Source organism: Pseudomonas sp. Wu6, assembly GCF_019891515.1.
Lineage (GTDB): Bacteria > Pseudomonadota > Gammaproteobacteria > Pseudomonadales > Pseudomonadaceae > Aquipseudomonas > Aquipseudomonas orientalis_A.
In genome coordinates, this window is record NZ_JAFLXH010000040.1 from 1 (window position 1) to 56,333 (window position 56,333).

Sequence of the window (56,333 nt, forward strand, 5' to 3'; positions counted from 1 at the left end):
ATCCATGGCCCAGTGCGGCTAACCCGGCGTCCTGCCGGGTTGCCCACGGATTCAAGCCTGCGTTCGGCCAGCGTGGTTTAACGGGGCGCCTGAGATCAAGATCAAAAGCAGGTCAAGATCAAGAGCGACTCGCTTCGCATCGTGGTTACGGTTGAGCGCTACAGAGTTGTGTAGACACCTATGGCTATCGGGGGCCCCCTCCCACATGTTCTCAGGCTTCGATGCCCAGCATGTCCCGCGCCAGGGCCTCGGCAATCCGAATGCCATCGACGCCCGCCGACAGGATGCCCCCGGCATAACCCGCGCCTTCACCGGCCGGGAACAAGCCTTTCACGTTCAGGCTCTGCATCGATTCATTGCGGGTAATGCGCAGCGGCGATGAGGTGCGGGTCTCGATACCGGTCAAGACCGCGTCGTGCAGCGAGTAGCCTTTGATCTGCTTCTCGAATGCCGGCAAGGCTTCGCGGATGGCTTCGATGGCGAAGTCCGGCAGGGCCAGGGCCAAGTCACCCAGGGATACCCCCGGCTTGTAGGACGGTTCCACGCTGCCGATAGCCGTGGATGGCTTGCCTGCGATGAAATCGCCGACCAGCTGCGCCGGGGCCTCGTAATTGCTGCCGCCGAGCACGTAGGCATGGGACTCCAGGCGCTCCTGCAGTTCGATACCGGCGAGCGGTCCGCCCGGGTAGTCCACTTCGGGTGTGATGCCGACCACGATGCCTGAGTTGGCGTTGCGCTCATTACGCGAATATTGGCTCATGCCGTTGGTCACGACACGATTGGGCTCCGACGTCGCTGCCACCACGGTGCCGCCGGGGCACATGCAGAAGCTGTAGACCGAGCGACCGTTTTTGGCGTGGTGCACCAATTTGTAGTCGGCGGCACCGAGTTTCGGGTGCCCGGCGTATTTGCCCAGGCGTGCGGCGTCGATCAACGATTGCGGGTGCTCGATCCGGAAGCCCACCGAGAACGGCTTGGCCTCCATGTACACGCCACGGCTGTGAAGCATGCGGAAGGTGTCGCGGGCACTGTGGCCCAGGGCAAGGATCACGTGCCTGGAGAGGATGTGCTCGCCGCCATCGATGACCACGCCATTCAACTGGCCATCTTCGATCAGTACGTCGGTGACCCGCTGTTCGAAGCGTACTTCACCGCCCAGGGCGATGATCTGCTGGCGCATGTTTTCCACCACGCCGGTCAGGCGGAACGTGCCGATATGCGGTTTGCTGACATACAGAATCTCTTCCGGCGCACCGGCCTTGACGAACTCGTGCAGCACCTTGCGCCCGTGGAATTTCGGGTCCTTGATCTGGCTGTACAACTTGCCGTCGGAGAAGGTCCCGGCGCCGCCTTCGCCGAACTGCACGTTGGACTCGGGGTTGAGCACGCTTTTGCGCCACAGGCCCCAGGTGTCCTTGGTGCGTTGGCGCACTTCCTTGCCACGCTCGAGGATGATCGGCTTGAAACCCATCTGTGCCAGCAGCAGCCCGGCGAAGATTCCGCAGGGGCCGAAACCGACCACCACCGGCCGTTCGACCAGGCCTTGCGGTGCCTTGCCCACCACGTGGTAGCTGACATCCGGCGCCGGATTGACGTTGCGATCATCGGCAAACTTGAGCAGCAGGGCGGCTTCGTTCTTCACATTGAGGTCGACGGTGTAGATGAAGCACAGCTCCGAGGACTTCTTGCGGGCATCATAGCTGCGCTTGAACAGGGTGAAATCGAGCAGGTCATCACTGGCGATGCCCAGGCGCTGCACGATGGCAGGCCGCAGGTCCTCTTCGGGATGGTCGATGGGCAGCTTGAGTTCGGTGATTCGTAACATGACAGGATCCGGTAGGCGGCGGGCAACAAGGCCGGCTGTTTTGCAAACCGGCGATTATAAGCCCCAATAGGGTTTTTCCGTCAGGTTAAAACAGTGCGGGTGACGATCAGTCGTCCCGCGAGCCGCCAAATGCCGCGCAACCACGCTGTACCTGGCCGTTGACACGCAGCTCGGCGCTCATGTGTTGCAGGCTGCCGCTCACGCTGTCGACGCAGCGCTGCGGGGCGACCCACAATTCGATGTGCTGGTGATTGGCGTCGGTCATCAGGTTGAAGCGCCCATCGCCCAGTTGCTCTTCGACATAAGGCACCGCCAGAGGCGGCTGGCCTTCGCGCTCCAGCACCATGCCCTTGGCCGTGACGCTCATCGCCCAGGCCGGCTTATGGCCGTTTGCCCGCAGGATCATGCGTTTGAAGTCCGGGTCGTTGCAGGCCGATGTCGAGCGCTCGACACGGTACAGCTGTTGCAGGTCCACCGAGCCCTGGGTGCCGCTGGCGACGCCGGAAAACTTGCCACGCAAGTCGGCGAACAACGTGCCTTGCTGACCGGCCAGGGAGGCGGCTTCCTGCAGGATGCTGGTGCCGGCGGTATCGCTGACCACGTAGTTGCGCTGGTCCTGGCAGGGCTGGAACAACAGCTTGCCGTCAACCGCCGTCAGTTCGCCCTGCATGCGGGTCAGTCCGACAGTGGACAGCTTGGCCGGCTCGCTGTCGAACATCTGGCAAGCGGCGAACAAAGGGAACAGGGCGAGCAGGGTAAGGGTCGAGGCGGCACGCATTTTCGGTCTCCAGACAAGTGCCGTCACGTTACGCAGGCTCGCGCCGCATCACAAGCCCGCAGCCCAGCTTCAGGCGATTCTTACAAACCTGAAACTTAGCCCACGATAAACGTCTGACCGGTCTGCAAGCCCTCGACACTTTTTGCGTAGGCTAAAGCCACTTCGGCGCCGGCCACCGGTTTGAACCCACGGAAATAGGGTGCGTAGCTGTCCATGGCCTCCACCAGTACCGTCGGGCTCACGCTATTGATACGCAGCCCCCGGGGCAGTTCGATGGCCGCTGCCTTGACGAAGGCGTCCAGTGCGCCGTTGACCAGTGCCGCCGACGCGCCGGTGCGAATCGGATCACGGTTCAGAATGCCGCTGGTGAAGGTAAACGACGCGCCGTCATTGGCGAACTCCCGACCGATCAACAACAGGTTGACCTGGCCCATCAGCTTGTCACGCAAGCCCAGTTCGAAGTCGGTTGCGCTCATCTCGCCCAACGCCACGAAGTTCACGCTGCCTGCCGCGCAGATCAGCGCGTCGAACGTGCCGGTCTGCTCGAACAGCTTGCGTATCGAGGCGCTGTCGCTGATATCGACCTGGAAGTCGCCGCTGTTGCGGCCGATGGCAATCACGTCGTGACGCTGCGCCAGCTCGGCCTTGACCGCCGAACCGATCGTGCCGCCGGCACCAATCAAAAGGATTTTCATCGTGCTGTTCCTCCAGGAGTGAGATGAAGGTTAAGTCTAGAGTGGCTTTTTCCGTGGATAAACGCGCTAATGGGCAACCGTTGGTTTTCAATTGGAAACAATCAATGAGCGAAATGGACGATCTGGCGGCTTTCGCCGTATTGATCGAAGCCGGCAGTTTCACCCTGGCGGCCGAGCAACTGGGCTGCAGCAAGGGGCAATTGTCCAAGCGGATCAGCCAGTTGGAGGCGCAGTTCGGCGTGGTGTTGTTGCATCGCACCACGCGCAAGCTGAGCCTTACCGCCGCGGGTGCGGCGCTGCTGCCCCAGGCACAGGCGCTGGTGGTGCAGGTGGAACGTGCGCGTCAGGCCTTGGCGCGGCTCAAGGATGACTTGGCCGGTCCAGTGCGTATGACGGTTCCGGTTTCCCTGGGAGAGACGTTCTTCGATGGCTTGTTGCTGGAGTTTTCCAGGCAGTATCCGCAGGTGCAGATCGAACTGGAACTGAACAACAGCTATCGAGACCTGGCACGGGACGGGTTCGATCTGGGCGTGCGCTCGGGGGCCATCGAGAACGAGCGCCTGGTGGTCAAGCCGCTTTTGGCCTGGCACGAGATGACCTGCGCCAGCCCGGCCTACCTGCAACAGCACGGCGAACCGCTGCGCCCGGCGGACCTGGCGGGCCACACCTGTCTGCTCAACAGCCACTACAGCGGCCGCGAAGAATGGCTGTATCACCAGCAGCATGAGCTGTTGCGTGTGCGCGTGAGCGGCACCTTCGCGTCCAACCACTACAACCTGTTGAAGAAGGCCGCATTGGTGGGCGCTGGTATCGCGCGGCTGCCGTCGTACCTGCTGCCGACGGAACTGGCCGAGGGCCGATTATGCGCGCTGTTGCGTGACTATCAGACGCGCAGCCAGCCGATGTACCTGGTGCATCCCTACCAAGGTGGCCTGCCGCGACGCACCCAGGTGTTGGCCGACTACCTGGTGGACTGGTTCAAGCGCAGCGGTGCAACCCTGGATCGCCTTCAGCGGTAGCGCCGAGCGATCCAGTGGTCGATGGACAACCGGCCCGGGCCCTTGGCCACCAACAGTAATAACAGCGCAATCCAGGTGCCATGGGTGGGGTAGGCGTCTGGATAGACGAACAACTGAATGGTCAGGGTCATGCCAATCAAGGCCAGGGCCGAGAATCGCGTGGCCAACCCCAGCAGGATCAGTACCGGGAAGAAGTGCTCGGCAAAGGCTGCCAGGTGCGCGGCGACTTCGGGGGACAACAGTGGGACGTGGTATTCGCTGCGAAACAAGGGCAAGGTCGAGGCGGCAAGCCGGGGTTCACCCAGTTCGAAGGTGCCGCTGATCAGGTCGATGGCAAAGCCTTCAACCTTGGTTTGCCCGGACTTCCAGAACACCGCCGCAATGGAGAAGCGTGCGATAAAGGCGATCAGGCTGTAGGGGATTTTTTCGAAAAGGGCGATGGCCTGGGTCAGCAGGCCGGCAGCGGAACGGTTCATGGCGATACCTTTTATTCGAGGTGCAGATGAGTGATGGCGTCATGGCTGATCAACAGCGTCAGGCATTGATGCAGGTCGAATTCGGATGAGGCCTGCAAGGCGTGCTCCACTGCCATTTCCAGCCCCGTGCCTTGGTTCAGGCAGTTGATAAAGCTCACCGAACCGCTGTCGATGGCGAACGTCTTGACCGCTAACCCCTGGCGCAACACCACTGCATTTTGCGCAGGCCAGGGGCTGAAACCGGTGACATCGCTGTCATTCTGGTGAGCGGCCCATATCGCCACCACCGCATAGGGAGAGCGCAAGGTGGCGAGCGATGGATGCAATTGCAGGCTCAACTGCCCCAGGTTTTCTTGACCCTGCAGGTGTTGAAGAATGTGCTGCTGGCACAGCGTCGGCGTGTCGGCTGCGTGATAGGCACGTATCCGCAGGCGCTCCAGCCGTGCGATATCCGCCAGGTAGGGCACGCTGTCGGCCGGTTCGAATGCCTGGATAAAATCGGCGAGTCTGCTGCCGTACTCGTTGATCAACGGGCTGGTAGGCGGGTTAGCCTGTACGAAAAGGCTGGCCATGGCGCGGAAGAATTCATCGCCCACCAGTTGCAATGTCACCGGGTAACTGGCTGCCAGCGCATTGATCAACGAGCCCTGGACATTGTTGCGGTACACCGCAAAGCGGCTGGCGGGGTCGGCGCCGTTGCTGCTGAACAGGCCATCCGGGCAGCTACCGTGTGCCGCGAGCAGCGCATCGGCGAACGCGCTCTGAACACTCATGACATCACCTGCGCCAGGCAACGTTCGGCTTGCCGTGCCTCGGCGTGCAGCACACTGAAGGCCGGCACCTGGTTATCACGCTCGATCAGTGTGGCCACCGGCCCCGTGCGTGTGAGCACCTGTTCGTAGAGCCGCCACACCGCATCGTCGATCGGCGCACCGTGATCATCGATGAGCAGTCGTTCGCCCAGGCTGTCGGAATCTTCGGCAAAGCCGGCCAGATGTATCTCGCCGACGGCATGCAACGGTAGTGCATCGATGTAGGTCAGCGGGTCACGCTGGTGATTGATGCACGACACGTAGACGTTATTGACGTCCAGCAGCAACCCGCAGCCGGTGCGCCGGACGATTTCGCTGATGAAGTCGGTTTCGTCCAGGGTGGAGCGCTGGAACTGCACGTAAGTTGACGGGTTCTCCAGCAGCATTGGCCGCTTGAGCGTGCTTTGCAGCTGGTCGATGTGCGCGCATACCCGAGCCAGGGTTTGCGCATCGTAGGCCAGGGGCAGCAGGTCATTGATAAATACCGGGCCGTGGCTGGACCAGGCCAGGTGTTCGGAAAACGAGTGGGGTTGATAGCGATCAATCAGCCTGACCAGTCGCGCCAGGTGCTCAGGGTCGAGTGGACCTTCGCCGCCGATGGAGAGCCCCACGCCGTGCAACGACAGCGGGTAGCGTTCGCGAATCAACCCCAGGTAGTGGTGAAAAGGGCCGCCGGCAACCATGTAGTTTTCGGCATGCACTTCAAAGAAACCAATGTCGGGTGAAGTTCCGAGCACCTCAGTGAAGTGCTCGTTCTTCAGTCCCAGTCCGGCCCGACGCGGCAGGCCGGGTACCTGAGCCTGGGAGATGGCTTGCAGGGATGAAAGGGTCATCATCAGTACTCAGGTTACGCGGGGTTTCAGGACTTTGCGCTGAAAGCTGCTTCCTGGCCGAAACCGGTCGGCGAGGTGGTGCTTGGGGTCTTGAGGCAGGTACCGGCTGGGACCAGTTTCCAGGCGTTGGCCTGGTCCTTGGTTTTGGACGTGCCGGCGCAGGAAGTGCCGGCGCCGGCGGCGCAGTCGTTCTTGCCGGCTTCGGCGACACCGAAGCATTTCTGCATGTCGTCGGCGGCATGGGCGGTGGTGGTCAGGCCGGACAGGCTCAGGGCTGAACCAAGGGCAAGGACGAGGGTAGCGGCGGACAGTTTGGTGGTCATGGTGTGTCTCCAGCAGCGGGTTGAGGTGGCAGGCTTGATTGCTTGCTCACACCACTAGAGACGGTACGGAGAAATTCGTTACAACGGCGTAGGAGAAATCTTTTTAAATCGTCAATAAAAAAAGGAGTCGGTTTCCCGGCTCCTTTCATGGTCGTTACACTGCGAAGTCATCAACCGCCCAGATAGGCTTCACGCACCTTCGGATCGGTCAGCAACTGCTCGCCAGTGCCCTGCATCACCACCCGGCCGTTCTCCAGTACATAGGCGCGGTCGGCGATTTTCAGTGCCTGGTTGGCGTTCTGCTCCACCAAAAACACCGTCACGCCGTCCTTGCGCAGTTGTTCGATGATGTCGAAGATCTGCTGGATGATGATCGGTGCCAGGCCCAAAGATGGCTCGTCCAGCAGCAACAGCTTGGGCTTGCTCATCAACGCGCGGCCGATGGCGAGCATTTGCTGCTCGCCGCCGGACATGGTGCCGCCGCGCTGGCTGAAGCGTTCCTTGAGACGGGGGAACAGGTGCAGCACCTTGTCCATCTGCTCCTGGTAGTCGCCCTTGTCGGTAAAGAACCCGCCCATGGCCAGGTTTTCCTCCACGGTCAGGCGCGAGAACACGCGACGGCCTTCCGGTACCACCGCAATGCTCTTGCGCATGATCTGCGACGACTGCTGGCCCACCAGCTCTTCACCCATGTAGCGGATGCTGCCGCTGTGAGCCTGGGGCGAGCCGCACAGGGTCATCAGCAGGGTGGACTTGCCGGCACCGTTGGCGCCGATCAGGGTCACGATCTCTCCCTGGCGCACTTCCACGTTGACGCTGTGCAGGGCCTGGATCTTGCCGTAGAAAGTGGAAACGTTTTCGAATTGCAGCATTTTACGCTTCCCCCAGATAGGCTTTGATCACTTCGGGATTGTCGCGGATCTGCTCCGGCGTCCCGTCGGCCAGCGGCGTGCCCTGGTTGATCACCACGATATGGTCGGAAATGCTCATGACCAGTTTCATGTCGTGTTCGATCAACAGCACGGTGGCGTTGTTTTCCTCACGCAACACGCCGATCAGCGCCTTGAGGTCTTCGGTTTCCTTGGGGTTCAGGCCGGCCGCCGGTTCGTCGAGCATCAGGATCCGCGGGCGGGTCATCATGCAGCGGGCGATTTCCAGGCGGCGTTGCTGGCCGTAGGCGAGGGTGCCGGCCGGACGGTTGGCGAACTCGGTGAGATTGACCTTGTCCAGCCAGTATTCCGCGTACTCCATGGCCTCGCGCTCGCTCTTGCGGAACGCCGGGGTCTTGAACAGGCCTGCGAAGAAGTTGGTGTTCAGGTGACGGTGCTGGGCGATCAGCAGGTTCTCGACCGCCGTCATGTCCTTGAACAAACGCACGTTCTGGAAGGTTCGCACCACACCCTTGCGGGCGATTTCGTGACCGGCCAGGCCCTGGATCGGCTGACCGTCCAGCAGGATATTGCCGCCGCTCGGCTTGTAGAAACCGGTGAGGCAGTTGAACACCGTGGTCTTGCCGGCGCCGTTCGGGCCGATCAGCGCCACAACCTGTTTCTCCTTGACGGTCAGGGCAACGCCATTGACCGCCAGCAAGCCGCCGAAGCGCATGCTCAGATTTTCGACTTTCAGGATCTCGCGGCTCATTTGCGCAGCTCCATGTGTGGACGTTGCATGGGCAGCAGGCCTTGAGGGCGCCAGATCATCATCAGCACCATGAGTGCACCGAACATCAACATGCGGTATTCACTGAAGTCGCGCATCAGTTCCGGGAGCAGCGTCATTACCACGGCAGCCAGAATAACGCCCAGTTGTGAACCCATTCCGCCCAATACGACAATCGCCAGAATGATCGCCGACTCGAGGAAGGTAAACGACTCAGGTGTAACCAGCCCCTGACGGGCAGCAAAGAAGCTGCCGGCAAAACCGGCGAATGTCGCCCCGAGGGTAAATGCCGAGAGTTTGATCACTGTCGGGTTCATGCCCAAAGCACGGCAGGCGATCTCGTCTTCACGTAATGCCTCCCAGGCTCGGCCGATCGGCATGCGCAGTAAGCGATTGATCACGAACAAGGTCGCAAGCACCAGCAACAGCGCAATCAGATAGAGGAACACTATCTTGTCAGATCCGCTGTAAACCAAACCGAAGTACTCATGAAACGTTTGTCCGCCATCAGGCGCAGTTTTATCGAGCGGAAGACCGAAAAACGTTGGCTTGGGAATGTTGCTTATGCCGTTCGGCCCACCGGTGAGGTCAGTCAGGTTGCGAAGAAACAGACGAATTATTTCCCCGAAGCCGAGCGTCACGATTGCCAGGTAGTCGCCGCGCAGTCGCAACACTGGGAAACCCAGAAGGAAACCGAAGGTGGCAGCCATCATTCCGGCAATTGGCAGGCAGATCCAGAAGCCCCAGCCGAGGTAGTGCGACAGCAGTGCGTAGGTGTAAGCGCCAACAGCGTAAAAGCCTACGTAACCCAGGTCGAGCAAACCCGCCAGACCCACCACAATGTTCAACCCCAGCCCAAGCATCACGTAAATCAGGATCAAGATACCGATATCCACCGCACCTCGAGAGCCAAAAAATGGCCATACGAGGGCGGCGGCGATCAGGGCGATGATGATGTAACGCTGTGTACGCGGGAGGGTCAGGAATTGGCTGACCTTGGGTGAAACCAACGGACCACGATTGCGTTTGAATAACCCACCCAGCTGGTGGGTAAACAGTACCCGCAAAAACATCAGAACCGAACACACCGCGATGATGCTCAACGTCAGCGGCCCGGTGCCATGCACTTCCAGGTTGATCCCGACAATGCTCAGCTTGAGGCCGAGTACCGGAAAGGCCACGGCCCATACCAGCAAGGCGCTGAAAAACGCCGATTTAAGATATCTGCTCATACTTTCTCAACCTCCGGACGGCCCAGGATGCCGGTCGGACGGAACAACAACACCAGAACCAACAAGCCGAATGCCACGACGTCCTTGTACTGGTCACCGAAGATATCGGCGCCGAAGGCTTCGGCCACGCCCAGCACCAGCCCGCCGAGCATGGCGCCCGGGATGCTGCCGATGCCGCCCAGTACCGCCGCGGTAAAGGCCTTGAGGCCCACCAGGAAGCCGGCGTTGGGGTTGATCACGCCGTACTGCATGCTCAGCAACACGGCAGCAACGGCTGCGAGTGCGGCGCCGATCACGAAGGTCAGGGCGATGATGTTGTTGGTGTTGATGCCCAGCAGGTTGGCCATCTTGATGTCTTCGGCGCAGGCCCGGCAGGCGCGCCCCAGACGGGAGCGGGAAATGAACAGCGTGAGGCCGAGCATGGCCACCAGAGTGACGATGAAGACCAGGATCTGCATGTAGGAAATCAGCACTTCTTCCGCACCACCGGGACCGAAGGAAATGCTCCCCGGAATCAGGTTGGGAATCGACTTGTCCTTGGAGTCCTGGGACAGCAATACGGTGTTCTGCAGGAAAATCGACATGCCGATGGCGGAAATCAGCGGGATCAACCGGTTGCTGCCACGCAGGGGGCGGTAGGCAACACGCTCGATACTGTAGCCATAGGCACTGGTCACGACGATCGATGCCAGGAACGCAGCGGTCATCAACAGCGGCAGGGAGTGGATACCCATCATGGCCAGCCCGGCAAGGGCGATGAAGGCCACGTAGGAACCAATCATGTACACCTCGCCATGGGCGAAGTTAATCATTCCAATGATGCCGTAAACCATTGTGTAGCCAATGGCTATCAAGGCATAGGTGCTGCCAATGGTCAGGCCATTAACCAGCTGTTGGAAAAAATGATAGATCTCAGGCATTACAGCGCTCCTAAAAACCCGATACGCATTTCACTGGTGGAGTCATGTTCCGGCCCTGCGCTGTGTTCTGTGAGCACATTTGCACAAAGCGTTTGCCAGCGAACCGCTGGTGACGGTTTTAAGATTTTCAGGTGAGCCAGCGCCCGGATCGCGGGTGACAGGCCCATAAACCTCGTAAAACAAAGCCCACTGCTCTCACAGTGGGCTTGTTGGACCAGTAACGCCTGGCTTACTGAGGGGAAACTTCGGTTTTTGGTTTGCCGAAGTGCCATTCATAGACCACGAACTTGAAGTCCTTCAGGTCGCCCTTGGCGTCGAAGCTCAGTTCGCCGGTAGGGGTCTTGAAGGTACCGGCGTGGATGGCTTCGGCCACCTTGGCGGTGTCTTCGCTCTTGGCGGCCTTGATACCGCCGGCGATCACTTCGATGGCCGAGTAGGCCGGGAACACGAACGGACCGGTCGGGTCCTGCTTGTTCTTGGCAAACTCTTCAACGATGGCTTTGTTGGCAGGGTCGGTGTCGAAGGATTTCGGCAGGGTCACCAGCAGGCCTTCGGAAGCGCCCTGGGCGATTTGCGAGATGGAGTCGTTGCCGACGCCTTCAGGGCCCATGAACTTGGCGTTCAGGCCTTTTTCCTTGGCTTGGCGCAGGATCAGGCCCAGCTCAGGGTGGTAGCCGCCGTAGTAGACGAAGTCGACGTTGGCTTGCTTGAGTTTCTGGATGATCGAGGAGAAGTCCTTGTCACCGGCGTTCAGGCCTTCGAAGACGGCAACCTTGACGCCTTTTTCTTCAAGGGTTTTCTTCACGGCGCTGGCGATGCCTTCACCGTATTGCTGCTTGTCGTGCAGTACGGCAACGATCTTCGGCTTCACGTGGTCGGCGATGTAGTTGCCGGCCGCCGGGCCTTGTGCGCTGTCCAGGCCGATGGTGCGGAAGATCAGCTTGTAGCCACGGGCGGTGATTTCCGGGCTGGTGGCTGCCGGGGTAATCATGATGACGCCTTCGTCTTCATAGATATCCGACGCGGGCTGAGTGGAGCTGGAGCAGAGGTGACCGACCACGAACTTGACGCCGTCATTGACCACTTTGTTGGCGACGGCAACGGCCTGTTTCGGATCGCAGGCGTCATCGTATTCCTTGGCTTCAAGCATTTTGCCGTCTACGCCGCCCTTGGCGTTGATGTCGGCGATGGCCTGCTTGGCACCCATGAATTGCATGTCGCCGTATTGCGTTACGGGACCGGTCTTGGGACCCGCGATACCGATCTTGATGGTATCGGCTGCGAACGAATGGCCGGCAACCCCAGCCAGGACCATAGCGGCAAACAGTTTGGAAATCTGCTTAGTAGCCTTATTCATAGTGCTCCACTCTTACTGTTGTATTTTTTATAGTTCTAGCGGCCTTGTGAGCTGCAGAACCGGATCGGATATCGCGGATATCCCCCCGGCATTGCCCTGGCAACTGTACCGGTACAGTGTAGAGCGCCGGTTGATCGCTTGAAAAGCTGGCTGTCGGGGGCAAAACCGGGTTGTGTCGCTTAAATGAAAGAAAAAGACAGAATTGCGCCGGGGTTATACCAGCCTTTCAAGCATTCCCTGGCTTTTCCGACGCTTTCAATCGCTACCTCATTTGCTACTGGGTTTTTCTGACTGAGCCACGACGCTATGATTGCGCCGATTTTTTACTCAGGTGAACTCCCATGACGCAAGAACCTAGCACCCTCTATGCCAAGCTGCTCGGTGAAACCGCCGAAATTTCCTGGAAGGAGCTCGAACCGTTCTTTGCCAAGGGTGCCCTATTGTGGGTCGATGCCGGGCTGGATTTGATCGAAGCGGCCGAGGCGATGGCCGAAGACAATCGCGATAAAGTCGCTGCCTGGCTGGCCGCGGGGAGCGTTGGCGAAGTGTCTGCGACGCGGGCGTTGGACCTGGTCGAGCGTGACCCGGGCCTGTGGGCGGTGGTGGTTTCGCCGTGGATTTTGATCCAGGAAAGGGCGGCATAAGAAAGTCGTGATCAAAAAGGGTGCACCGCTCGCGCTTGGGCAAGTGTGTAGCGGAGTAACCGCTTGGCCAGTGATGGCAACTTGCCGTAGAGAAAGGTCACAGCCTGACGGTGACGTTAACGTCACGGGAACAGTTGGGAAGCCGGGGTAAGTGCCGGGAAATTGTTTCAAGGTATTGGGCGTGGCCGCTTCAGCGAATGGGCCTCACCGTGGAAGGCGGGCTCACGCGCGCCGGTGCAGGTGCCTTGGGCGAAGCCGCGTCTTTATTGGCGGCTGCGCTGAACGTGTGCAGCGGGTTGCGTATCTGCATGCCCTGCATCACCCCGATGATTTCGCTGAAGGCCACCGCCGGGCTCAGCAGATAACCCTGAATGAAATCGCAGCCATGCTGCAGCAACAGTTCGAATTGCGCCTGGGTTTCCACCCCTTCGGTCACCACTTCCAGATGCAGCGTATGGGCCATGCCGATAATCGCCTGGACGATTTCGCTGTCGGCGGTGGACTTGGGAACATCCTGGATAAACGAGCGGTCGATCTTCAAGGTGGTGAGGGGCAGTCGCTTGAGGTAGGCCAGCGATGAATAGCCCGTGCCGAAGTCATCGATGGCCAGGGACACGCCCAGGGCGCGGATCTGCCGCAACAAGGCCAGGGTGCTGCTGATATTGCCCATCAACGCGTTTTCGGTGACTTCCAGCTCCAGGCGATTGGCGGCAATGCTGGCAAAGCGCAGGGCGGCTTCGATTTCGTCCGCCAGTTCATCCCGGGCCAGGTTCAGGGCCGAGCAGTTCACGGACATGGTCAGCTCGGTGTAGCCGCGATCAGACAGCAGGCTCAGGTCATGACAGGCCTGGCGCAAGACCCAGTGGTCCAGTTCGGCAATCAGCCCGTTGCTCTCGGCAATCCCGATAAACCGGTCCGGCGCCAGCAGGCCGTGTTGCGGATGCTGCCAGCGCACCAGGGCCTCCAGGCGCGTGACCTTGCCGAGCTTCATGTCGAAGATCGGCTGATAGAACAGCACCAGCTCGTTACGCGTGCGCAGGGCGGCGCGCAGTTCTTCTTCCAGTTGCAGCTCCAGGAAGGCGCGGGTTTTGAGGTTGGAACTGAAGAAGTGCAGGCTGTTGCGCCCGGCGTCCTTGGATTGGTAAAGCGCAAGGTCAGCGGTTTTCAGCAGTTCTTCACAGGTCTGGCCATCGTCGGGAAACAGGCTGATGCCGATGCTGGTGGTCATGACCATGCGCCGGCCGGCCAGCTCGATGGGTTCTTTCATCTTTTGCATGATGCGCTGGGCCATGTGCCGCGCTTCGTCGCGATGATGGATGTTGATCAGGATGCAGAACTCATCCCCGCCAAAGCGCGCCACCACGTCGGCATGGCTGCGCACCGAGCTTTTGATATGGCTGGCCAGCACGGTGAGCAGTTGATCGCCGGCATCGTGCCCGAGGCTGTCGTTGATACGCTTGAAATGGTCAATGTCGAGGAAGATCACCGCCATCATGCCGTTGGAGGCGGTTTTTTCAGCGACCTTTTCCGCAAAGATCTGGTTGAAGCCGCGCCGGTTGAGCAAGCTGGTCAGCGCGTCGTAATGGGCGACCTGCTGCAATGAGGCCCGAGCCTGGTCCAGTTCGCTGAGCAGCGCGTTGACCCGGCGCAGATCGCGTTCCTTGTGCTGCAGTTTTTTGTCCGCCAGGGCGGCGCTGATGCTGCTGCCGATCACCAGCAAGGTAATCACCGCCACCGACAGGCCCAGTTGCATGGGGTTGTTGTCCACCGGCAGTGACAGATTCACGCCGTTGGGTACCAGCATTTGCATGGCCGCCATGCCGGTGAAATGCATGCTCAGGATACCGGCGCCCAGCACCAGGCTGGCGGCGTATTTGAGCAGTTGGTGAAACACGCCGGCACCGTTGCGCAGGTAGCTCGACAGCAACAACGCCGCCAGGCTCGCGCCGATGGCAATCGCCACCGACGCCATGAACAGCCCGGATTCGAAGTACACCTGGGCCTGTGAGCGCATGGACGACATGCCGACGTAGTGCATCAGCGCGATGCCCAGTCCCATCCACACTGAGGCCAGCACGTACTGGTGCAAGCGCAGGCGCGCGTGACTGAGGGTCTGCATGGCGAACAGCGAAGCGATCAGAGCGATGACCAGCGAGACGAAGGTCATGAGCAATTCGTAATGAATGGCGATGGGCGCCTGGAATGCCAGCATGCTGATGAAATGCGTCGACCAGATACCGCCCGCCAGGCAACCCGCGCCCAACCAACGCCAGCGGCGGCGGGCGGTGGGGTCTTCCACATGGCCGACGCGTTCGGCCATATCCAGCGTGCCGAAGCCCGCCGCGCAGGCGACCAGATAAGCCAGCAGCACCAGAAAGGGGTTATGACTGCAATTGAGTAATAAGTGCCCGTTGTCTGGAAGCTCGGTGAAAAAGTGCAGCCCCAGCCATTCCATAGCGTGTCCCGTCATAGCGTCCCGTCACTGCCTCAGGCGGTGACCTATGAGATCGAGTATAGAAGCCTCGCGGGATTTGCCATGAATAATGGCACTTTGATTCAATTCTTTTTGCATGGCGCCCATAGCGTTTGATGCTAAGCGCTGATGGGCAGATCCAGTTCGAAAGGTCGTTCCTCGAGGGGCGCCAGACCGAAAGCGGCGCGGGCGGTATCGCAGTCGACGTTGTGCACGCCCTGGCTCCACGAGGCGTCGAATTCGCGGCAGGGGCTTGAGCGCTGTTCATAGATGGAACAGCGCGTGCCTTTGCCCACTTCACCCTCGAGGCTGCAGCAGCGTGCGGGCTTCTGGTCGGTGCCGATCATTGCCACGCGCGTGGGGTTGATCTGCACCACCAGGTCATCGGGCACCGTACCGCCCGATGAGGCGCATTCGCCCCAGAAGAAAGACACGCGAAAGTGTGAACAGCAGGCACCGCAATTCAGACACGGACTGGCTTCGGACATGGGCGTCATCGATTAAGAGTAGGGAAGGGGAACTGCGGGAAGGCTCGCCATTCTATCTGGGCCGTGGCCGTTGGGAAGGGGGGCGCACAGATATATTTTCGTAGGGAAAGTCCCGTAATTTCGGGGATATCACGCCCTATCAGCTTTACGAATCATTACAGACAAGCGCCGCCGGCCTGACTATGTTGCAGCTACTGAGCAGGATGCAGTGGGCATCGCAGCTCTCATAACAATAAAGAGACGGACCCATGCAGAACTCGACCCAAGCGGCGAATGCCTGGCGCATTCTGTTCCTGCTGTTCCTCGCCAACCTGTTCAACTTCTTTGACCGCACCATTCCCGCGATCATCATCGAGCCGATCCGCATGGAGTGGCATCTGAGCGACTTCCAGCTCGGCATCATCGGCACCTCTTTCACCATCGTTTATGCCATCGCCGGACTGCCGCTGGGGCGCTTGGCCGACACGGGGTCGCGCAGCAAACTGATGGGCTGGGGCCTGTTTGCCTGGAGCGGGCTGACGGCGGTCAATGGCCTGGTCGGCAGTTTCTGGAGCTTCCTGCTGGTGCGCATGGGCATCGGCATCGGGGAAGCCAGCTATGCCCCCGCCGCCAATTCGTTGATCGGCGATCTGTTTCCCGCCCACCGCCGCGCGCGTGCCATGGGGATCTTCATGCTCGGCCTGCCGTTGGGCTTGTTGCTGGCATTCTTCACCATCGGCGCGATGGTCAAGGCGTTCGACAGCTGGCGTGCGCCGTTCTTTATTGCCGCGGTGCCGGGGCTGATCCTCGCGGTGTTCATGTTCTACATCAAGGAGCCCAAACGCGGCGCGGCGGAATCGGTGCAAGTGTCCCAGGAACGGGTCGACCGTCCGATCCGCCGTGTGCTGGCGGTGCCGACTTTCCTGTGGCTGGTGCTGGCCGGGTTGTGCTTCAACTTCGCCACCTACGCGTGCAACTCATTCCTTGTGCCGATGCTGCAACGCTATTTCCTGATGCCTTTGCAGGAGGCGGCGGTGGCCACCGGTGTGATCGTCGGCCTGACTGGTCTGGTGGGCCTGACCCTGGGGGGCTGGATTGCCGACAAGATCCACCAGCGGGTCGCCAATGGCCGGCTGCTGTTCGCCGCGTGCAGCCTGATCATCTCCACGGTCACCACCGCCTGGGCTTTGCATGCCGGGCGTATCGAGATCGGGGTGTTCGTCTTGCTGTTCAGCGTGGGCTGGCTGTTTGCGTACAACTTCTATACCTGCGTGTACACGGCGATTCAGGACGTGGTTGAACCGCGTCTGCGGGCCACGGCGATGGCGTTGTTCTTTGCCGGTTTGTATCTGCTGGGTGGGGGGATGGGGCCGATTGTGGTGGGCGGGTTGTCTGATCATTTTGCGCATGCGGCGATGTACGCGGCGGGGGCTGAGCAGATGACCGAGGCTTATAAGGCGGTGGGGTTGCATGACGCCATGTATCTGATCCCGGTGGCGTTGTTTCTGACTATGCTGTTTTTGTTTCAGGCTTCGCGCAGTTTTGTGCGTGATGCCAGGCGGATGAAGGAAGGGTTGAGTGCGGTGCAGGTGCCGGCTGCTGCGGCGACTGCTTGAGACCGAGGTGAGTGTATCGGGGCCCCCTCCCACATTTTGATTTGTGAACGCAGTCAAGTGTGGGAGGGGCGGTGCGACGATTCGACTTGCCCCCGATGGCGGCCTCTGGGCCGACCAGGATGTTGGATCAGACCGAGTACATATCCGTTTCTGCGGTCACGGCTGCTAATGGTTCCGCTTTTACAGCGGCCCACTTTTGAAAAGCGCAAAAGTAAGCAAAACGCTCTTGCCCCACCACTCGGCACCTCGCCTAGGCTCGGTGTGCCCTCTCTCCGGCTTGAATCCGTGGGCCGCCGCAATGGGCCATCCCTGGCCCAGTGCGGCTAACCCGGCGTCCTGCCGGGTTACCCACGGATTCAAGCCTGCGTTCGGCCAGCGTGGTTTAACGGGGCGCCTAAGATCAAGATCAAAAGCAGATCAAGAGCAAGAGCGGCTCGCTTCGCATCGTGGTTACTGCAGGCTTCTATAGCCTACAAAGTTGTGTAGATGCCCCGATGAGGCGCTGAAGGCTTATAAAAAAAACCCGTGTTCAGTTAAGCGTACATCGCCCTCTGTAGGAGCGAGCTTGCTCGCGAAAAACGTCAACGATAACGCGTGTTTCCTGATTGAACGCGGCGCCTGTGGTTTTTCGCGAGCAAGAGCTAGGCGCCCCCTCGCTCCTACAAAAAGCCTTAACTGAACGGCATTACGCATTGTGTGCGGGCCTTTCTTTTTCAGCAGTCAGTGATCAACCCGCCACCAGCACTCGAATCGCTTCCAGTCGCAACGCGGCCTTGTCGAGCATGGCCAGGCCTTGCTCGCGCTGGTTGCGCAGTGCCACCAACTCGCTGTCGCGTACGGTCGGGTTGACCGCTTGCAGGGCGGTCAAGCGCGCCAGTTCTTCGTCGGTGTCGGCTGCCAGGCGACGCTTGGCCTCGGCCACGCGCTCGGCGTGACGCGGGGCGATTTTCTCTTCGCCGGCGTTGATGCGCGGCGTCAACTGGTCGCGCTGGGCCTGCACGAATTTGTTGGCGCTGGCACGCGGCACGCTTTCCAACTGGTCGTTCAAGGTCACGAACGACACGCGGCCGGACAGGTCATTGCCGTTGGCATCCAGCAGGCAGCGCAGGGCCGCCGGCGGCAGGTAGCGACCCAGTTGCAGCGAGCGCGGGGCAACCACCTCGCTGACATACAGCAGTTCCAGCAAGACGGTGCCCGGCTTGAGCGCCTTGTTCTTGATCAGCGCCACGGCGGTGTTGCCCATGGAGCCGGACAGCACCAGGTCCATGCCGCCTTGCACCATCGGGTGTTCCCAGGTGATGAACTGCATGTCTTCACGCGACAGCGCCTGGTTGCGGTCGTAGGTGATGGTCACGCCTTCGTCGTCGCCCAGGGGGAAGCTGGCGTCGAGCATCTTTTCGCTGGGTTTCAAGATCAGCGCGTTTTCCGAATGGTCTTCGCTGTCGATGCCGAAGGCGTCGAACAGGGTTTCCATGTAGATCGGCAGGGCGAACTGGTCGTCCTGCTCGAGGATGTCCTCGACCAGCGCATCGCCTTCACCGGCGCCGCCGGAGTTGAGTTCCAGCAAGCGGTCGCGGCCGGTGTGCAGTTCCTGTTCCAGACGCTCACGCTCGGCACGGGCCTCGTCGATCAGCGCTTGCCACTCGCCGTCGTCGGCGTTCTCCAGCAGCGGCAGCAGGCGTGGGCCGAACTGATGCTGCAAGGCGTTGCCGGTCGGGCAGGTATTGAGGAACGCGTTCAGCGCTTCGTGGTACCACTGGAACAGGCGCTCTTGCGGGCTGGTTTCCAGGTACGGCACGTGCAGTTCGATCACGTGTTTCTGGCCGATCCGGTCCAGACGGCCGATGCGCTGTTCCAGCAGGTCGGGGTGGGACGGCAGGTCGAACAGCACCAGGTGGTGGGAGAACTGGAAGTTGCGGCCTTCACTGCCGATTTCCGAGCAGATCAGCACCTGGGCGCCAAATTCTTCATCGGCGAAGTACGCTGCGGCGCGGTCGCGTTCGAGGATGTTCATGCCTTCGTGGAACACCGTGGCCGGGATGCCGGAACGTACGCGCAGGGCGTCTTCCAGGTCCATGGCGGTTTCGGCGTGGGCGCAGATCACCAGGACCTTGGTGCGCTTGAGCATTTTCAGCTGGTCGATCAGCCACTCGACACGCGGGTCGAAGCGCCACCAGCGGTGCTCTTCCTCGATGTCCGGTTGCGCCTGGAAGCTGACTTCGGGGTACAGCTCGGCATGTTCGCCCAGCGGCAACTCCATGTATTCGTCCGGGTTCGGCAGCGGGTAGGCGTGCAGTTTGCGCTCCGGGAAGCCTTGTACGGCGGCGCGGGTGTTGCGAAACAGCACGCGGCCGGTGCCGTGGCGGTCGAGCAGCTCACGCACCAGGCGCGCGCTGGCTTCGGTGTCGCCATCGTTGACGGCGGTCAGCAAGGCTTCGCCTTCGTTACCAAGGAAACCCTGGATGGTCTTGTGCGCGGCAGGCGACAAGCGGCCCTTGTCGAGCAGCTCCTGCACGGCTTCGGCCACCGGGCGGTAGTTCTCGCTCTCGGCGCGGAAGGCGTGCAGGTCGTGGAAACGGTTCGGGTCGAGCAGGCGCAGGCGCGCGAAGTGGCTGTCCTGGCCGAGTTGTTCCGGGGTAGCGGTGAGCAGCAGCACGCCGGGAATCACTTCGGCGAGTTGTTCGACCAGCGAATATTCGGCGCTGGCCTTGTCTTCATGCCACACCAGATGGTGGGCTTCGTCGACCACCAGCAGGTCCCAACCGGCCGCGAACAGTGCGTCCTGGGCCTTCTCGTCGTCCACCAGCCATTCCAGGGCGACCAGCGCCAGCTGAGTGTCTTCGAACGGGTTGGTGGCATCGCTTTCGATAAAGCGTTCTTCGTCAAACAGTGCAACCTGCAGGTTGAAGCGGCGGCGCATTTCCACCAGCCACTGGTGCTGCAGGTTTTCCGGGACCAGGATCAACACGCGGCTGGCGCGGCCCGAGAGCAACTGGCGATGGATCACCAGGCCCGCTTCGATGGTCTTGCCCAGGCCCACTTCGTCGGCCAGCAATACCCGTGGCGCGATACGGTCGGCGACTTCACGGGCGATGTGCAGTTGGTGCGCGATCGGTTGCGCACGCACGCCGCCCAGGCCCCACAGCGAGGACTGCAGTTGGCGGCTGGTATGTTCCAGGGTGTGGTAGCGCAGCGAGAACCAGGCCAGCGGGTCGATCTGCCCGGCGAACAGGCGGTCGCTGGCAAGGCGGAACTGGATGAAGTTGGACAGTTGGGTTTCCGGCAGCGTGACCTGCTCGTTCTGCCCGTTGAGGCCGTGGTAGACCAGCAGGCCGTCGACGTCGTCGACTTCCTGTACGGTCATTTTCCAGCCTTCGAAATGGGTGATGCTGTCGCCCGGCGAAAACCTCACGCGGGTGAGGGGCGCATTCCGTAGCGCATACTGGCGAGTGTCGCCAGTGGCCGGATAGAGCACGGTCAACAAGCGGCCGTCCTGTGCCAGAACGGTGCCTAACCCCAGCTCTGCTTCGCTGTCACTAATCCAGCGTTGCCCCGGTTGATACTGCTGCGCCATGCTGCCTGACTCCCGCCGTGAAAAAGCCGACTATCTTAACGGAACAAGGCCCCACGCCCAAGGACTCTGACGAAAACTACTGGGTTGGTGCGTACGCCCGCCGGCTAAATCGACGGGTGGCGGGCACTCACAACTGTCGACTGGGTCACAGCTTGGCGAGCGCGCGCTCAAGTCGCCCAGGGGCGCGCCGACAGCCTGTTGATCAGGAGAATCAAGATTATGTTGCCACCCATGCTGCCCGTCAGTGTCGTGCCGGTCACGTCGCAACTCGATCCGGTGCGCCAGAAGCCGGATATCCCGCCCGTCGTGCCGGTTCAACCGGGCTCCAACGAGAGCACCATCGACTTGAAAAAGGGCGATGCGGAGCAGTCGACCTTTCTGCTGCGCGAAGAACAACGCCGCCAGCAAGAGCAGCAAAAACGTCAGCGTGAAGCTGGCGACGACCCTGAGCAGCACCTGCCGATTCCCGGCGATCTGCTCAACGCCGACAACACCGTGCCCGTGGCGCCGCTGATTGAAGACGCGCCACGCCAGGGCTTGTGGGTCGACATCGAGGTTTAGTCGCGCAGTGCTCGCAAGGCCTCCAGCAGTAACGCGCAGTCCCGGTCGTCGTTGAGTGGGCTGACGGAGACTCGCGCAATGCTGTTCAGCCCGCGCGCCTGCATGTCCAGTGGTGTGTAGGCAACACCATTGGCGCCGATGTTGATGCGCTGCAAGCCCAGGCGCTGCTTGAGTTCGAAGGCGTCCCAACCGGTCAGGTTGAAGGCGATCAGTCCGGACTGCAGCGTGCCCATGTCATGCAAGGAAATCCCCGGTATCTGGCGCAGCCCTTCGCGGATTCGCGCGCTGGTGCGCGAGACGCCTTCCCATACCTGCTCGATCCCCAGTTGATTGATCTCCTGCAAGGCATTGCCGAGTCCGGCCAGCAAGGCAAAGGACGCTTCGCTGGTTTCGAAGCGCCGCGCGTCGTTGCGCACATCGAAACCTGCGGCGGTCCAGGGGGCTGAAAACACATCGCGCTGGGCAGGATTCAGGCGCTGCAAAAACGCCGGCCTTACATACAACAGTGCCGTGCCCCGAGGCCCGCGCAGGTGCTTGCGGCCGGCGCACTTGAGCACATCGCAGTGCAGCGCCTGTACATCCACAGGCACCTGGCCAAGCGCTTGGCCAGCGTCGATAAAGTAGGGGATGGCGTGACGCCGCGCCACTTCGCCGATGGCCTGGGCAGGGTTGATCAGGCCACCGTTGGCCGGCAGCCAAGTGAGGTTGATCAACTTCACGTCGGCGTCGATCATCGCCTCCAGCGCCACCGGGCACACTGCGCCGGCCGCGTCGCAGGGGATGACGTCGATTCGGGCACCTGCTTGCACGGCCATTGCCATGCTCGCCAGGTTACCGCCCCATTCATGCCGGCCGACCAGGATGCGGTCACCTGGCTGCCATGGGCCCAGGGCCTGGAACGCCAGGTTCCAGGCCGTCGAGCCACTGCTGGCGAAGGCAATCGAGGACGCGGGCGCATTGAGCAATTGCGCGGCGGCGTGACGGGCCTGCTCCACCAGCACGGCGCCATGTTCGCCAGCCTCCATCGGACCGTCCTGGGCTTCGCGTTGCAGTTGCGCGACGATGGCGTCGAGGGTGGCCTGGCTGGGCAGAGAAGCACCGGCATGATTGAAGTGCACGGTGCCGGCCTGGCAGCCGGGCGTGGCCGCTCGCAGTTGTCGGATGGCCAGCGGGGTCACGGTTGCAACTCGACAATGGCGTCGACTTCCACGGCCACGCCCGCCGGCAAACTGCTCACGCCGACGGCGGTGCGCACATGCTGGCCTTTGTCACCGAGGGCGTTGACCAACAGGTTCGACGCGCCATTGGCGACCGCGCTCTGGCGCTGGAAATCGGCGGTGCAGGCGATGAATACCCCCAGCTTCACGATGCGCACCACGCGCGACAAGTCATCGCCCAGGGCCTCGCTCAGTTGCCCGAGCAGGCCCAGCGCCGCGAGTTCTGCCGCCTGCGCGCCTTGTTGATCATCCAGCGTGTCGCCGACGCGGCCGACGTAGGCGGGCCTGCCATCGAGCAGGGGAATTTGCCCGGAAATGAAGAGTTGGTGCCCGCTGACGACATGGTTGATGTAGTTGGCCGCCGGTTGGCTGGCAGTCGGCAGTGTCAGGCCAAGGGCGTGAACGCGTTGACGGATGGAGTCGCTCATGATGCAACCTCTTGAGGGGTGAGGTTCCAGCATGTTGGCTGCACGGGTGGTCTACAAACGGATAGATCTCAACCGACGCATCGAAAAAAATCATGCGTCGGCGCAGGTTTCCTGCAGCCACTGAATAAAACATGCCGCTGCTTCGCTCGGCGGACTGTGGGGCGTGATCAGCCAGTAGCCGATCTCACTGTGATAATGCGGCCAGTCGAACGCCTCCACCAGGCTGCCGTCGCGAAGCTTGCGCTGGATCAGGCGATGGCGGCCCATGGCGATTCCCTGGCCGGCCACGGTGGCTTCGACCACGATGTTGTAGTCATGCAGCATCACGCGAGGGTGGCGCTCGAGGTCGACCTGATAATGCTGCGACCAATCCGTCCACTCGAACGGGCGGTGTGAGGTGGCCATCAACAGCGGGCTATCGTGGCATTGGCCGGCCTTGAAGGCCGGGCTGCATACCGGTGACAGGGTTTCGGTCATCAGTCGCGTGGCGTGCACGTCGGGCCAGTCACCCTTGCCGTAACGGATGGCCAGGTCAACCTCGGCACCGGCGACGTTGGCCAATTGAATGGCGGGCAGCAATTCAACCTGGATATGCGGGTAGCGATTGAGAAACTCCGCCAGGCGCGGCGCCAGCCACAGCGTGGCGAAGGACGCCAGCAAGCCGACGCGCAGCAGGCTGGGGCCGGGTACTGCTTTTTGGTGGCGGGTGGCGGTTGCAATGGCATCCAGGGCCGGGCGGATTTCGTTGTAGTAATGCTGGCCGTCCACCGTCAGATCTATCGCACGTGTGCGCCGGATAAACAGCGGTTTGCCCAAGTGTTGCTCAAGTTTCTGCACGTGGTGGCTCAGGGCGCTCTGGGTTACCGACAACTCATTTGCCGCCTTGATAAAGCTCAAGTGCCGCGCCACAGCCTCAAAGGCGCGCAGGGCCAGCAACGGAGGAAGGTCCTTGTGCAGTGCCACCGGGTTGCGTCTCCTGGGGAGGAAGGAAGGTGCCGATTCTGGTCGATGCCCTGCATTTTGTCGCCCGCTGATTTGCCGTCGGGCGCGGGAGACCGCATTATTGGGCATTCCCGCCATAACGTAAGCCAAGCCATGAGTGACGACGACAAGCTGATCGACCTGAATGCCGAACGCGCCAAGCGCGTGCATGACCTTAATGACAAACGCCTGAACGAAGTGCGCCAGGCATTTGAACAGGCGATGCCCTTGGGTAAAGCCAAGAAGAAGTCGAAGAACAAGCCGAAAAAACGTTGAATCAACTGGCCTTGATTGATCCAGGTCAGTTATTGCCCTTCTTTACGCCCCGTCGCGGGCGACATTGATCCCCGTCAATTTTCCATTCCGCCTTCTCCATTAACTTAGCCCTATCGCAACAGGGCAAGTGCAGGAGGCCGGTCATGTTTATCGATAATGTGGTATTTGCCGGAGTGCTGACCGTAAGCCTCATGGTGCTGTTTTTTGTTGGATTCGGATTTTTTATCTGGAAAGACGCAAACAAGCGTAAAAAACCTTAGGTTTTTCCGGATGACAGGGCACGCAAGGCATTTTGGGCGACTTCGGTCGCCCTTTTTTTTGCCTATCGTTCCCACGCTCTGCGTGGGAATGCCGCCTCGGCCGCTCCGCGTCCCGCTGTTGAGGCCCGCGCATGGGTGACGCGGAGCGTCACGGAATGCATTCCCACGCAGAGCGTGGGAACGATCATCAACTGCCCAGCGCCCAGGACGCCAGCCAGAACAACCCGGCGGAGAGGCCTACGGTTGCCGGCAAGGTCAACACCCAGGCCATCAGGATGGTCTTGACCGTGCCGCCTTGCAGGCCGCTTTTGTTCGCGACCATGGTACCGGCCACGCCGGAAGACAACACGTGGGTGGTGGACACCGGCAGGGCGAAGATATTGGCGAAGCCGATCATGGTGGCGGTGGTGATCTGCGCCGACATGCCTTGGGCATAGGTCATGCCTTGCTTGCCGATCTTCTCGCCGATGGTCAGCACCACGCGTTTCCAGCCGACCATGGTGCCCAGGCCCAGGGCCAGTGCGACCGCGAGAATCACCCAGAACGGCGCGTACTCGGTCGTGGCGGTCAGGTCCTTGCGCAGCTTGTCGAGGTCGGACTTTTCACGCGCATCCAGGCCAGGCAGCTTGCCGACTTTCTTGGCGGTATCGTCCAGGCAGAGCAGGTAACGACGTACTTCGATGCGCTGGTCGGCACTCAACGCGTGGTAGTCGGAAACACCTTTGAGCGTATCAACCAGCGCGTTGATGGTCGGCTCGGTCTGCTGCGGGTTGCATTGGAACTTGCCCGGCAGATCGTCCTTCACACTTTTGCCCAGGGCCAGGAACTCGCCGAGCGTGGCATTGTTGCGCTGGTAGAACTGGCTCAAATGCACGGTGGCATCGCGGGTACGTTCGATCTGGTAGGTAGTGCTGCCCAGGTCGAGCACGAACTGCGCCGGCACGATACCGATCAGCACGAGCATGATCAGGCCGATACCTTTTTGCCCATCGTTGGAGCCGTGCACGAAGCTCACCGCCATGGCCGAAATCACCAGCACCAGGCGGTTCCAGAACGGCGGGTGCTTCTTGTCGTCAAGCTTGCGGCGCTGATCCGGGGTCTTGTGCATCTTCGACAGCGGGCGCCACCACTTCAGGCCAATCAGCACCAGGGCTGCGACGAGAAAGCCGGCCATCGGCGAGAACACCAGGGACGCACCGATATCGATCGCTTTCTGCCAGTTCACACCGTCAGCCAGGGGAATATCGTTGATCAGGGCGTTGGCCAGGCCCACACCGAGGATCGAGCCGATCAGCGTGTGGGAGCTGGAGGCCGGGATACCGAAGTACCAGGTGCCCAGGTTCCAGGTGATTGCCGCCGCCAACAATGAGAAGACCATCGCCAAACCATGGCCGGTGTTCACATTGATCAGCAACTCCACCGGCAGCAGATGCACGATGGCGTAGGCGACACCCACACCGCCGAGCAACACGCCGAGGAAGTTGAACACCCCGGAGAAGAACACCGCCAGGTGCGGCGGCATGGCCTTGGTATAGATGACTGTGGCCACCGCGTTAGCGGTGTCATGAAAGCCATTGATGAACTCGAAGGCGAGGACAAAGGCCAGGGCGAGCAACAGGCTCACTAGAACCCAAGCATCCAGTCCGCTGAATAAATCGATCATGAAGGTTTTCTGACCCGGTCGTAAGGGGGCGCGATTATGCCAGAAAACCTCGGTAATCGATGCATTAGCTGCTCATCGGTAACAATCTAGCGTGAAAAAAACCGGCCTGCACAGGCGCATCCCAGGGTTTTCGGGGCTTTGGCAAGTGCTTGATTTGTAAAGCCAGGGCGCGAAAAAACACGGTTTCGACACAAAAATGTCATGTGTGAAACATTTGTATGAAATTTCGTTAGCGGCAGTAGGGCGCCGACCAGTGGTTTTGAAGGTCGCTGCCCTTCGCAGGTGAAGATCGGCACCGACCGTAAAGCCTGGAGGCTCAACTCGCCCTAGGGCTCTTCGGCCTTGAGTTCTTGCTCGATCTTCTGGATTTCCTGGGCGAAAGCCTGGTCCAGCAGGCTGGCGCGCTTGCGCCAGGGCTTACGTTCCGGCTCAGGCTGGGCGGCGTAGGTGGTGACTTCCCCGCCGTAAACGTCCTTGTAACGTTGCTCCTGGCGCTCAAGTTCCGCGCGCAGTTCATCTTTCGTCACAGTGTTACCTAATTGAGTTGGGTTTAATAAGGGTACAACTTCATGCCAAAAGGCGCCTCGGGTGTACATACTTGAACCGACGCCCTGTTCAAGTTTAAGTAGGGACCTGAGATCGCTTTTTCAATCCACTGCTTTAATCGACCCTGCGCACGGGATGCGGCGCCGGGCGAGCTCCGATCCCAATAACTGAATTGGGCTGACCTCTGTACAGGCTGCATTATAGCGACGCATTTGAAGAACGCTATCGGCATAAATTTAAAAAGCCTCAACTTCATGTGCGAGTTTTGTTACATCACAACGTAAGTGTTGGCTGAACATATACCCCCAGGACAGCCGTTTTTTACCGGGCAACGCGCTATAGCGGGCTCGGCAACCGAGAATTGCGATAATCGCATCATCGTCCGATAATCGCCCAATGTTGCCGCCCTTGCCTTGTGCATCGCTCACCGTGCGGCTTGTAATAGCAGCCAGCCCTTCTGTGGTTGAAAACAAGAAAAAGGATCCCTGAAATGAACGATCAATTGCGCAACTCCTTCGCGTCGGTGGCGCCGCCGATCGTGGCATCACCGGCCAAGCGCATCCAGGCGTTCACCGGTGATCCGGACTTCATGACCTCCCTGGCCCGTGGCCTGGCCGTGGTGCAGGCGTTTCAGGAGCGCAAGCGTCACCTGACCATCGCCCAGATCAGCCATCGCACCGAAATTCCGCGTGCCGCCGTGCGCCGCTGCCTGCATACCTTGATCAAGCTGGGGTATGCCACCACCGATGGCCGTACCTACTCGTTGCTGCCCAAGGTGCTGACCCTGGGCCACGCCTATTTATCGTCGACCCCCCTGGCCGTGTCGGCCCAGCCCTACCTGGATCGCATGAGCGAACAGCTTCACGAGGCCTGCAACATGGCGACCCTTGAAGGCGACGACATTCTTTACATCGCCCGCTCGGCCACCACTCAGCGCCTGATTTCCGTTGACCTTTCCGTGGGCGGGCGCTTGCCGGCCTACTGCACCTCCATGGGCCGCATCCTGCTGGCCGCCCTGGATGACGCCTCGTTGCAGGATTACCTTGACCACGCCGACCTGCAAACCAAGACCAGTCGCACCTTGACCACGCCCGAAGCGTTGTTCGAATGCCTGCAACAAGTGCGTCAGCAGGGCTGGTGCATCGTCGATCAGGAACTGGAGCAGGGCCTGCGTTCGATCGCCGTACCGGTTTACGACGCATCCGGCCAGGTGTTGGCCGCGCTCAATGTCAGCACCCATGCCGGACGAGTCAGCCGCAGCGAGTTGGAGCAGCGGTTCCTGCCGAGCATGCTCAGCGCCAGTCGCGAGCTGAGCATGCAACTGTTTGCCTGAGTGTTCGGTGACCGCACAGAACCCGGCGTGATCAATTGACGCTGTTTCCCCTGGCTTATTAATGTGCGGCAGCGCTTAAGGGCGCGCTCCAATAATAATGGCGACCCCAGGTCGCTGGCCCGCCATCGGTGTGGAATAAAAATAATGAATCAGCCATCTGTCGGTTCTACCCTGGACGTGCAGTCCTTCATCAATGCCCAGCCCTTGTCACGTTACCAGTGGCGCGTGGTGATCCTGTGCTTCCTGATTGTCTTCCTCGACGGCCTCGACACCGCCGCCATGGGCTTTATCGCACCCGCGCTGTCCCAGGACTGGGGCATCGACCGCGCGAGCCTCGGCCCGGTGATGAGCGCCGCGTTGATCGGCATGGTCTTCGGCGCGCTGGGTTCCGGCCCGCTGGCCGACCGCTTCGGGCGCAAAGGGGTGCTGGTGGGCGCGGTGCTGGTGTTCGGTGCCTTCAGCCTGGCTTCGGCGTACAGCAGCAATGTCGATCAACTGCTGGTGTTGCGTTTCCTGACGGGCCTGGGGCTGGGCGCGGGCATGCCCAACGCCACCACGCTGCTCTCCGAATACACCCCCGAGCGGCACAAGTCGCTGTTGGTGACCAGCATGTTTTGCGGCTTCAACCTGGGCATGGCCGGTGGCGGGTTTATTTCGGCCAAGTTGATCCCGGCTTTCGGCTGGCACAGCCTGTTGCTGATCGGTGGCATCCTGCCGTTGATCCTGGGCGCGGTGCTGTTGGTGTGGTTGCCGGAGTCGGCGCGTTACCTGGTGGTGCGCAACCGTGGCACCGACAAGGTACGCAAGGCCCTGTCCCCGATTGAACCGGCCATTGTCGCCCAGGCCACTCACTTCAGCGTGCCGGAGCAAAAGACCGTCAAGGCGCGCAACGTGTTCGCGGTGATTTTTTCCGGTACCTACAGCGCCGGCACGCTGCTGCTGTGGCTCACCTATTTCATGGGCCTGGTGATTGTGTACCTGCTCACCAGTTGGCTGCCAACCCTGATGCGCGACAGTGGCGCCAGCATGGAGCAGGCCGCCTTTATCGGAGCCTTGTTCCAGTTTGGCGGCGTATTGAGCGCCGTCGGCGTGGGCTGGGCGATGGACCGGTTCAACCCGCACAAAGTGATTGGCACCTTCTACCTGTTGGCGGGGGTATTTGCCTACGCGGTCGGGCAGAGCCTGGGCAATATCACCCTGTTGGCGACCCTGGTGCTGATTGCCGGGATGTGCGTCAACGGTGCGCAATCGGCGATGCCCTCCCTGGCTGCGCGCTTCTACCCGACCCAGGGCCGCGCCACCGGCGTGTCGTGGATGCTCGGCATTGGCCGTTTCGGCGCGATTCTCGGTGCGTGGATGGGCGCTACCTTGCTGGGCCTGGGCTGGAACTTCGAGCAGGTGCTGACGGCGCTGGTGATTCCGGCGGGGTTGGCCACGGCAGCGGTGGTGATCAAGGGCATGGTCAGCCACGCCGATGCGACCTGACCTCTGGCGAGGTTAAAAGTGTGGGAGGGGGCTTGCCCCCGATTGCGGTGGGTCAGCCTGATAATTGCTGGCTGATACACCGCTATCGGGGGCAAGCCCCCTCCCACATTGGATCATCTGCGGTCAAGAAGTTAGCCAGGCAACAATGCGTTCGATAATCGAACGCTGAGTCGATTATCGGATTGTTCGGCCCATTCCCCCGGCTTAATCTTCAAGCACTTCGGCGCCCCCCTCAGCGCCTTTTTCGATCAACACCGGGAGCCCAACCCCATGGCTGAAATTCTCACCCTGCGCGATGCGGTCAAGCGCTTCGTGAACGACGGCGATACCGTCGCCCTCGAAGGCTTCACTCACCTGATCCCCACCGCCGCAGGTCATGAAATCATTCGTCAGGGCAAGAAAGACCTGACTTTGGTGCGTATGACGCCTGACCTGATCTACGACCAGTTGATCGGCGCCGGCTGTGCGCGCAAGTTGATTTTCTCCTGGGGCGGCAACCCGGGCGTGGGTTCCCTGCATCGTCTGCGCGACGCGGTGGAAAAACAGTGGCCGCAGCCGCTGGAGATCGAAGAACACAGCCATGCCGACCTGGCCAACGCCTACGTCGCCGGCGCCTCCGGCCTGCCGTTTGCGGTGCTGCGGGCCTACGCCGGTTCCGACTTGCCCAAGGTCAACCCGCTGATCAAGACCGTCACGTGCCCGTTTACTGGCGAAGTGCTGGCGGCCGTTCCGTCGGTACGCCCGGATGTGACGGTAATCCATGCGCAGAAGGCCGACCGCAAGGGCAACGTGCTGCTATGGGGCATTCTTGGCGTGCAGAAGGAAGCGGCCCTGGCGGCCAAGCGCTGCATCGTCACCGTCGAGGAAATCGTCGACGACCTGAACGCGCCGATGAACAGCTGCGTATTGCCGACCTGGGCCCTGACCGCCGTGTGCCATGTGCCCGGTGGCGCGCATCCGTCCTACGCCCATGGCTACAACGAGCGGGATAACCGTTTCTACCAGGCGTGGGACCCGATTGCCCGCGACCGTGGGACCTTTACCGCCTGGATCGACGAATACGTCCACGGCACTGCTGATTTCAGCGAGTTCCAGGCCAAGCTGGCCAGCGCGCAGGAGGCCAAGTAATGACCTACTCCACCAATGAAATGATGACCGTCGCCGCCGCGCGCCGCCTCAAGAATGGCTCGGTGTGCTTCGTCGGTATCGGCCTGCCGTCCAAGGCGGCCAACCTGGCGCGCCTGACCTCCTCGCCTGACGTGGTGCTGATCTACGAGTCCGGCCCGATTGGCGCCAAGCCCTCGGTGTTGCCGCTGTCCATCGGTGACGGTGAGTTGGCGGAAACCGCCGATACCGTGGTGCCCACCGGCGAAATCTTCCGTTACTGGCTGCAAGGCGGGCGCATCGACGTCGGCTTTCTCGGCGCGGCTCAGGTCGACCGTTTCGGCAACATCAACACCACCGTGGTCGGCGATTATCACCAGCCCAAGGTACGTTTGCCGGGTGCCGGCGGCGCGCCGGAAATTGCCGGTTCCGCCAAAAGCGTGTTGATCATCCTTAAACAGTCGTCCCGTTCGTTTGTCGACAAGCTGGACTTCATCACCTCGGTCGGCCACGGCGAAGGCGGCGATTCACGCAAACGCCTGGGCCTGCCGGGCGCCGGTCCGGTCGGCATCATTACCGACCTGTGCATCATGGAGCCGGAAGCGGGCAGCCATGAGTTCGTGGTCACTGCCTTGCACCCTGGGGTGACCCGCGAGCAAGTGGCCGCGGCGACCGGCTGGGCCATTCGTTTTGCCGACCAGGTCGAGGTGACCGCCGAACCGACTGAGGTTGAGCTGAGCGCCCTGCGTGACCTCGAAGCGCGCACCGCAGCCGCCCATGGCCAAGCACCGGGAGAAGCCTGATGCGCGATGTCTTTATCTGTGACGCCATTCGCACCCCCATCGGCCGCTTCGGCGGTGGCTTGTCCACGGTGCGCGCCGATGACCTGGCAGCCCTGCCGATCAAGGCGTTGATCGAACGCAACCCAACGGTGGAGTGGAGCGCCGTGGATGAAGTGTTCCTCGGCTGCGCCAACCAGGCCGGCGAAGACAACCGCAACGTGGCACGCATGGCGCTGCTGCTGGCGGGCCTGCCGGAGAGTATTCCCGGCGTGACCCTCAATCGCCTGTGCGCTTCGGGGATGGACGCCATCGGCACGGCCTTTCGCGCGATTGCCAGCGGCGAAATGGAGCTGGCGATTGCCGGCGGCGTCGAGTCGATGTCCCGCGCGCCGTTCGTGATGGGCAAGGCTGATGCTGCGTTCTCACGCACCATGAAGCTTGAAGACACCACCATCGGCTGGCGCTTTATCAACCCCTTGATGAAAGCCCAATACGGCGTCGACGCGATGCCGCAGACCGCCGATAACGTCGCCGACGACTACAATGTTTCGCGCGCCGACCAGGACGCCTTTGCTCTGCGCAGCCAGCAACGTACCGCTGCCGCGCAGGCCGCCGGCTTCTTTGCCGAAGAGATTGTGCCGGTGCGGGTGGCCCATAAAAAAGGCGAAACCGTGGTGGAGCATGATGAGCATCCACGGGACACCACCCTTGAGGCCCTGGCCAAACTCAAGCCGGTCAACGGCCCGGACAAGAGCGTCACCGCCGGCAACGCGTCGGGCGTCAACGATGGCGCCGCCGCGTTGATTCTGGCCTCGGCCGACGCGGTGAAAAAACACGGACTCACCGCCCGCGCCAGGGTGTTGGGCATGGCCAGTGCCGGCGTCGCCCCGCGCGTGATGGGGATCGGCCCGGTGCCGGCGGTGCGCAAGCTGGTGGAGCGCCTCGGTCTGGCGGTCACCGATTTTGACGTGATCGAACTCAACGAAGCCTTCGCCAGCCAAGGCCTGGCCGTGCTGCGCGAGTTGGGGATCGCCGACGACGCGCCGCAGGTCAACCCCAACGGCGGCGCCATCGCCCTGGGTCACCCCCTGGGTATGAGCGGTGCGCGGCTGGTACTGACAGCCCTGCACCAGTTGGAAAAAACCGGCGGGCGCAAAGGCCTGGCGACCATGTGCGTGGGCGTGGGCCAAGGCCTGGCCCTGGCGATTGAACGCGTCTGATAAGAGAGGATTGCTGCATGAATGACAAGCCCGGTTACCGGCGCCCGCACGCGGGCACTCAACCTGACTACCTGCACCCGGCCTACCAGTCGACGAACTTGCGTTCGCCCTCGCAGCCGTTGGTGTTCCTGCCCCATTCGTTGTCGGAAATCACCGGCCCGACCATCGGCGCCGAGCGCGTCAGCGAGAAAGACAACGACCTGACCGCCCAGCACGAGGGCGAGCCCCAGGGCGAACGCATCATCATTCACGGGCGGGTGCTGGACGAGAACGGCCTGCCGGTGCCGGGCATCCTCGTGGAGATCTGGCAGGCCAATGCCGCCGGTCGCTACAACCACGAGCGCGACCTGCACGATGCGCCGCTGGACCCGAACTTCACCGGCACCGGGCGCACCGTCACCGACGCCGAGGGCTGGTACCAGTTCCAGACCATCAAGCCCGGCGCCTACCCGTGGGGCAATCACCACAACGCCTGGCGCCCGGCGCATATCCACTTTTCGCTGTTCGGACCCAGCGTGCTGACGCGGCTGGTCACGCAAATGTATTTCCCCGGCGACCCGCTGCTCGAATACGACCCGATCTACAACTGCGTGCCGGACACCAGTGCCAAGCAACGCCTGATCGCAAGCTTCGATCTGGAAAAAACCATTCCTTCCTATGCCCTCGGCTACCGCTGGGACATCGTCCTGCGCGGCCGCGACGCCACGCCGATGGAGAAATGAGATGAGCCTTTACGCAACCACGTCCCACACCGTCGGGCCGTATTACCACATCGGCCTGACCTGGCTGAACCGCGAAGACCTGACGGTCGCCGCCACCCTGGGCGAACGCGTGGCGATCAGCGGGCAGGTGGTGGACGGCAACGGCGATGTGGTCAACGACGCCATGCTTGAGGTCTGGCAGGCCAACGCCGCCGGCAAGTACGACCACCCGGAAGACGAACAGGACAAAGCGCTGGATCCCAACTTCGAAGGCTTTGGCCGCGTGCCGGTGGATGCCCAAGGGCGCTTCCGCTTTACTACGATCAAGCCGGGCAGTGTGCCGGGGCTTCAAGGCACGACCCAGGCACCGCATCTGGTGGTGCTGGTGTTTGCGCGCGGGTTGGTGAAGCACTTGCTGACGCGGATTTATTTTGACGGTGAGGCGTTGAATGGGGATGACCCCTTGCTGGCGTGTGTGCCGGCGCAGCGTCGCGGTACGTTGATTGCCAGGCAGGATGCGGCTGGGGTTTATCAGTGGGATGTGGTTTTGCAGGGGACAGACAGGGAAACGGTGTTTTTCGATTATTGAGTTGGCTGTAGGGCCCTATCGGGGGCAAGCCCCCTCCCACATTTGAATGTATTCACAAGTCCAAGTGTGGGAGGGGGCTTGCCCCCGATGGGGCCCCTACAAGCACTCCATAGCCAAAAGTCTGCTTGCATGACACGGTTGTTGCAAAGTATGTCTAGGCTATAACCGTTCCCACTGAGTAAAAACCATGACAACAAAAACCAGTCACTACACCGGAGAAGAACGCAGCAAAAGGATTTTTGCGATTGTCGGTGCTTCCTCCGGCAACCTGGTCGAATGGTTCGACTTCTACGTCTATGCCTTCTGCGCCATTTACTTTGCGCCGGCCTTTTTCCCCTCGGACGACCCCACCGTCCAACTGCTCAACACCGCCGGCGTGTTCGCCGCCGGGTTCCTGATGCGTCCGATCGGCGGCTGGCTGTTTGGCCGGGTGGCCGACAAACATGGCCGCAAGAATTCCATGATGATCTCGGTGCTGATGATGTGCGCCGGTTCCCTGGTCATCGCTTTCCTGCCGACCTACAAGGATATCGGCGCCTGGGCCCCGGCGTTGCTGCTGGTGGCGCGGCTGTTCCAGGGGTTGTCGGTGGGGGGCGAATACGGCACCACCGCGACCTACATGAGCGAAGTGGCGCTCAAGGGCCAGCGCGGTTTCTTCGCCTCGTTCCAGTACGTGACCCTGATTGGCGGGCAACTGCTGGCGGTGCTGGTGGTGGTGATCCTGCAACAGATCCTCACCGAAGAGGAATTGCGTGCCTGGGGCTGGCGCATTCCGTTCGTGATCGGCGCCATCGCGGCGGTGATCTCCCTGTTGCTGCGCCGCACCCTCAAGGAAACCACCAGCAAGGAAATGCGCGAGGACAAGGACGCCGGCAGTATCGTCGCGCTGTTCCGTGACCACGGCAAAGCCTTCATCACCGTGCTGGGCTACACCGCCGGCGGCTCGCTGATTTTCTATACCTTCACCACCTACATGCAGAAATACCTGGTGAACACCGTCGGCATGCACGCCAAGACCTCCAGCTACATCATGACCGGCGCGCTGTTTCTGTACATGTGCATGCAGCCGCTGTTCGGCATGCTCGCCGACAAGATCGGCCGGCGCAATTCCATGCTCTGGTTCGCCGGCCTCGGCACGCTGTTCACGGTGCCGATCCTGCTTACCCTGAAAACCGTCACCAGTCCGTTCCTGGCTTTTGTGCTGATCACGCTGGCACTGGCGATCGTCAGCTTCTATACCTCCATCAGTGGCCTGGTCAAAGCCGAGATGTTCCCGCCCCAGGTGCGTGCCTTGGGCGTGGGCCTGGCGTATGCCGTGGCCAACGCGGTGTTCGGCGGTTCGGCGGAAGTGGTTGCGTTGAGCCTGAAGTCCATCGGTATGGAAAACACTTTCTACTGGTACGTCACCGCAATGATGGCCGTGGCGTTCCTGTTCAGCTTGCGCCTGCCGAAACAGGCGGCGTACCTGCATCACGATTTGTAAGGGATGAGTTATGACACTGCGCACGAGCAACCAACTGTTCGACGCCTACTTCACCGCTGACAGTATGGCCGAGGTGTTCTGTGACCAGGGCCGCCTGCAGGGCATGCTGGATTTCGAGGCCGCGCTGGCCCGGGCCGAGGCCCAGGTCGGGTTGATCCCGCAGGCCGCCGTGGCGCCGATTGCCCAGGCCTGCCTGGCGTCGCTGTATGACGTGGATGCGCTCAGTGTGGCGATTGCCACGGCGGGCAATTCGGCGATTCCAGTGGTCAAGGCGCTGGGCAAGTTGATTGCCGCTGAAGACGCCGGGGCCGAGCGCTATGTGCACCTGGGGGCAACCAGCCAGGATGTGATGGACACCGGCCTGGTGGTGCAATTGCGCCGCGCGCTGGAGCTGATCGAAGCGGACCTGGCGCGCCTGGGCGATGTATTGGCGGCCCAGGCGCAGCGGCATGCATCGACCCCTCTGGTCGGGCGCACCTGGCTGCAACACGCTACGCCCGTCACCCTGGGCATGAAGATCGCCGGCTGGCTGGGCGCGGTGACGCGCAGTCGCCAGCGCCTGGTGGAATTGAAACCGCGTTTGCTGGTGCTGCAGTTTGGCGGTGCCTCGGGCACCCTGGCTGCGCTGGGCGAGCAGGCCATGCCGGTGGCGCAGGCCTTGGCCGCCGAGCTGCAACTTAGCCTGCCCGAGCAGCCGTGGCACACCCAACGTGATCGTCTGGTGGAGTTTGCCAGCGTGCTTGGCCTGATCGCCGGCAGCCTTGGCAAGCTCGGCCGCGACATCAGCCTGTTGATGCAAACCGAAGCGGCGGAAGTGTTTGAGCCCTCCGCGCCGGGCAAGGGCGGCTCTTCGACCATGCCGCACAAGCGCAACCCGGTCGGCGCCGCCGTGCTGATCAGCGCCGCGACCCGCGTGCCCGGCCTGGTGGCGACGATGTTCAGTGCCATGCCCCAGGAGCACGAGCGTAGCCTGGGACTGTGGCACGCCGAATGGGAAACCTTGCCGCAGATCTGCCGATTGGTCTCGGGGGCACTGGAACAGGCGCTGCTGGTCAGCGAAGGGCTGGAGGTGGATGCCGAGCGCATGGCCCGCAATCTCGAGCTGACCCAGGGCCTGGTGCTGGCCGAAGCCGTCAGCAGCGTGCTGGCTCAGCGCCTGGGCCGTGAAACCGCGCACCACTTGCTGGAGCAGTGCTGCAAACGCGCGGTCGCCGAGCAGCGGCATTTGCGTGCCGTGCTGGCGGACCAGCCGCAGGTCACCGCCCAGTTGTCGTCGGCCGAACTGGACCGTCTGCTCGACCCGGCCAACTACCTGGGCCAGGCCTCTACCTGGGTCAGCCGCGCCGTGACCGAACACTTTGCATTGACTGCGTAAGGAGAACGCTGTGGCTTTCGTACAACTCGCCGAGGGCGACCTGCATTACCAACTCGATGGGCCCGCCGATGCACCGGTACTGGTGCTGTCCAACTCCCTGGGTACTGACCTGCATATGTGGGACATCCAGGTGCCGGCATTCACCCAGCATTTTCGCGTGCTGCGTTTCGATACTCGCGGCCATGGCAAATCCCTGGTCACCGAGGGGCCCTACAGCATCGAACAGTTGGGCCAGGATGTGCTGGCGCTGTTGGATACGCTGGGCATCCAGCGTGCCCATTTCTGTGGGTTGTCCATGGGCGGGTTGATCGGCCAATGGTTGGGCATCAACGCCGGCACGCGGCTCGATCGCCTGGTGGTCTGCAACACCGCTGCCAAGATCGGCACGCCTGAGGTGTGGAACCCGCGTATCGAAACGGTGTTGCGCGATGGCGCGGCGGCGATGGTTGCACTGCGTGATGCCTCGATTGCACGCTGGTTCACCGCCGATTTTGCCGCCGCCAACCCCCACCAGGCCGAGCAGATCACCGACATGCTCGCGGCCACCTCGCCCCAAGGCTATGCCGCCAACTGCGCGGCGGTGCGCGATGCGGATTTCCGTCATCAGTTGGCGTCGATCAAAGTGCCCACCCTGGTGATTGCCGGCACGGAAGACGCGGTGACACCACCCGCCGGCGGTCACTTTATCCAGAACCATGTGAAGGGCGCCGAATACGCCGAGTTCTATGCGGCGCATCTGTCCAATGTACAAGCCGGCGCTGCGTTCAGCGACCGCGTGATTGAATTTCTGCTGGGTCGCTGAGGAGCTTTTCGTGGACGAGAAACAACGTTATGCCGAGGGGCTGCAAGTGCGCCGTGAAGTGCTGGGCGACGCCCATGTGGAGCGCAGCCTCAATGCCCTGACCGAGTTCAACAGCGAGTTTCAGGAGATGATCACTCGCCATGCGTGGGGCGATATCTGGACCCGCCCGGGTTTGCCACGGCATACCCGCAGCCTGATCACCATCGCGATGCTGATCGGCATGAACCGCACCGAAGAGTTGAAGCTGCATTTACGTGCCGCCGCCAGCAACGGCGTGACCCGCGCCGAGATCAAGGAAGTGCTGATGCAAAGCGCGATTTATTGCGGGATACCGGCGGCGAATGCGACGTTCCATTTGGCCGAGTCGGTGTGGGATGAGTTGGGTATCGAGTCGCGCCAACCCTGAGTTGAAATGCGTTCAAAATATGGGAGGGGGCTTGCCCCAATGCCGTCTGTAGGAGCGAGCTTGCTCGCGAAAAGCTCACAGGCACCGCGTTCATTCAGAAAGTACGCGTTATCGTTGACGTTTTTCGCGAGCAAGCTCGCTCCTACAGGACTTCATTGACTGTGGAGGTCAGTTGGCATCGGCATCCCACAGCCAATTCCACACCCCCGGCAGATGCACCGGCTCGTTCACCTCCTTGACCGTGCGGGCCAGCGCCGCGCGTTGCAGGGTGGCGGTGTCGGTGTAGAAGGGCTCGGCGGCGGTCTTCAGGCCGTTGATGCGGGCGCTGTCCATCAGGATCTGCAGGTACTCCTGCAGATGCCGTGCGGTGTAGCGGTTGATGTCATGGAAGGTCACCACCACCGGTATCACGCCGTCCACCGTCGGCAACTCACCCAATGCGATGCGCTCACGCACCACTGACAGCTGCCGGTACAGGTTGGCGCGACGGCGTGGGCTGCCGTTGAAGCCCCAGATCTTGCCGTCGTTGGCACTCAGGTCGGTCAACAGCACCTGCATGCCGTGGCGTCGGTAGGCGGCGAACGTGCGGTGGTCGTAGTTCCAGAACGGTGGCCGCACCAGCAGGGGCGGCGTGCCGGTGATGGCGGCGATGTCCGCCGCGCCCTGGGTCAGGGTGCGTTCCAGCTCGGCGTCACTGAGCCAGCGATGATTGGTATGAAACGTCGTCGCCGTGTGGAAGGCCAGCACATGGCCGGCGGCATACTCACGCACCATGGTCTTGCGGCCCCGCGCGCTGCCACCTGAACGGGCGGCTTGGGTCTGTAGAAAGAACACCGCCTTGATCCCTGGCGATACCGGGTTATCGGCCAGATCGGCCACCACTGAACGGCTCGGGTTGTTGTAGCCCGAGGCGCTGGGGCCGTCATCGAAGGTCAGCAGGAAACGGATTGGCGCCCGGGCCTGCAGGCGTTGCTCGGTCTGCGGCGTCAGGGCGATGGGCGAGCCGATACAGCCGCCCAGGCTCAGGGCCAGGGCGAACACTGCGATAGCGGAGGCGAAGGTTTTCATGCTGTGCGCGGGCTCGAATGAGAGGCCGCTGCTGGGGCGATCAGCAGCGGCAGGCGCGCACCATACAGTAACTGCGGCGCCGGTTTACAGCAGACTTATCGGGTAGCTGACGATCAACCGGTTTTCATCGAACTCATTGTTGCTGTAGTCACGCCGCATGCTGGAGTTGCGCCAGCGCAGGGTCAGGTTTTTCAGGCTGCCGCTTTGTACGGTGTAGCCCAATTCGCTTTCGCGCCCCCATTCCTTGCCGTCGGTCACCGTGCCGGTGTGCACGTTGCTGCCGCTGATATAGCGGTTCATCAGGGTAAGGCCCGGTACGCCAAGGGCGGCGAAGTTGTAGTCGTGGCGAACCTGCCAGGATTTTTCCTCGGCGTTGTCGTAGCTCGAGTTATAACTGTCGTTGGCCAGAGTGCCGCCGCTGGTGCCGTTGACACGCATCCAGGCGCTGTTGCCGGTGAGTTTTTGCAGGCCGACATAGAAGGTGTTGCCGCCGTGGCGGGCGGACAGCAAGCCGGACCAGGTCTTGTTGTCCAGCTCACCTGCCCGGGCGCTGCCGTCGTCCTTGCCGTAGAAGAACCCCAGGTTGGCGCCCAGGGTCCAGTCGCCCACGGGCTGGCTGTGAATCAGATTGACGAACTGCTGGCGGTAGATGTCCTTGAGCTGGGCATTCCACACTCCGACTTGCGTGCGTTTGTCGTTGAAGGCGTATTCGGCACCCTGGAAGTTGAAGCGATCGGACGTGAACGCGGTTTTGCCGGTCATCGACATGTCGCGCATGCTGCTGTCGTCCCGCGGGCTGTTGGCACGGAACTGACCGCCATACAGGGTCAGGCCATCGATTTCCTTTGACGTGATCTGCCCGCCGCGCAGGGTCTGCGGCAATGAGCGACCATCGTCCGAGCGCAGGATCGGCAGCACCGGCATCCATTCACCGACTTTCACTTCAGTCCTGGAAACCCGCGCCTTGAAGGCCACGCCCAGGCGACCGAACGCATCGGCTGGGCGGCCGTCGTGGTCCAGCGGCAATAACTGCGTGCCACCGGTGCCACGCCCGCCATCGAGCTTGAGCGAGTACAAACCCAGCACGTCGACACCGAAACCGACCGTGCCTTGAGTGAACCCGGACTTGGCGTCGAGGATGAAACTTTGCGTCCACTCCTGCGCGCCGCCCTGGGTTTTGGTCGGGTTGGTGTAATTGCGGTTGAAGAAGAAATTGCGCAGGTTGAGGTTGGCGCTGGCGTCCTCGAGAAAACCGTGTTCTTCGGCGACGACGGGCAGGGCAAGGCTGGCGACAGCGGTTGCCAGCAATAGCTGGCGCGGGCGGAACGTGCTCATGGTGTTGGACCTGTTGTTATTGGGGTTATGCAGGTGCGGGCCATGGTGCGGGGCGGTACGGGGGCGATGAAAGTGGGGGAGAGCGGGTTGTGTGCGATGATCGAACGCAAGTTGCGGGCCTGCGCAATACGCTCAGGCCCGAGCGTCTCGTTACCGTTTGGGCAGGTCGATATGGGACCATGGCACCGCTGGCAGGTAATGCTGCGCGGCGATGATCACCGCCACCATCACCACCAGGAATACCACTTGCAGCGGGCTCCAGAAGGCCCAATGCAGGCCATTGAGCCACGGAAATTTCAGACTTTTCTCACCCATGTGGCCGATGCGTTTGCTGTGCAGCAGGTTGATCAGCAGCATCCCGGCATACGTAATCGCTCCCAGAATGCCCAGTGCCAGCCCGCACACCCCGAGCATGGCCAATTGCGGGATGCCGTGGCGTAACACCAGCCAATACTGGTTGGGGTTGACGCGTTTAGGGATCAAATACTGGCTCAGCCACACGTCCGCAACTACAAAGGACGCACTCATCCCGGCCCACATCTGCGTGATCCGAAAGAAGACCGCGGCCGGCAAGATCGCCAATACCACTAAGATGAGTACAACCCCGAAGTCCAGCTTTTCGGTTTCAACGTGAACGAGGTTCAGGACAGCGGCCAAGGCAAAGATCGCCCAGAGCCGGATAAGCACATGGGCGTAAATCGGTCGTGGGACGAATTTGCGCCAGAAGAACAGGTCGCTTTGGGGCAGGCGTTCGATCAACTGCGGATAACGCCAGGTCAGGGTTTCGCCCAGATGCTGGCAAGCGTTCCATTCGTTTTGGCCAAACCTGCCGATGATGCGCATCTGTTGGGTTGCGGTCATGGGCGTGAGCAACAAGCGCGCGGCCAGGGCATCGGCGCAGGTGCGCCGGGTGTCCTGGGCTTTGTCTTGGAGGCTGATATAAAAGCTTTCCTGCTCGCAACGCGACACCAGGCTGCGCCACATCCACGCGGGTTCCGCAAACACGCCTTTCTGGTCGTCCCAGCCAAAGGTCTGGCACACGCGTTCAAACAGCGGCACGCTCCATTGGGTGTCGTGCAGCAGTTGCAGAATAATGTGTTGCCACTGTTGCTGCTGATCGAACACCCGCAGCCAGGCTTGCTCGTTGTAGTGCGTCAGTTGGGTGATGAACTCGCGCTCGGCCTTTTGCTCCAGCAGTTCCTGCAAGTTGAGGCGATAGTCCTGCAACAGCTCACTGGTCAGTGCATCGTGCTGCCATGGCGTCATGGCCACCCGTTGCCAGGGTGTCAGCCATTCCAGATGTTGCATCGCCCAACGGGTAATTGCACTGCGCTCGCCGGGGGCTTCAAAGCAGTGGCGCAGCAGGCCGGCCTGGAAGGCGTCGCTGCAGTCCTGTTGCCGGGCCTGGGCCCAGCGCTCATCGAGGTTGTCGGCGTTGAGGCCGGTGAGCAACGCGTGGACCGGGTCAGGTTTTGGCGCTTCAAAGGGCGCGGGGCTCAAGGGACGGACATCCATCAGCTCGGCCAAATCCTTGAGGTGGCTGTCGGTCTGTTCGACAACGGCAGTTGCGCGCTCTTCCTCTTCGTTGTCTGCACGCCAGCGTGCGTACCCCAATGCAGCCTCATAGGCTTCGCGCAGACGCTGGAACCCTTCGGGATCATCGTCCGGGCGGCAGCTTTTCAGCAGTCGCGCGTAGGTTCGCTTGATGGTCCGTTCGTCGGCATCGTCCGCCAATTGCAACACTGTCCAACAGTCCATGTGGATTTCCTTCAGCGCCAGAACCCGTTATCGAGTTGCTCAAGTTGTCGGGTCAGTTCGCTGCGGGCCTCACGGATGCGGCGCTCGTCCTGGGTGTCGAGCACTTGCTGAAACTGCGCGGCCCAGTGTCCGAGTTGCTCGCGCAGCTCGCCCAGGCTTTCCTGGTAGAGCCGTTCGAGGCGGGCGGTCAGCACGGTGTTGACTTGCTGGTCGCGCGGGTGAATTTTCAACAATGCCAACGCTTGCAGGCGTTGCTGGATCTCTTGCGGGCTGAGCACGCCAGGATTGTTTTCGATCACCAGCGAGTGCTGCTCGCCGGTCAGCGGAATGTTCACCTGGGCTTCGAGCAAACCGTTGTTGTCGTAGGTGAAGCGCACGTCCAGTGAGACTTCGCCAGCCTTGCGCTTGGGCACGGGGATTTCCAACTGGCCCAGTTCGATGTTGTCTTTCACCAGACGGCTTTCGCCCTGGTAGATTTTCAGCAGCACGCGGGGCTGGTCGTCGTAGAGCGTGACCACGCTTTTGACCCGGCTCACCGGCACGCTGCTGTTGCGTTCGATCAGCGGCAGGTAATGCCCGCTTTCGATATGGCCGCCGTACTGGTTCGAGGTTTCGATACCGAGGGTGTAGGGGCAGACGTCGGTCAGCACGATTTCTTCCAGTGCCGCCGAGCGGGCCTTGAGCGCGGCCTGGATCGCCGCGCCGTGGGCGACCACCTGGTCCGGGTCGAGGCTGATGGACGGGAAACGCCCGAACAAACCAGCGGCCAGTTTGCGCACCAGCGGCATGCGCGTGGTGCCGCCGACCAGCAGGATTTCATCCAGGTCACCGACCCGAATGCGTGCGTCTCGCAGGGCGCGTTCAATCGGTGCGCGCAGGCGTTCCAACAAGGGCGTGTAGAGCTTGGCGAGTTCGGCCTGGGTGATGGTTGTGACCCACTGCTGGCCATCGATACGCAGGGCGAACTCGGCGCTGTCGTCCTGGCCCAAGGCTTTGCGCACGCGCTCGGCTTCGCGACGCAGGGCTTGCAACACACTGCGGGTGGGCGGGAAACCCTGGGCATTGCGCTGGCTGTCGACGAAGTGTTCCAGCAACAACGTGTCGAAGTCTTCGCCGCCCAGGAAGTTGTCGCCGGCGCTGGCGCGTACTTCCATCACACCGTCGAACAGCTCGATGATCGACACGTCAAAGGTGCCGCCGCCGAGATCGAAAACCAGGAACGAGGTTTCCTTGTCACGCTGGTGCAAGCCATAAGCCAAGGCGGCGGCGGTGGGTTCGTTGATCAGTTTTTCAACATTGAGCCCGGCCAGTTCACCGGCAATGCGCGTGGCTTTGCGCTGGCCGTCGCTAAAGTAGGCGGGCACGCTGATCACCGCTTCGGTGACGGTTTGGCCATAGGTGCGCTCGATGTCTTCCTTGAGGCTTTTGAGGACCAGCGCCGACAGCTCTTCGGGGCGGAACGAGCGGTCGCCCAGGCGCACTTCGGTGGCACTGCCCATGTAGCGCTTGAACAGCGATGTGGTCAGGTGCGGGTGAGTATGCAGGCGTTCCTTGGCGGCTTGGCCCACCAGGATACGGCCTTGATCATCCAGGCCTACCACGCTTGGGGTCAGCAACTGGCCAAGTGCATTGGGCACCATTTCGGCGGCATCGCCGCGCCACACGGCGGCCAGGCTATTGGTCGTGCCCAGGTCAATGCCTACGATCATTACGACAAGCTCCCTCTGTGGTCTGTAAGAATCTGTTACCAATCTTACCCTGAAAGGTTGAAGGGAAGGCAAGCCAGCGCCCACCTTTGGTTCGCAAGGGTTAGTGACATGGCAAAAAAAAACCGCTTCCGGTAAGGGAAGCGGTTTCATCTGCATCAGCGCGATCAGAACAACTTCAGCGCCGGTGCTTCTTCTTTCACCGGCTCGTTCTTGGCCGTCTGCTCGTTCCAGCCACCGCCGAGGGCCTTGTACAGGTTGACCTCGCTGGTCAGCTGCGCCAGGCGGTCGGTGATCAGCGATTGCTGGGCACTGAACAGTTGGCGCTGGGCGTCCAGGAAGGTCAGGTTACTGTCGACACCAATGCGGTAGCGACGCTCGGCCAGGCGGTAGTAATCCTGGTTGGCGGCGACGAAGCCACGTTGGGCGTCCAGTTGCTGCTTGTAGGTCTGACGCGCAGCGAGGCCGTCGGAGACTTCCTGGAAGCCGGTCTGGATCGCCTTCTCGTAGTTGGCCACGTTGATCTCTTTCTGGATCTTCGAGTAGTCCAGGCTGGCGCGCAGGCTACCGGCGTTGAAGATCGGGATGTTGATCTGCGGTGCGAACGACCAGGTGCCCGAGCCGCCCTTGAACAGGCCACCCAGGTTCGGGCTGGCGGTACCGGCGCTGGCGGTCAGGCTGATGCTCGGGAAGAACGCCGCGCGGGCCGCACCGATATTGGCGTTGGCGGCCTTGAGGTTGTACTCGGCCTGAACGATGTCGGGACGCCGTTGCAGCAGGTCCGACGGCAGGCCGGCGGGGACTTCGCTGAGCAGGTCATCGGACAGTGGCTTGCTGGCGATATTCGCCGGCAGGCCGGTGCCCAGCAGCAGGGTCAGGCTGTTTTCATCCTGGGCCACCTGGCGCGTATAGCGGGCAAGCTGCACCCGGGCGTTTTCCACCGAGGTGCGCGCCTGGCTGAGGTCGAGGGCCGAAGCCACGCCGACTTCGTTGCTGCGCGAGGTCAGCTTGAAGCTTTGCTCGAACGCGCCGAGAGTGTCCTGGGTCAGCTTGAGCAGTTCCTTGTCGGCCTGCCAGGTCAGGTAGGCATTGGCCACACTGGCCACCAGGCTGATCTGGGTGCTGCGCCGCGCTTCTTCGGTGGCGAAGTACTTCTGCAATGCTTCTTCGCTCAGGCTGCGCACGCGACCAAACAGGTCCAGCTCATAAGCGCTGATCCCCAGGCCCGCCGAGTATTGGCTGGAGATGCTCGATTCGCCGGTCTGCGACAACCGCGCCGGAGTACGCGAGCGGCTGCCGCTGCCGGTGGCCGAGACGGCCGGGAACAGGTCGGCACGCTGGATCTGGTACTGCGCCGCATAAGCGTCGATGTTCAGGGCCGCGACGCGCAGGTCACGGTTGTTCACCAGCGCGGTCTGGATCAGTTGCTGCAGGGCAGGGTCATGGAAAAACTGCTTCCAGCCCTGCTCGGCGGCAGCCTGGCCCGGCGCCTGGGCCGACGAGTACGCCGGCCCCTGCGGGAACTGCGCCGCTACCGGCGCTTCGGGGCGCTGGTAGTCAGGGATAAGCGAGCAGCCACTGAGCACGAAGGCGGTGACGGCTAAGGAAAGTAGCGACTTGCTCATTGGCCAGCCTCTTTAGGAGTTTCAGTGGTGTGTTTCTTTTTGCGTTCGCCGGCCGAAGACACGGTTGCGTAGAACAGCGGCACCCAGAAGATCGCCAGAACCGTTGCGGTGATCATACCGCCGATCACACCGGTACCGATTGCATGCTGGCTGCCCGAGCCTGCGCCGCTGGAAATCGCCAGCGGCAGTACGCCGAGCACGAACGCCATGGACGTCATGATGATCGGGCGCAGACGCATGCGGGACGCCTCGATGGCCGCCTCGACAATGCCCTTGCCTTGCTCGTGCAACTCCTTGGCGAACTCCACGATCAGGATCGCGTTTTTCGCCGCCAGGCCCACCGTGACCAGCAAGCCCACCTGGAAGAACACGTCGTTGGACAAGCCGCGCATGCTGGTGGCGATCAGTGCACCGATCACACCCAGCGGTACCACCAGGATCACCGCAATCGGGATCGACCAGCTTTCATACAGTGCCGCGAGACACAGGAACACCACCAGCAGCGACAAGGCATACAACGCAGGCGCCTGGGAGCCGGACAGACGTTCTTCGTACGACAGGCCCGTCCAGGCATAGCCGACGCCGGCCGGCAGTTCCTTGGCAATGCGCTCGACTTCCGCCATTGCGTCACCGGTACTGTAGCCAGGCGCCGGGGTGCCGAGGATTTCCATGGCCGCTACACCGTTATAACGCGAGAGCTTGGGCGAGCCGTAGATCCACTTGCCCGACGAGATGGCCGACAGTGGCACCATCTTCCCGGAGTCGGCGCGCACGAACCATTTGTCCAGGTCTTCCGGCGACATACGGCTGGCCGCATCACCCTGCACATACACCTTCTTCACCCGACCACGGTCGATGAAGTCGTTGATGTAGCTGCCGCCCAGCGCGATGGCCAGGGTCTGCTGGATGTCCGACAGGCTGATGCCCTGGGCGCTGGCTTTCTCGTCATCGACGGTCAGTTCGTACTGCGGCTCATCGTTCACGCCGTTGGGGCGCACGCCTGCCAGTATCTTGCTTTGGGCCGCCGCACCGAGGAACTGGTTACGCGCTGCCATCAGCTTGTCGTGGCCGACGCCACCCTGGTCTTGCAGGAACACGTCGAAGCCGGTGGCGTTACCCAGTTCCAGAACCGAAGGCGGCACGATGGCAAATACCATGGCGTCCTTGAAGGCCCCGAAGAAGTAACCCTGGGCCCGCTTGGCCACTTCGAATACCGACTGCGACGAATCACGCTCGTCCCACGGCTTGAGCATCACGAATGCAAGGCCCGAGCTCTGGCCGCGACCGGCGAAGTTGAAACCGTTCACGGTAAATACCGACTTCACGGCCTTGCCTTCGCCTGGCTCGCCTTCCTTGTCATGCAGCAGGAAGGCGCGCATGTCGTCGATGACTTTTTGCGTACGCTCAGCCGAGGCGCCCACGGGGGTCTGTACCTGGGCAAAGATCACGCCCTGGTCTTCTTCAGGCAGGAACGCGCTCGGGATACGGGTGAACATCCAGATCATGCCGGCCAGGATCAGCGCATACACGATGAAAGCCGGGATCTTGTGCTTGATCATCCCGCCCACGCCGCGCTCGTACTTGAGTACGCCGCTGTCGAAGGTGCGGTTGAACCAGCCGAAGAAGCCGCGCTTGGGTTGGCCGTGCTTTTCCGGATCGATCGCCTTGAGCATGGTGGCGCACAGGGCCGGGGTGAAGATCAGGGCAACCAGTACCGACAACGCCATCGCCGACACAATGGTGATGGAGAACTGACGGTAGATCACGCCGGTGGAGCCGCCGAAGAAGGCCATCGGCAGCAATACCGCCGAGAGTACCAGGGCAATACCCACTAGGGCGCCCTGGATCTGGCCCATGGACTTGATGGTCGCTTCCTTGGGCGACAGGTGCTCCTCGGCCATGACCCGTTCGACGTTTTCCACCACGACGATGGCATCGTCCACCAGCAAGCCGATGGCCAGGATCATGCCGAACATGGTCAGGGTGTTGATGGTGAAACCGAACGCCGCCAGGATCCCGAACGTACCCAGCAATACCACCGGTACGGTCATGGTGGTGATGATGGTGGCGCGGAAGTTCTGCAGGAACAGGAACATCACCAGGAACACCAGCACGATCGCTTCGACCAGGGTGTGAACCACACCGGAGATCGACTCGGTCACTACCGGGGTCGTGTCGTACGGCACCACGGCTTTCATGCCGGGCGGGAAGAACGGTTCCAGGGACGCCACGGTGGCGCGGATCGCTTTACCGGTGTCCAGGGCGTTCGCCCCGGCGGCCAGCTTGATCGCCATACCGGACGCCGGCTTACCGTTGAATTGCGCGCTGATGCTGTAGTTCTGGCCGCCCAGTTCAATACGCGAAACGTCGCCCAGGCGCACTTGCGAGCCGTCGGGATTCACTTTCATCAGGATCTTGGCGAATTCTTCGGCGCTTTGCAGACGCGTCTTGCCGATGATGGTGGCGTTCAATTGAGTGCCGGGCAGGGCAGGCAGACCGCCCAGTTGGCCGGTGGCCACCTGCACGTTCTGGGCCTTGATGGCATTGCTGACATCCACCGGGGTGAGCTGGAAGTTGTTCAGCTTGGCCGGGTCGAGCCAGATACGCATGGCGTACTGCGAACCGAAGACCTGGAAGTCACCCACACCCGAGGTACGGGAAATCGGGTCCTGGATGTTGGACACGATGTAGTTGGAGAGGTCGTCCTTGGTCATGCTGCCGTCTTCCGACACCAGACCGATCACCATCAGGAAGTTCTTCACCGACTTGGTCACGCGGATACCCTGCTGCTGCACTTCCTGCGGCAGCAGTGGGGTCGCCAGGTTCAGCTTGTTCTGCACCTGAACCTGGGCGATGTCCGGGTTGGTACCCTGGTTGAACGTCGCGGTAATAGTCATGCTGCCGTCGGAGTTACTGTCCGAGGCCACATAGCGCAGGTTGTCGATACCATTGAGTTGTTGCTCGATCACCTGCACCACGGTGTCCTGCACGGTTTGTGCGGACGCGCCTGGGTAGGTCACCTGGATATCAATGGCGGTTGGCGCGATGGCCGGGTATTGGTTGATGGGCAGCTTCAGGATCGACAGTGCCCCGACCAGCATGATCACCAGGGCAATTACCCAGGCGAAAATGGGACGGTCGATAAAAAATTTCGACATGGATTACTCCCCTTTGCCGGCAGCGGCAGCAGGAGCGGCAGAACCGGCGGGCTTGGCGTTGCCGGCTTCGGTGACTTTCACCTCGGCGCCCGGCTTGACGTACTGCAAGCCTTCGGTGATGACGCGATCGCCCGCGTTGAGGCCTTTCTCCACCAGCCAATAGGCGCCGGCGGTACGGTTGGCCACCAGTTCACGCTGCTCGACCTTGTTGTCGGCGTTGACGATCAGGGCCGTCGGAGTGCCCTTGAGGTCACGGGTCACGCCCTGTTGCGGCGCGAGAATGGCCTTGCTGTTCACACCGGCTTGCAGTTGGGCGTGCACGAACATACCCGGCAGCAGCACATGGTTGGGGTTGGGGAACACGGCGCGCAGGGTCACGGAACCGGTGGTCTGGTCGACCGACACTTCAGAGAACTCCAGTTTGCCTTGCTGGCCGTAGTCGCTGCCGTCTTCCAGGGTCAGCTTGACCATGGCGGCGTTGTCGCCGGATTTTTGCAGTTGGCCGCTTTCCAGGTCACGACGCAGTTTCAGCATTTCGGCCGAGGACTGGGTGACGTCAACGTAGATCGGGTCCAACTGCTGGATCACAGCCATGGCATCGGCCTGGCCGTTGCTGACCAGCGCGCCTTCGGTGACCGCGGAACGGCCGATACGCCCGGAGATCGGCGCGAACACTTTGGTGTAGCGCACATTGATCTGCGCATTCTGCAGGTCGGCCTCGGCCGTCATGCGGTTGGCGACGGCGGTGTCGTATTCCTGGCGGCTGACGGCTTGCTCATCGACCAGTTGCTTGTAGCGATCGGTGATCGATTTGGTCTGCGTCAGCTTGGCCTGGGCGCTCTTGAGCGTGGCTTCATACACCGATGGATCGATCTGGTAGAGCTGCTGCCCTTCCTTCACGTCGGCGCCTTCCTTGAACAGGCGCTTGAGAATGATGCCGTTCACCTGCGGGCGCACTTCGGCAATGCGGAAGGCCGTGGTGCGGCCCGGCAGCTCGGTGGTCAGGGTAAAGGCTTGCGGTTGAATGGTGACCACGCCGACCTGAGGGGTTTGAGCGGGCGGAGCCGCTTCTTCCTTTTTACATCCGCTGAGCAGCGATGCCAGGGCGACGGCAGTGACCAGAGCGGTAACAGCTGGCTTAAGTTGCATGAAGATCCTCGGGTCAGGCGCGCAGAGTGCGCACAAGAAGTGTGGAAGGGTAAAAAACAAGCCGTGAGTAGATAAGTAGCTTGCTACGCAATATACTTACGTTCATGGTTGTTTGTAAACTCTTGACAGGCAGGGCGGAATGTTGACAAAGCAGCGCCCAAAGCCTCGATTTTAGTACGTTCGGCGCCCATGACGGTGTCGTCCCACAATTATTCAGATGATCGTTCACGCCTATTAACGTTGCGTTAACGATAGTCCCCAGTGTTCTGATTGAGGTTTTACTGCCATGGTTCGTCGCACCAAAGAGGAAGCTCAGGAAACGCGCAGCCAGATCCTCCAAGCCGCCGAGCAAGCCTTTTATGAACGTGGCGTTGCACGGACCACGCTGGCGGACATCGCCGCCCTGGCCGGCGTGACGCGCGGTGCCATCTACTGGCATTTCAGTAACAAGTCCGATTTGCTGCAAGCCCTGCTCGACACGCTGCACGAACCCCTGGATGAATTGGCCCGGGCGAGTGAAAGCGAGGATGAAGTCGATCCGTTGGGGTGCATGCGCAAACTGCTGATTCATCTCTATCATCAAGTGGCCCTGGACCCGAAAACCCGGCGCATCAACGAGATCCTGTTTCATAAGTGCGAGTTCACCGATGAAATGTGTGACATGCGCCGCCAGCGCCAGGCCCATAGCCTGGAGTGCAACCTGCGTATCGGCCTGACGTTGCGTAACGCGGTGCATCGCGGGCAATTACCGGAAAGCCTTGATACCAACCGTGCTGCGGTGTGCATTCATGCCTACATCCACGGCCTTATCGGCCAGTGGCTGCTGGTGCCTGAAAGCTTTCAACTGCATCAGGACGCCGAGCGCTGGGTGGACGCGGGGCTGGACATGCTGCGCCTGAGTCCGAGCCTGCGCAATTGAGACAAAATGCGTAATTGCGACCAGTTGTGTCAACAGTAAAGCCCAAGGACGGTCAATCGTCCTTTTGCCTGATTTGTGGGGTGACTTTATATACGGGCTGGCGGGCGGTTGATAGGTAGCCGCCTAAGTATTTTGTAGCGATATTGTTGCGGTTCTGTGAAGTGATGTTTCCAAGACGAAACATGCGGTCAAAAATGTAGGAGGGGGCTTGCTCCCGATAGCAGTGTGTCAGTCACTGATGTGTTGACTGAAGCTCCGCTATCGGGAGCAAGCCCCCTCCCACATTGCTTTGTGTTTCGGTCAGTTAGATCGGCAGCGTTGGATAATCGATATAACCCACCGGGCCTTTGCCATAGAAGGTTTCCGGGTGCGGCTCGTTCAGCGGCGCATCGGCCTTCAGGCGTGCCGGCAGGTCCGGGTTGGCAATGAACGGTATGCCGAAGGCCACCGCATCGGCCTTGCCGGCGGCCAGCCAGGCGTTGGCGCTGTCTTTGGTGAAGCGTTCGTTGGCGATGTACATGCCGCCGAAGGCTTTTTTCAGTTGCGGGCCGAGGCTGTCGGCGCCTTCTTTTTCACGGGAACAGATGAAGGCGATGCCACGTTTGCCCAGTTCGCTGGCGACGTAGGTGAAGGTTTCCGCCAGGTTGTCATCGCCCATGTCGTGGGCGTCGGCACGCGGTGCCAGATGCACGCCCACGCGGCCGGCGCCCCACACTTCGATGGCGGCATCGGTCACTTCCAGCAACAGGCGCGCACGGTTTTCCAGGGAGCCGCCGTATTGGTCGGTGCGCTGGTTGGTGCTGCTTTGCAGGAACTGGTCGAGCAGGTAGCCGTTGGCACCGTGGATTTCCACGCCGTCGAAACCGGCCGCCTTGGCGTTTTCGGCGCCGGTGCGGTAAGCGTCGATGATGTCGGCGATTTCAGCGGTTTCCAGGGCGCGCGGGGTGGGGTAGTCGGCCAGCGGGCGCACCAGGCTGACGTGGCCTTTGGCCTGGACCGCGCTCGGTGCCACCGGGGCCTCGCCATTGAGGTATGACTCATGGGAGATGCGGCCGACGTGCCACAGTTGCAGGAAGATCTTGCCGCCTGCGCCGTGCACGGCCTTGGTAATGTTGGCCCAGCCGCGCACCTGGTCGTTGGACCAGATGCCCGGCGTGTCCGGGTAACCCACGCCCATGGGCGTCACGGAGGTGGCTTCGCTGAGGATCAGCCCGGCGGATGCGCGCTGCACATAATACTCGGCCATCAGCGCATTGGGCACGCGGCCGGCGTCGGCACGGCAGCGGGTCAGCGGCGCCATGATGATGCGGTTCGACAGTTCCAGGTCGCCCAGTTTTATCGGATCAAAAATAGTCGTCATGGGAAAGTACCTTCTCTTCAAGTTGATCAGTTGGTCGCGGGGGCCAGGTCGGCATTGCCGTTCTGGCGGAAAGTAATCAGGGTCACCAGCAGCGCGAAAATCATGAGCAATGAGAGCGGCATTTGCGGCTCCTTATTGCGGCGCAGGGGCGCTGAGTTCGCTGATGAGCGCTGCGAGGAAGGCTTGGATCGTTTCTTCGTTGCGTCTGAAAAAGTGCCACTGTCCGGCTTTCTGGCTGGTGATCAGGCCCGCCCGTTGCAAGGTCGCCAAGTGGGCCGACACGGTCGACTGGGACAAGCCGCAGCGCTGGTCGATCTGCCCGGCGCAGATGCCGTATTCGTGGTTGTGCAGTTGTTCGGGAAACTGCACTTTCGGGTCTTTCAGCCAGGTAAGGATGTCTCGTCGTACTGGGTGGGCCAGGGCTTTTATTATTTCGTCGAGGTCGATGGACATGGCAGGGGCTCGGTGTCGTAAAACGTTATATCGCGATGAGGCGAACTTTAAATCGTAATATCCCGATATACAAATATGATTTTGATCTGATATCTGCACGAATCGGTATATCGGGTTATAACGATATGTTGGTCGCAGTGGTAGACTGCGCGCCATGAATTATCTCGCACATCTGCACCTGGGCGGCCAACTGCCTGCGCAATTGTTGGGCAGCCTGTATGGCGACTTCGTCAAGGGCCGCCTGCAGGGCCAGTTCAACCCGCAAATCGAAGCGGCGATCCAGTTGCATCGCTCCATTGACCGGTTCACGGACAGCCACCCGTTGGTAGGGGCTGCGTTGTCGCGCTTCAGCCTGACCCGCAGGCGCTATGCCGGGATCGTGCTCGATGTGTTTTTCGACCATTGCCTGGCGCGGGATTGGGCGCTGTATGCCGATCAGCCCCTGGAGCGCTTCACCGCAAAGGTGTACCGCGTGCTCGCCGCAGAACCTGCGTTGCCGGGGCGGCTGGCGCAGATTGCGCCGTATATGGCGGCGGATGACTGGTTGGGGTCTTATCGTGAGTTTGCGGTGATGGAGCCGGTGCTGCGCGGGATTTCGCGGCGGCTGACGGACCCAGAGGCGCTGGGATTTGCGATGCAGGAGTTGCGAATGTTGTATGAGCCGCTGAGCAAAGACTTCAGTGAGTTCTATCCAGAGCTGCAGGCATTCGTACAAACGCTACAAGCTACACAAAACTAAATGTGGGAGGGGGCTTGCCCCCGATGGCGGTGTGTCAGTCACTGTATTTAGTGACTGAATCACTGCTATCGGGGGCAAGCCCCCTCCCACATTTGGAGTGTATTCACAGCATTCAGGCGGCAAACGCTGGTCGCACATGCGCCTGCTCACTCTCCGGCAACGGCCCGAACAAGGCCTTCTGCACCGCTTGCTGCGCCTGATACGCCAGTGCCGCGCGCTCCTGCCCGGCGCAGGCAATCGGCTTGAGCAGATGAATCTCCACATCGCCCTGGTCATTGGCGAACAGCCGCATCAGGTGCGACAGCAAGTCATCATCGCCGATGAACGGCGCCAGTGAGTCCACCTGACCGTCGCGCAGATACCGTATCGCCACCGGTTGCAGCGACACATCCGCATCGATCGCACTGGCCAGCAAGCGCCCGTGAAACGTGCGCAGGCTGCGTCCGTCGGTGGTGGTGCCTTCCGGAAACATCAGCAGCGGGTGATGTTGTTCCAGATGACGGGTCATCTGCTTGCGGATCAACTGGCTGTCACCTGAACCGCGACGAATGAACAGGCTGCCGGCCTTGGCCGCCAGCCAGCCGGCCACCGGCCAGGTGCGCACTTCGGCTTTGGACAGAAACGACAATGGCGTGACCATGCCCAGCAGCGGAATATCCGTCCAGGACACATGATTGCTCACCCACAGCATCGGCGTTTGCGGCAGCTCGCCGTGCACCGTCACGCGAAAGGGCAGGGCATTGGTCAGCCGGGCCATGAAGAACCGCGACCATCGCTGGCGCCGCACCATTGAGTTGGCCACCCCCAGGCGCTCGAACAGGCCAAACACACTGGCCATGCTCAGGCCCAGCGCCACCACCAGCAGGACGCGGGCGATGCGCCCGTACACGCGCAGGCGATCCATCACATCGCCGCCTTGAAGTGGCGCGCGTAGCGCGGGCACAGCTGATCGCGCTTGAGCAGGATGAACACATCGGCCACCTGGAAATCTTCGTCCCAGCACGGTTCGCCGCAGATCTTCGCCCCCAGGCGCATATAGGCCTTGAGCAGCGGCGGCATTTCGGCGATGACGTTGGAGGGCAGGTCCAGGGCCGGCAGGGGTTTTTTCGGCTCGGCGCGCAGGTGCTCGTTGCACAGGTAGCGCTCGCGCAGACGCTGCATGATCGCGTGGGCCTGGATGCCGCCATCGTGCATCGGGATGCTCGCGCAGCCCATCAGGTAGCTGTAGCCACCCTGGTTGAGCACCTCGGCCAATTCACCCCACAACACCGCGATGGTGCCGCCGTTGCGATAGGCCGGGTCGACGCAGGTGCGGCCGATTTCCAGGATCGGGCCCTGCAAGTGCAGCAAGCCATGCAGGCTGAACTCTTCCTCGCTGTAGAACCGGCCCAGGGTGCTGGCGGCCTGGTGGTCGAGCAAACGCGTGGTAGCGACGAGCCGACCGCTGTTCAAATCCCGCACGCCAATGTGGCTGCAGTGAACATCATAGTCATCCATGTCCAGACCCAGTTCCGCGCCTTTCAGCTTGGCGTTGAACTCGCCGCTGAACACGTTGAACCGCAGGGCCTGGGCTTCCTGCAAGGCCTGTGCGCCTACCAGGCGTTCGGCTTGCAGGCGGCGTTCATTGCCTTTGTCGCTGATGCGGGCGATCTGAGTCATAGCGAGTCTCCGAGTGCCGGCCAGGTTGTACGGCCAGTCGACTTTGTTGTCCAAAGTCAGGCTATGTAGCCTCGGTGTCATCTCCATGAAGTTACGGTGACGGTTGGGTGACAAGCCTCATGTCGCAAATCTGTCATGGGCCTGCGCTAGGCTCGCGGGCTTGAATGCCCCCCTTGAGTTTGTGCCCATGGTCCGAGGCCTGTTGTGCGTTGTTGTGCTGTTCGTCACCGTTACTGCCCGCGCCGAAGTCTGGCCCGAAAAGGAGTGGGCCCTGGGCACACCCCTTGCAGGTCCCGCCTTCGATGCGCTGAACGCCTACGCTTTCCCGCCCCGTGACGACACCACCCGCCAAGGCATTCGCACCGACGCGCTGCTGGTTATTCGTGACGGCGTGATCATCTATGAACGCTACGCCGCACCCACCACCGTCAGCACCCCGCACCTGACCTGGTCGGTGAGCAAAAGCCTGATGGCCACGGTGCTCGGCGTGGCCTACGGTGAAGGGCGCTTCAAGCTCACCGACCCCGTCGCGCGCTTCTATTCGCCGATGAAACAGCACCCCAAGGTCAGCATGGCCGACTTGCTGCATTGGGCTTCGGGGTTGGATTGGCAGGAGGACTATGAATACGCCCCGTTGAAGTCTTCTGTCGTGGCGATGCTTTACACCCGTGGGCGTGGGGATATGGCGCAATTTGCCGCCGATACCGAGGCAGCCGCCGAACCCGGCCAGGCGTTTCGCTATTCCAGCGGCGACAGCAACATTCTGTCCGCTGCGCTTAAAGGGATGCTCGGCCACAAGGCGTACATGAGCTATCCGTGGGATGCGCTGTTCAAGCCATTGGGCATTCGCAACGCGACGTGGGAAACCGATGCCGACGAAACCTTCGTCGCCTCGTCCTACGCCTACCTCACCGCTCGCGACCTGGCGCGGGTCGGCTTGCTGATGGCCCGGGACGGACGCTGGGGTGAGCAACAGTTGCTGCCCAAAGCGTGGGTGGCCTTCAATCGGCAGCCATTCGACAAATACAAAGCGGGCCAGGATGACGCTGTGCCCGGCGGCCAATGGTGGCTCAACAAGGGCGCGCCCCAGCCCTGGCCCGACGCGCCGGCCGACACCTTCGCTGCACTGGGGCATTGGGGCCAGGCACTGTTTGTGCTGCCCGACGAACACCTGGTGATCGTGCGCTACGGCGATGACCGCGACGGCAGCTACCGGCATAACGAACTGCTCAAGCGCGTGCTGGCGGCGGTGCGGTCATGATCCGCCGTCATCCGTTTGTCAGCGTTTTGCTGGTGCTCCTGCTCGCAGTGTTGGGCTGGATCTGGCACGAGCGCATCAACCTGCAAGCCTTCCCCGACATCATCGCGGCGTACACGGCCAAGGAGTATTGCTCGTGCCGGTACGTGCAGAACAACCCGGCGCAGTATTGCCTGGGGTATGTGAAGCAGTACGTGCCGACCAGTGCGTTTACCGACACGCCGGAACGCA

General features: G+C 61.4%; 53 protein-coding genes (1 of these 53 running past the window's edge). 21 read left to right on the top strand and 32 right to left on the bottom strand.

The window, feature by feature from the left end:
- Positions 1-211 precede the first annotated feature (211 nt).
- The 3 genes from J1G34_RS22725 to J1G34_RS22735 all read right to left on the bottom strand — a co-directional run bounded on the left by J1G34_RS22725 (position 212) and on the right by J1G34_RS22735 (position 3,298).
- The gene (locus J1G34_RS22725; protein WP_065893403.1) at positions 212-1,825 is read right to left on the bottom strand and encodes an NAD(P)/FAD-dependent oxidoreductase; all 1,614 of its coding nucleotides are present in this window, start codon (positions 1,823-1,825) and stop codon (positions 212-214) included.
- Positions 1,826-1,931: 106 nt separating this feature from the next.
- A complete protein-coding gene (locus tag J1G34_RS22730) occupies positions 1,932-2,603 on the bottom strand; it encodes a COG3650 family protein (protein WP_065886135.1) in 672 nt (223 codons plus the stop codon).
- Between the two features lie 95 nt (positions 2,604-2,698).
- Positions 2,699-3,298, bottom strand: coding sequence for a short chain dehydrogenase (locus tag J1G34_RS22735; RefSeq protein WP_222994665.1), 600 nt, complete (start codon positions 3,296-3,298; stop codon positions 2,699-2,701).
- Positions 3,299-3,402: 104 nt separating this feature from the next.
- Between J1G34_RS22735 and J1G34_RS22740 the strand changes: the two genes are divergently transcribed.
- Positions 3,403-4,317, top strand: a complete 915-nt coding sequence (locus J1G34_RS22740) for a LysR family transcriptional regulator (protein WP_065893405.1) — start codon at positions 3,403-3,405, stop codon at positions 4,315-4,317.
- On the opposite strand, the gene J1G34_RS22745 is transcribed toward J1G34_RS22740, so the two are convergent.
- From J1G34_RS22745 to J1G34_RS22785, 9 genes are all read right to left on the bottom strand, one after another.
- Positions 4,308-4,793, bottom strand: coding sequence for a DoxX family protein (locus J1G34_RS22745; RefSeq protein WP_065893406.1), 486 nt, complete (start codon positions 4,791-4,793; stop codon positions 4,308-4,310). The two genes, J1G34_RS22740 and J1G34_RS22745, sit on opposite strands and share 10 nt — an antisense overlap.
- A gap of 11 nt (positions 4,794-4,804) precedes the next feature.
- On the bottom strand, positions 4,805-5,566 hold the full coding sequence (locus J1G34_RS22750) for an HvfC/BufC N-terminal domain-containing protein (RefSeq protein ID WP_065897013.1): 762 nt from the start codon (positions 5,564-5,566) through the stop codon (positions 4,805-4,807).
- Complete coding sequence (gene bufB / locus J1G34_RS22755; RefSeq protein WP_222994666.1) at positions 5,563-6,441, bottom strand: MNIO family bufferin maturase; 879 nt, start codon at positions 6,439-6,441, stop codon at positions 5,563-5,565. Before bufB ends, J1G34_RS22750 begins: the two co-directional genes overlap by 4 nt.
- 23 nt (positions 6,442-6,464) lie before the next feature.
- On the bottom strand, positions 6,465-6,761 hold the full coding sequence (locus J1G34_RS22760; protein WP_122463793.1) for a BufA1 family periplasmic bufferin-type metallophore: 297 nt from the start codon (positions 6,759-6,761) through the stop codon (positions 6,465-6,467).
- Between the two features lie 170 nt (positions 6,762-6,931).
- A complete protein-coding gene (locus tag J1G34_RS22765; protein WP_010212366.1) occupies positions 6,932-7,633 on the bottom strand; it encodes an ABC transporter ATP-binding protein in 702 nt (233 codons plus the stop codon).
- Between the two features lies 1 nt (position 7,634).
- On the bottom strand, positions 7,635-8,402 hold the full coding sequence (livG, locus tag J1G34_RS22770; RefSeq protein ID WP_065893410.1) for a high-affinity branched-chain amino acid ABC transporter ATP-binding protein LivG: 768 nt from the start codon (positions 8,400-8,402) through the stop codon (positions 7,635-7,637).
- Entirely contained in the window at positions 8,399-9,652 is a 1,254-nt protein-coding gene (locus tag J1G34_RS22775) for a high-affinity branched-chain amino acid ABC transporter permease LivM (protein ID WP_065886144.1), read from the bottom strand. Before J1G34_RS22775 ends, livG begins: the two co-directional genes overlap by 4 nt.
- Positions 9,649-10,572, bottom strand: coding sequence for a high-affinity branched-chain amino acid ABC transporter permease LivH (livH, locus tag J1G34_RS22780; protein ID WP_065886145.1), 924 nt, complete (start codon positions 10,570-10,572; stop codon positions 9,649-9,651). The genes J1G34_RS22775 and livH overlap by 4 nt, the downstream gene beginning before the upstream one ends.
- A gap of 229 nt (positions 10,573-10,801) precedes the next feature.
- The gene (locus J1G34_RS22785) at positions 10,802-11,929 is read right to left on the bottom strand and encodes a branched-chain amino acid ABC transporter substrate-binding protein (RefSeq protein WP_065886146.1); all 1,128 of its coding nucleotides are present in this window, start codon (positions 11,927-11,929) and stop codon (positions 10,802-10,804) included.
- Between the two features lie 341 nt (positions 11,930-12,270).
- Here J1G34_RS22785 and J1G34_RS22790 point away from each other — a divergent pair, with 341 nt between their 5' ends.
- On the top strand, positions 12,271-12,573 hold the full coding sequence (locus tag J1G34_RS22790) for a DUF2288 domain-containing protein (protein WP_065886147.1): 303 nt from the start codon (positions 12,271-12,273) through the stop codon (positions 12,571-12,573).
- 190 nt (positions 12,574-12,763) lie between these two features.
- On the opposite strand, the gene J1G34_RS22795 is transcribed toward J1G34_RS22790, so the two are convergent.
- Together J1G34_RS22795 and J1G34_RS22800 are read right to left on the bottom strand one after the other, a co-directional pair.
- Positions 12,764-15,028, bottom strand: coding sequence for a putative bifunctional diguanylate cyclase/phosphodiesterase (locus J1G34_RS22795; protein ID WP_122483360.1), 2,265 nt, complete (start codon positions 15,026-15,028; stop codon positions 12,764-12,766).
- Between the two features lie 137 nt (positions 15,029-15,165).
- Complete coding sequence (locus tag J1G34_RS22800) at positions 15,166-15,534, bottom strand: YkgJ family cysteine cluster protein (protein WP_065893413.1); 369 nt, start codon at positions 15,532-15,534, stop codon at positions 15,166-15,168.
- A 248-nt stretch (positions 15,535-15,782) separates the two neighbouring features.
- On the opposite strand from J1G34_RS22800, the gene J1G34_RS22805 reads away from it, so the two are divergent.
- Positions 15,783-17,129, top strand: a complete 1,347-nt coding sequence (locus J1G34_RS22805; protein ID WP_065897015.1) for a spinster family MFS transporter — start codon at positions 15,783-15,785, stop codon at positions 17,127-17,129.
- 727 nt (positions 17,130-17,856) lie between these two features.
- On the opposite strand, the gene rapA is transcribed toward J1G34_RS22805, so the two are convergent.
- The gene (gene rapA, locus J1G34_RS22810) at positions 17,857-20,703 is read right to left on the bottom strand and encodes an RNA polymerase-associated protein RapA (protein WP_065886151.1); all 2,847 of its coding nucleotides are present in this window, start codon (positions 20,701-20,703) and stop codon (positions 17,857-17,859) included.
- Between the two features lie 219 nt (positions 20,704-20,922).
- Between rapA and J1G34_RS22815 the strand changes: the two genes are divergently transcribed.
- Positions 20,923-21,264: an aspartate-semialdehyde dehydrogenase gene (locus tag J1G34_RS22815; RefSeq protein ID WP_065893415.1), complete on the top strand. Its 342-nt coding sequence runs from the start codon at positions 20,923-20,925 to the stop codon at positions 21,262-21,264.
- On the opposite strand, the gene J1G34_RS22820 is transcribed toward J1G34_RS22815, so the two are convergent.
- From J1G34_RS22820 to J1G34_RS22830, 3 genes are all read right to left on the bottom strand, one after another.
- Entirely contained in the window at positions 21,261-22,442 is a 1,182-nt protein-coding gene (locus J1G34_RS22820; protein WP_222994667.1) for an aminotransferase class V-fold PLP-dependent enzyme, read from the bottom strand. The genes J1G34_RS22815 and J1G34_RS22820 overlap by 4 nt on opposite strands.
- Positions 22,439-22,909, bottom strand: a complete 471-nt coding sequence (locus J1G34_RS22825; protein ID WP_130138536.1) for a RidA family protein — start codon at positions 22,907-22,909, stop codon at positions 22,439-22,441. The genes J1G34_RS22820 and J1G34_RS22825 overlap by 4 nt, the downstream gene beginning before the upstream one ends.
- 90 nt (positions 22,910-22,999) lie before the next feature.
- Positions 23,000-23,872, bottom strand: coding sequence for a LysR substrate-binding domain-containing protein (locus J1G34_RS22830; RefSeq protein ID WP_222994668.1), 873 nt, complete (start codon positions 23,870-23,872; stop codon positions 23,000-23,002).
- Between the two features lie 132 nt (positions 23,873-24,004).
- Here J1G34_RS22830 and J1G34_RS22835 point away from each other — a divergent pair, with 132 nt between their 5' ends.
- Together J1G34_RS22835 and ccoM are read left to right on the top strand one after the other, a co-directional pair.
- Positions 24,005-24,166, top strand: coding sequence for a hypothetical protein (locus tag J1G34_RS22835; protein WP_090408332.1), 162 nt, complete (start codon positions 24,005-24,007; stop codon positions 24,164-24,166).
- A 143-nt stretch (positions 24,167-24,309) separates the two neighbouring features.
- A complete protein-coding gene (gene ccoM / locus J1G34_RS27420; RefSeq protein WP_017530457.1) occupies positions 24,310-24,426 on the top strand; it encodes a cytochrome c oxidase subunit CcoM in 117 nt (38 codons plus the stop codon).
- Between the two features lie 187 nt (positions 24,427-24,613).
- Here ccoM and J1G34_RS22840 read toward each other — a convergent pair whose 3' ends face one another.
- The 3 genes from J1G34_RS22840 to J1G34_RS22850 form a co-directional block, all read right to left on the bottom strand.
- The gene (locus J1G34_RS22840) at positions 24,614-26,089 is read right to left on the bottom strand and encodes an inorganic phosphate transporter (protein WP_057723136.1); all 1,476 of its coding nucleotides are present in this window, start codon (positions 26,087-26,089) and stop codon (positions 24,614-24,616) included.
- A gap of 326 nt (positions 26,090-26,415) precedes the next feature.
- Positions 26,416-26,616, bottom strand: coding sequence for a hypothetical protein (locus tag J1G34_RS22845; RefSeq protein ID WP_003172389.1), 201 nt, complete (start codon positions 26,614-26,616; stop codon positions 26,416-26,418).
- A 255-nt stretch (positions 26,617-26,871) separates the two neighbouring features.
- Positions 26,872-27,108: a M15 family metallopeptidase domain-containing protein gene (locus J1G34_RS22850; protein ID WP_130138537.1), complete on the bottom strand. Its 237-nt coding sequence runs from the start codon at positions 27,106-27,108 to the stop codon at positions 26,872-26,874.
- A 17-nt stretch (positions 27,109-27,125) separates the two neighbouring features.
- Here J1G34_RS22850 and pcaR point away from each other — a divergent pair, with 17 nt between their 5' ends.
- The 11 genes from pcaR (at position 27,126) to pcaC (ending at position 37,915) form a co-directional block, all read left to right on the top strand.
- Complete coding sequence (gene pcaR / locus J1G34_RS22855) at positions 27,126-27,968, top strand: pca regulon transcriptional regulator PcaR (RefSeq protein ID WP_065886157.1); 843 nt, start codon at positions 27,126-27,128, stop codon at positions 27,966-27,968.
- A gap of 144 nt (positions 27,969-28,112) precedes the next feature.
- Positions 28,113-29,453 (top strand): MFS transporter, encoded by a 1,341-nt coding sequence (locus J1G34_RS22860; RefSeq protein WP_065893420.1) that lies wholly within the window; start codon positions 28,113-28,115, stop codon positions 29,451-29,453.
- Positions 29,454-29,723: 270 nt separating this feature from the next.
- A complete protein-coding gene (locus J1G34_RS22865; protein ID WP_130138538.1) occupies positions 29,724-30,581 on the top strand; it encodes a CoA transferase subunit A in 858 nt (285 codons plus the stop codon).
- On the top strand, positions 30,581-31,360 hold the full coding sequence (locus J1G34_RS22870; protein ID WP_222994669.1) for a CoA-transferase subunit beta: 780 nt from the start codon (positions 30,581-30,583) through the stop codon (positions 31,358-31,360). The genes J1G34_RS22865 and J1G34_RS22870 overlap by 1 nt, the downstream gene beginning before the upstream one ends.
- Positions 31,357-32,559, top strand: coding sequence for a 3-oxoadipyl-CoA thiolase (pcaF, locus tag J1G34_RS22875; RefSeq protein WP_176717566.1), 1,203 nt, complete (start codon positions 31,357-31,359; stop codon positions 32,557-32,559). Before J1G34_RS22870 ends, pcaF begins: the two co-directional genes overlap by 4 nt.
- A gap of 17 nt (positions 32,560-32,576) precedes the next feature.
- The gene (pcaH, locus tag J1G34_RS22880; RefSeq protein WP_065886162.1) at positions 32,577-33,281 is read left to right on the top strand and encodes a protocatechuate 3,4-dioxygenase subunit beta; all 705 of its coding nucleotides are present in this window, start codon (positions 32,577-32,579) and stop codon (positions 33,279-33,281) included.
- 1 nt (position 33,282) lies between these two features.
- Entirely contained in the window at positions 33,283-33,849 is a 567-nt protein-coding gene (gene pcaG / locus J1G34_RS22885; RefSeq protein WP_065893422.1) for a protocatechuate 3,4-dioxygenase subunit alpha, read from the top strand.
- Positions 33,850-34,036: 187 nt separating this feature from the next.
- Positions 34,037-35,332 (top strand): MFS family transporter, encoded by a 1,296-nt coding sequence (locus J1G34_RS22890; RefSeq protein WP_065886164.1) that lies wholly within the window; start codon positions 34,037-34,039, stop codon positions 35,330-35,332.
- A gap of 10 nt (positions 35,333-35,342) precedes the next feature.
- Positions 35,343-36,707: a 3-carboxy-cis,cis-muconate cycloisomerase gene (locus J1G34_RS22895; RefSeq protein ID WP_122682318.1), complete on the top strand. Its 1,365-nt coding sequence runs from the start codon at positions 35,343-35,345 to the stop codon at positions 36,705-36,707.
- Positions 36,708-36,717: 10 nt separating this feature from the next.
- A complete protein-coding gene (gene pcaD / locus J1G34_RS22900) occupies positions 36,718-37,509 on the top strand; it encodes a 3-oxoadipate enol-lactonase (RefSeq protein ID WP_122483421.1) in 792 nt (263 codons plus the stop codon).
- A gap of 10 nt (positions 37,510-37,519) precedes the next feature.
- Complete coding sequence (gene pcaC / locus J1G34_RS22905; protein ID WP_065893425.1) at positions 37,520-37,915, top strand: 4-carboxymuconolactone decarboxylase; 396 nt, start codon at positions 37,520-37,522, stop codon at positions 37,913-37,915.
- A gap of 168 nt (positions 37,916-38,083) precedes the next feature.
- On the opposite strand, the gene J1G34_RS22910 is transcribed toward pcaC, so the two are convergent.
- The 7 genes from J1G34_RS22910 to J1G34_RS22940 form a co-directional block, all read right to left on the bottom strand.
- Positions 38,084-38,983, bottom strand: a complete 900-nt coding sequence (locus J1G34_RS22910; RefSeq protein ID WP_222994670.1) for a polysaccharide deacetylase family protein — start codon at positions 38,981-38,983, stop codon at positions 38,084-38,086.
- A gap of 84 nt (positions 38,984-39,067) precedes the next feature.
- Positions 39,068-40,318 (bottom strand): OprD family porin, encoded by a 1,251-nt coding sequence (locus J1G34_RS22915; protein WP_065897029.1) that lies wholly within the window; start codon positions 40,316-40,318, stop codon positions 39,068-39,070.
- Between the two features lie 150 nt (positions 40,319-40,468).
- Entirely contained in the window at positions 40,469-42,076 is a 1,608-nt protein-coding gene (locus J1G34_RS22920; protein WP_222994671.1) for a J domain-containing protein, read from the bottom strand.
- An 11-nt stretch (positions 42,077-42,087) separates the two neighbouring features.
- Entirely contained in the window at positions 42,088-43,785 is a 1,698-nt protein-coding gene (locus tag J1G34_RS22925) for a molecular chaperone HscC (protein WP_065886171.1), read from the bottom strand.
- Positions 43,786-43,949: 164 nt separating this feature from the next.
- Complete coding sequence (adeC, locus tag J1G34_RS22930; RefSeq protein WP_065893429.1) at positions 43,950-45,407, bottom strand: AdeC/AdeK/OprM family multidrug efflux complex outer membrane factor; 1,458 nt, start codon at positions 45,405-45,407, stop codon at positions 43,950-43,952.
- Positions 45,404-48,565 (bottom strand): efflux RND transporter permease subunit, encoded by a 3,162-nt coding sequence (locus J1G34_RS22935; RefSeq protein WP_065886173.1) that lies wholly within the window; start codon positions 48,563-48,565, stop codon positions 45,404-45,406. The genes adeC and J1G34_RS22935 overlap by 4 nt, the downstream gene beginning before the upstream one ends.
- 3 nt (positions 48,566-48,568) lie before the next feature.
- Complete coding sequence (locus J1G34_RS22940; protein WP_065893430.1) at positions 48,569-49,714, bottom strand: efflux RND transporter periplasmic adaptor subunit; 1,146 nt, start codon at positions 49,712-49,714, stop codon at positions 48,569-48,571.
- Between the two features lie 286 nt (positions 49,715-50,000).
- On the opposite strand from J1G34_RS22940, the gene J1G34_RS22945 reads away from it, so the two are divergent.
- Positions 50,001-50,633 (top strand): TetR family transcriptional regulator, encoded by a 633-nt coding sequence (locus tag J1G34_RS22945; RefSeq protein ID WP_065886175.1) that lies wholly within the window; start codon positions 50,001-50,003, stop codon positions 50,631-50,633.
- 304 nt (positions 50,634-50,937) lie between these two features.
- Here J1G34_RS22945 and J1G34_RS22950 read toward each other — a convergent pair whose 3' ends face one another.
- The gene (locus J1G34_RS22950) at positions 50,938-51,993 is read right to left on the bottom strand and encodes an alkene reductase (protein WP_065897033.1); all 1,056 of its coding nucleotides are present in this window, start codon (positions 51,991-51,993) and stop codon (positions 50,938-50,940) included.
- Between the two features lie 132 nt (positions 51,994-52,125).
- The gene (locus J1G34_RS22955) at positions 52,126-52,446 is read right to left on the bottom strand and encodes an ArsR/SmtB family transcription factor (protein WP_065897035.1); all 321 of its coding nucleotides are present in this window, start codon (positions 52,444-52,446) and stop codon (positions 52,126-52,128) included.
- 154 nt (positions 52,447-52,600) lie between these two features.
- Between J1G34_RS22955 and J1G34_RS22960 the strand changes: the two genes are divergently transcribed.
- A complete protein-coding gene (locus tag J1G34_RS22960; protein WP_065893433.1) occupies positions 52,601-53,185 on the top strand; it encodes an acyl carrier protein phosphodiesterase in 585 nt (194 codons plus the stop codon).
- A 112-nt stretch (positions 53,186-53,297) separates the two neighbouring features.
- Here the strand turns inward: J1G34_RS22960 and J1G34_RS22965 are convergent, their stop codons facing one another.
- Together J1G34_RS22965 and olsB are read right to left on the bottom strand one after the other, a co-directional pair.
- Complete coding sequence (locus J1G34_RS22965; protein WP_065897040.1) at positions 53,298-54,089, bottom strand: lysophospholipid acyltransferase family protein; 792 nt, start codon at positions 54,087-54,089, stop codon at positions 53,298-53,300.
- Positions 54,089-54,844: an L-ornithine N(alpha)-acyltransferase gene (gene olsB, locus J1G34_RS22970; protein ID WP_065886188.1), complete on the bottom strand. Its 756-nt coding sequence runs from the start codon at positions 54,842-54,844 to the stop codon at positions 54,089-54,091. The genes J1G34_RS22965 and olsB overlap by 1 nt, the downstream gene beginning before the upstream one ends.
- 187 nt (positions 54,845-55,031) lie before the next feature.
- Between olsB and J1G34_RS22975 the strand changes: the two genes are divergently transcribed.
- The gene (locus J1G34_RS22975; protein WP_065893435.1) at positions 55,032-56,105 is read left to right on the top strand and encodes a serine hydrolase domain-containing protein; all 1,074 of its coding nucleotides are present in this window, start codon (positions 55,032-55,034) and stop codon (positions 56,103-56,105) included.
- A protein-coding gene (locus J1G34_RS22980; RefSeq protein ID WP_222994672.1) for an amidase crosses the window boundary here: on the top strand, positions 56,102-56,333 show its 5' portion. It continues 83 nt past the right edge of the window; 232 of the gene's 315 nt are visible here — the first part of the coding sequence; the start codon lies at positions 56,102-56,104; its stop codon lies off the right edge, out of view. Before J1G34_RS22975 ends, J1G34_RS22980 begins: the two co-directional genes overlap by 4 nt.

Excerpts from the sequence above, each read along its gene's own strand:
- J1G34_RS22725 (WP_065893403.1), bottom strand. The coding sequence starts at position 1,825 with ATGTTACGAATCACCGAACTCAAGCTGCCCATCGACCATCCCGAAGAG.
- J1G34_RS22730 (WP_065886135.1), bottom strand. The coding sequence starts at position 2,603 with ATGCGTGCCGCCTCGACCCTTACCCTGCTCGCCCTGTTCCCTTTGTTC.
- J1G34_RS22735 (WP_222994665.1), bottom strand. The coding sequence starts at position 3,298 with ATGAAAATCCTTTTGATTGGTGCCGGCGGCACGATCGGTTCGGCGGTC.
- J1G34_RS22740 (WP_065893405.1), top strand. The coding sequence starts at position 3,403 with ATGAGCGAAATGGACGATCTGGCGGCTTTCGCCGTATTGATCGAAGCC.
- J1G34_RS22745 (WP_065893406.1), bottom strand. The coding sequence starts at position 4,793 with ATGAACCGTTCCGCTGCCGGCCTGCTGACCCAGGCCATCGCCCTTTTC.
- J1G34_RS22750 (WP_065897013.1), bottom strand. The coding sequence starts at position 5,566 with ATGAGTGTTCAGAGCGCGTTCGCCGATGCGCTGCTCGCGGCACACGGT.
- bufB (WP_222994666.1), bottom strand. The coding sequence starts at position 6,441 with ATGATGACCCTTTCATCCCTGCAAGCCATCTCCCAGGCTCAGGTACCC.
- J1G34_RS22760 (WP_122463793.1), bottom strand. The coding sequence starts at position 6,761 with ATGACCACCAAACTGTCCGCCGCTACCCTCGTCCTTGCCCTTGGTTCA.
- J1G34_RS22765 (WP_010212366.1), bottom strand. The coding sequence starts at position 7,633 with ATGCTGCAATTCGAAAACGTTTCCACTTTCTACGGCAAGATCCAGGCC.
- livG (WP_065893410.1), bottom strand. The coding sequence starts at position 8,402 with ATGAGCCGCGAGATCCTGAAAGTCGAAAATCTGAGCATGCGCTTCGGC.
- J1G34_RS22775 (WP_065886144.1), bottom strand. The coding sequence starts at position 9,652 with ATGAGCAGATATCTTAAATCGGCGTTTTTCAGCGCCTTGCTGGTATGG.
- livH (WP_065886145.1), bottom strand. The coding sequence starts at position 10,572 with ATGCCTGAGATCTATCATTTTTTCCAACAGCTGGTTAATGGCCTGACC.
- J1G34_RS22785 (WP_065886146.1), bottom strand. The coding sequence starts at position 11,929 with ATGAATAAGGCTACTAAGCAGATTTCCAAACTGTTTGCCGCTATGGTC.
- J1G34_RS22790 (WP_065886147.1), top strand. The coding sequence starts at position 12,271 with ATGACGCAAGAACCTAGCACCCTCTATGCCAAGCTGCTCGGTGAAACC.
- J1G34_RS22795 (WP_122483360.1), bottom strand. The coding sequence starts at position 15,028 with ATGGAATGGCTGGGGCTGCACTTTTTCACCGAGCTTCCAGACAACGGG.
- J1G34_RS22800 (WP_065893413.1), bottom strand. The coding sequence starts at position 15,534 with ATGTCCGAAGCCAGTCCGTGTCTGAATTGCGGTGCCTGCTGTTCACAC.
- J1G34_RS22805 (WP_065897015.1), top strand. The coding sequence starts at position 15,783 with ATGCAGAACTCGACCCAAGCGGCGAATGCCTGGCGCATTCTGTTCCTG.
- rapA (WP_065886151.1), bottom strand. The coding sequence starts at position 20,703 with ATGGCGCAGCAGTATCAACCGGGGCAACGCTGGATTAGTGACAGCGAA.
- J1G34_RS22815 (WP_065893415.1), top strand. The coding sequence starts at position 20,923 with ATGTTGCCACCCATGCTGCCCGTCAGTGTCGTGCCGGTCACGTCGCAA.
- J1G34_RS22825 (WP_130138536.1), bottom strand. The coding sequence starts at position 22,909 with ATGAGCGACTCCATCCGTCAACGCGTTCACGCCCTTGGCCTGACACTG.
- J1G34_RS22835 (WP_090408332.1), top strand. The coding sequence starts at position 24,005 with ATGAGTGACGACGACAAGCTGATCGACCTGAATGCCGAACGCGCCAAG.
- ccoM (WP_017530457.1), top strand. The coding sequence starts at position 24,310 with ATGTTTATCGATAATGTGGTATTTGCCGGAGTGCTGACCGTAAGCCTC.
- J1G34_RS22840 (WP_057723136.1), bottom strand. The coding sequence starts at position 26,089 with ATGATCGATTTATTCAGCGGACTGGATGCTTGGGTTCTAGTGAGCCTG.
- pcaR (WP_065886157.1), top strand. The coding sequence starts at position 27,126 with ATGAACGATCAATTGCGCAACTCCTTCGCGTCGGTGGCGCCGCCGATC.
- J1G34_RS22860 (WP_065893420.1), top strand. The coding sequence starts at position 28,113 with ATGAATCAGCCATCTGTCGGTTCTACCCTGGACGTGCAGTCCTTCATC.
- J1G34_RS22865 (WP_130138538.1), top strand. The coding sequence starts at position 29,724 with ATGGCTGAAATTCTCACCCTGCGCGATGCGGTCAAGCGCTTCGTGAAC.
- J1G34_RS22870 (WP_222994669.1), top strand. The coding sequence starts at position 30,581 with ATGACCTACTCCACCAATGAAATGATGACCGTCGCCGCCGCGCGCCGC.
- pcaH (WP_065886162.1), top strand. The coding sequence starts at position 32,577 with ATGAATGACAAGCCCGGTTACCGGCGCCCGCACGCGGGCACTCAACCT.
- pcaG (WP_065893422.1), top strand. The coding sequence starts at position 33,283 with ATGAGCCTTTACGCAACCACGTCCCACACCGTCGGGCCGTATTACCAC.
- J1G34_RS22890 (WP_065886164.1), top strand. The coding sequence starts at position 34,037 with ATGACAACAAAAACCAGTCACTACACCGGAGAAGAACGCAGCAAAAGG.
- J1G34_RS22895 (WP_122682318.1), top strand. The coding sequence starts at position 35,343 with ATGACACTGCGCACGAGCAACCAACTGTTCGACGCCTACTTCACCGCT.
- J1G34_RS22910 (WP_222994670.1), bottom strand. The coding sequence starts at position 38,983 with ATGAAAACCTTCGCCTCCGCTATCGCAGTGTTCGCCCTGGCCCTGAGC.
- J1G34_RS22915 (WP_065897029.1), bottom strand. The coding sequence starts at position 40,318 with ATGAGCACGTTCCGCCCGCGCCAGCTATTGCTGGCAACCGCTGTCGCC.
- J1G34_RS22920 (WP_222994671.1), bottom strand. The coding sequence starts at position 42,076 with ATGGACTGTTGGACAGTGTTGCAATTGGCGGACGATGCCGACGAACGG.
- J1G34_RS22925 (WP_065886171.1), bottom strand. The coding sequence starts at position 43,785 with ATGATCGTAGGCATTGACCTGGGCACGACCAATAGCCTGGCCGCCGTG.
- adeC (WP_065893429.1), bottom strand. The coding sequence starts at position 45,407 with ATGAGCAAGTCGCTACTTTCCTTAGCCGTCACCGCCTTCGTGCTCAGT.
- J1G34_RS22935 (WP_065886173.1), bottom strand. The coding sequence starts at position 48,565 with ATGTCGAAATTTTTTATCGACCGTCCCATTTTCGCCTGGGTAATTGCC.
- J1G34_RS22940 (WP_065893430.1), bottom strand. The coding sequence starts at position 49,714 with ATGCAACTTAAGCCAGCTGTTACCGCTCTGGTCACTGCCGTCGCCCTG.
- J1G34_RS22945 (WP_065886175.1), top strand. The coding sequence starts at position 50,001 with ATGGTTCGTCGCACCAAAGAGGAAGCTCAGGAAACGCGCAGCCAGATC.
- J1G34_RS22950 (WP_065897033.1), bottom strand. The coding sequence starts at position 51,993 with ATGACGACTATTTTTGATCCGATAAAACTGGGCGACCTGGAACTGTCG.
- J1G34_RS22955 (WP_065897035.1), bottom strand. The coding sequence starts at position 52,446 with ATGTCCATCGACCTCGACGAAATAATAAAAGCCCTGGCCCACCCAGTA.
- J1G34_RS22960 (WP_065893433.1), top strand. The coding sequence starts at position 52,601 with ATGAATTATCTCGCACATCTGCACCTGGGCGGCCAACTGCCTGCGCAA.
- J1G34_RS22965 (WP_065897040.1), bottom strand. The coding sequence starts at position 54,089 with ATGGATCGCCTGCGCGTGTACGGGCGCATCGCCCGCGTCCTGCTGGTG.
- olsB (WP_065886188.1), bottom strand. The coding sequence starts at position 54,844 with ATGACTCAGATCGCCCGCATCAGCGACAAAGGCAATGAACGCCGCCTG.
- J1G34_RS22975 (WP_065893435.1), top strand. The coding sequence starts at position 55,032 with ATGGTCCGAGGCCTGTTGTGCGTTGTTGTGCTGTTCGTCACCGTTACT.